The 55,024-nt window shown below is 62.3% G+C and carries 59 protein-coding genes, 1 tRNA gene and 2 pseudogenes (2 of these 62 only partly in view); 27 read left to right on the forward strand and 35 right to left on the reverse strand.

The annotated features are described in order from the left end of the window. Both ELX51_RS01590 and ELX51_RS01595 read right to left on the reverse strand, forming a co-directional pair. Window positions 1-96, reverse strand: partial view of a subtype B tannase gene (locus ELX51_RS01590; protein WP_206524680.1) — the beginning only. Its footprint begins 1,536 nt before the window's first position; 96 of the gene's 1,632 nt are visible here — the first part of the coding sequence; it begins with the start codon at window positions 94-96; the stop codon falls past the left edge of the window. 118 nt (window positions 97-214) lie between these two features. Beyond that, a complete protein-coding gene (locus ELX51_RS01595) occupies window positions 215-541 on the reverse strand; it encodes a hypothetical protein (protein ID WP_127751868.1) in 327 nt (108 codons plus the stop codon). 188 nt (window positions 542-729) lie between these two features. On the opposite strand from ELX51_RS01595, the gene ELX51_RS01600 reads away from it, so the two are divergent. Next, window positions 730-1,728 (forward strand): sensor histidine kinase, encoded by a 999-nt coding sequence (locus tag ELX51_RS01600; protein ID WP_127751869.1) that lies wholly within the window; start codon window positions 730-732, stop codon window positions 1,726-1,728. Window positions 1,729-1,804: 76 nt separating this feature from the next. Here ELX51_RS01600 and ELX51_RS01605 read toward each other — a convergent pair whose 3' ends face one another. Continuing rightward, window positions 1,805-2,110, reverse strand: a complete 306-nt coding sequence (locus ELX51_RS01605; protein WP_127751870.1) for a zf-TFIIB domain-containing protein — start codon at window positions 2,108-2,110, stop codon at window positions 1,805-1,807. A gap of 472 nt (window positions 2,111-2,582) precedes the next feature. Between ELX51_RS01605 and ELX51_RS01610 the strand changes: the two genes are divergently transcribed. Continuing rightward, window positions 2,583-2,936 carry a RidA family protein gene (locus ELX51_RS01610; RefSeq protein ID WP_127751871.1) on the forward strand — a complete coding sequence of 118 codons (354 nt, stop codon included), beginning with the start codon at window positions 2,583-2,585 and terminating at the stop codon, window positions 2,934-2,936. 54 nt (window positions 2,937-2,990) lie between these two features. On the opposite strand, the gene ELX51_RS01615 is transcribed toward ELX51_RS01610, so the two are convergent. Beyond that, on the reverse strand, window positions 2,991-3,680 hold the full coding sequence (locus tag ELX51_RS01615) for a GntR family transcriptional regulator (protein WP_248305218.1): 690 nt from the start codon (window positions 3,678-3,680) through the stop codon (window positions 2,991-2,993). Between the two features lie 145 nt (window positions 3,681-3,825). Between ELX51_RS01615 and ELX51_RS01620 the strand changes: the two genes are divergently transcribed. After that, window positions 3,826-4,008, forward strand: a complete 183-nt coding sequence (locus ELX51_RS01620) for a hypothetical protein (RefSeq protein ID WP_127751872.1) — start codon at window positions 3,826-3,828, stop codon at window positions 4,006-4,008. Window positions 4,009-4,019: 11 nt separating this feature from the next. On the opposite strand, the gene ELX51_RS01625 is transcribed toward ELX51_RS01620, so the two are convergent. The 11 genes from ELX51_RS01625 to ELX51_RS01675 form a co-directional block, all read right to left on the reverse strand. Beyond that, window positions 4,020-4,340, reverse strand: a complete 321-nt coding sequence (locus ELX51_RS01625) for a hypothetical protein (RefSeq protein WP_127751873.1) — start codon at window positions 4,338-4,340, stop codon at window positions 4,020-4,022. 28 nt (window positions 4,341-4,368) lie between these two features. Then, on the reverse strand, window positions 4,369-6,225 hold the full coding sequence (gene treZ / locus ELX51_RS01630; protein WP_127751874.1) for a malto-oligosyltrehalose trehalohydrolase: 1,857 nt from the start codon (window positions 6,223-6,225) through the stop codon (window positions 4,369-4,371). Window positions 6,226-6,278: 53 nt separating this feature from the next. Then, window positions 6,279-6,527, reverse strand: a complete 249-nt coding sequence (locus ELX51_RS01635; protein WP_127751875.1) for a hypothetical protein — start codon at window positions 6,525-6,527, stop codon at window positions 6,279-6,281. 87 nt (window positions 6,528-6,614) lie between these two features. Beyond that, a complete protein-coding gene (locus ELX51_RS01640) occupies window positions 6,615-7,721 on the reverse strand; it encodes a YihY/virulence factor BrkB family protein (protein WP_127751876.1) in 1,107 nt (368 codons plus the stop codon). Window positions 7,722-7,776: 55 nt separating this feature from the next. Next, window positions 7,777-8,973 (reverse strand): DUF3618 domain-containing protein, encoded by a 1,197-nt coding sequence (locus ELX51_RS01645; RefSeq protein ID WP_127751877.1) that lies wholly within the window; start codon window positions 8,971-8,973, stop codon window positions 7,777-7,779. Then, a complete protein-coding gene (locus ELX51_RS01650; protein ID WP_127751878.1) occupies window positions 8,973-9,389 on the reverse strand; it encodes a phage holin family protein in 417 nt (138 codons plus the stop codon). The genes ELX51_RS01645 and ELX51_RS01650 overlap by 1 nt, the downstream gene beginning before the upstream one ends. Continuing rightward, window positions 9,382-10,302, reverse strand: a complete 921-nt coding sequence (locus tag ELX51_RS01655; RefSeq protein ID WP_127751879.1) for a hypothetical protein — start codon at window positions 10,300-10,302, stop codon at window positions 9,382-9,384. Before ELX51_RS01655 ends, ELX51_RS01650 begins: the two co-directional genes overlap by 8 nt. Before the next feature lie 197 nt (window positions 10,303-10,499). Further along, the gene (locus tag ELX51_RS01660; RefSeq protein ID WP_127751880.1) at window positions 10,500-10,991 is read right to left on the reverse strand and encodes a ferritin-like domain-containing protein; all 492 of its coding nucleotides are present in this window, start codon (window positions 10,989-10,991) and stop codon (window positions 10,500-10,502) included. Between the two features lie 179 nt (window positions 10,992-11,170). Beyond that, complete coding sequence (locus ELX51_RS01665) at window positions 11,171-12,226, reverse strand: cation diffusion facilitator family transporter (RefSeq protein WP_127751881.1); 1,056 nt, start codon at window positions 12,224-12,226, stop codon at window positions 11,171-11,173. A gap of 72 nt (window positions 12,227-12,298) precedes the next feature. Continuing rightward, window positions 12,299-12,613: a metalloregulator ArsR/SmtB family transcription factor gene (locus tag ELX51_RS01670; RefSeq protein ID WP_127751882.1), complete on the reverse strand. Its 315-nt coding sequence runs from the start codon at window positions 12,611-12,613 to the stop codon at window positions 12,299-12,301. A gap of 100 nt (window positions 12,614-12,713) precedes the next feature. Continuing rightward, on the reverse strand, window positions 12,714-14,591 hold the full coding sequence (locus ELX51_RS01675) for an ABC transporter ATP-binding protein (RefSeq protein ID WP_127751883.1): 1,878 nt from the start codon (window positions 14,589-14,591) through the stop codon (window positions 12,714-12,716). A 133-nt stretch (window positions 14,592-14,724) separates the two neighbouring features. Between ELX51_RS01675 and ELX51_RS01680 the strand changes: the two genes are divergently transcribed. After that, window positions 14,725-15,093 (forward strand): VOC family protein, encoded by a 369-nt coding sequence (locus ELX51_RS01680; RefSeq protein ID WP_127751884.1) that lies wholly within the window; start codon window positions 14,725-14,727, stop codon window positions 15,091-15,093. Between the two features lie 11 nt (window positions 15,094-15,104). Here the strand turns inward: ELX51_RS01680 and ELX51_RS01685 are convergent, their stop codons facing one another. The 3 genes from ELX51_RS01685 to ilvA all read right to left on the reverse strand — a co-directional run bounded on the left by ELX51_RS01685 (window position 15,105) and on the right by ilvA (window position 18,750). Continuing rightward, window positions 15,105-15,809 carry a pyrimidine 5'-nucleotidase gene (locus ELX51_RS01685; RefSeq protein WP_127751885.1) on the reverse strand — a complete coding sequence of 235 codons (705 nt, stop codon included), beginning with the start codon at window positions 15,807-15,809 and terminating at the stop codon, window positions 15,105-15,107. 88 nt (window positions 15,810-15,897) lie between these two features. Beyond that, window positions 15,898-17,139 carry a hypothetical protein gene (locus ELX51_RS01690; protein WP_127751886.1) on the reverse strand — a complete coding sequence of 414 codons (1,242 nt, stop codon included), beginning with the start codon at window positions 17,137-17,139 and terminating at the stop codon, window positions 15,898-15,900. Window positions 17,140-17,235: 96 nt separating this feature from the next. Continuing rightward, a complete protein-coding gene (ilvA, locus tag ELX51_RS01695; RefSeq protein WP_127751887.1) occupies window positions 17,236-18,750 on the reverse strand; it encodes a threonine ammonia-lyase, biosynthetic in 1,515 nt (504 codons plus the stop codon). A 157-nt stretch (window positions 18,751-18,907) separates the two neighbouring features. Between ilvA and ELX51_RS01700 the strand changes: the two genes are divergently transcribed. Further along, window positions 18,908-19,537 carry a TetR/AcrR family transcriptional regulator gene (locus ELX51_RS01700; protein WP_127751888.1) on the forward strand — a complete coding sequence of 210 codons (630 nt, stop codon included), beginning with the start codon at window positions 18,908-18,910 and terminating at the stop codon, window positions 19,535-19,537. Then, complete coding sequence (locus ELX51_RS01705) at window positions 19,527-21,023, forward strand: DHA2 family efflux MFS transporter permease subunit (protein WP_164854709.1); 1,497 nt, start codon at window positions 19,527-19,529, stop codon at window positions 21,021-21,023. Before ELX51_RS01700 ends, ELX51_RS01705 begins: the two co-directional genes overlap by 11 nt. A 63-nt stretch (window positions 21,024-21,086) precedes the next feature. Here the strand turns inward: ELX51_RS01705 and argB are convergent, their stop codons facing one another. Beyond that, entirely contained in the window at window positions 21,087-21,989 is a 903-nt protein-coding gene (gene argB, locus ELX51_RS01710; protein ID WP_127751890.1) for an acetylglutamate kinase, read from the reverse strand. A 149-nt stretch (window positions 21,990-22,138) separates the two neighbouring features. Here argB and ELX51_RS01715 point away from each other — a divergent pair, with 149 nt between their 5' ends. From ELX51_RS01715 to ELX51_RS01735, 5 genes are all read left to right on the forward strand, one after another. Next, window positions 22,139-22,684 (forward strand): sigma-70 family RNA polymerase sigma factor, encoded by a 546-nt coding sequence (locus tag ELX51_RS01715; RefSeq protein WP_127751891.1) that lies wholly within the window; start codon window positions 22,139-22,141, stop codon window positions 22,682-22,684. Next, complete coding sequence (locus ELX51_RS01720) at window positions 22,681-23,397, forward strand: anti-sigma factor (protein WP_127751892.1); 717 nt, start codon at window positions 22,681-22,683, stop codon at window positions 23,395-23,397. The genes ELX51_RS01715 and ELX51_RS01720 overlap by 4 nt, the downstream gene beginning before the upstream one ends. A 232-nt stretch (window positions 23,398-23,629) precedes the next feature. Next, window positions 23,630-24,193 carry a fasciclin domain-containing protein gene (locus tag ELX51_RS01725; protein WP_127751893.1) on the forward strand — a complete coding sequence of 188 codons (564 nt, stop codon included), beginning with the start codon at window positions 23,630-23,632 and terminating at the stop codon, window positions 24,191-24,193. 218 nt (window positions 24,194-24,411) lie between these two features. Next, on the forward strand, window positions 24,412-24,843 hold the full coding sequence (msrB, locus tag ELX51_RS01730; RefSeq protein WP_127755139.1) for a peptide-methionine (R)-S-oxide reductase MsrB: 432 nt from the start codon (window positions 24,412-24,414) through the stop codon (window positions 24,841-24,843). Between the two features lie 65 nt (window positions 24,844-24,908). Further along, on the forward strand, window positions 24,909-25,616 hold the full coding sequence (locus ELX51_RS01735) for a type 1 glutamine amidotransferase (RefSeq protein ID WP_127751894.1): 708 nt from the start codon (window positions 24,909-24,911) through the stop codon (window positions 25,614-25,616). Window positions 25,617-25,624: 8 nt separating this feature from the next. Here the strand turns inward: ELX51_RS01735 and yihA are convergent, their stop codons facing one another. The 4 genes from yihA to rpmH form a co-directional block, all read right to left on the reverse strand. Then, a complete protein-coding gene (yihA, locus tag ELX51_RS01740; protein WP_127751895.1) occupies window positions 25,625-26,269 on the reverse strand; it encodes a ribosome biogenesis GTP-binding protein YihA/YsxC in 645 nt (214 codons plus the stop codon). A 77-nt stretch (window positions 26,270-26,346) separates the two neighbouring features. After that, window positions 26,347-28,185 carry a membrane protein insertase YidC gene (gene yidC / locus ELX51_RS01745; RefSeq protein WP_127751896.1) on the reverse strand — a complete coding sequence of 613 codons (1,839 nt, stop codon included), beginning with the start codon at window positions 28,183-28,185 and terminating at the stop codon, window positions 26,347-26,349. Further along, a complete protein-coding gene (gene rnpA, locus ELX51_RS01750) occupies window positions 28,182-28,589 on the reverse strand; it encodes a ribonuclease P protein component (RefSeq protein ID WP_127751897.1) in 408 nt (135 codons plus the stop codon). The genes yidC and rnpA overlap by 4 nt, the downstream gene beginning before the upstream one ends. A 14-nt stretch (window positions 28,590-28,603) precedes the next feature. Beyond that, window positions 28,604-28,738, reverse strand: a complete 135-nt coding sequence (rpmH, locus tag ELX51_RS01755) for a 50S ribosomal protein L34 (protein WP_127751898.1) — start codon at window positions 28,736-28,738, stop codon at window positions 28,604-28,606. Between the two features lie 239 nt (window positions 28,739-28,977). Between rpmH and ELX51_RS01760 the strand changes: the two genes are divergently transcribed. The 3 genes from ELX51_RS01760 (at window position 28,978) to ELX51_RS01770 (ending at window position 32,068) form a co-directional block, all read left to right on the forward strand. After that, on the forward strand, window positions 28,978-30,399 hold the full coding sequence (locus tag ELX51_RS01760; RefSeq protein WP_164854710.1) for an NAD(P)/FAD-dependent oxidoreductase: 1,422 nt from the start codon (window positions 28,978-28,980) through the stop codon (window positions 30,397-30,399). Between the two features lie 33 nt (window positions 30,400-30,432). Continuing rightward, window positions 30,433-31,869, forward strand: a complete 1,437-nt coding sequence (locus ELX51_RS01765; RefSeq protein ID WP_127751900.1) for a HAMP domain-containing sensor histidine kinase — start codon at window positions 30,433-30,435, stop codon at window positions 31,867-31,869. Between the two features lie 122 nt (window positions 31,870-31,991). Next, a tRNA-Arg gene (locus tag ELX51_RS01770) sits at window positions 31,992-32,068 on the forward strand. Between the two features lie 174 nt (window positions 32,069-32,242). Here ELX51_RS01770 and ELX51_RS01775 read toward each other — a convergent pair. Beyond that, window positions 32,243-32,761 (reverse strand): annotated as a pseudogene (locus ELX51_RS01775) (IS110 family transposase); the annotation flags it as partial. A gap of 360 nt (window positions 32,762-33,121) precedes the next feature. On the opposite strand from ELX51_RS01775, the gene ELX51_RS01780 reads away from it, so the two are divergent. Beyond that, window positions 33,122-33,442: a hypothetical protein gene (locus ELX51_RS01780; RefSeq protein WP_127751901.1), complete on the forward strand. Its 321-nt coding sequence runs from the start codon at window positions 33,122-33,124 to the stop codon at window positions 33,440-33,442. A gap of 438 nt (window positions 33,443-33,880) precedes the next feature. Here the strand turns inward: ELX51_RS01780 and ELX51_RS01785 are convergent, their stop codons facing one another. The 8 genes and pseudogenes from ELX51_RS01785 to ELX51_RS01820 form a co-directional block, all read right to left on the reverse strand. Continuing rightward, window positions 33,881-35,626: an ABC transporter substrate-binding protein gene (locus ELX51_RS01785; RefSeq protein ID WP_127751902.1), complete on the reverse strand. Its 1,746-nt coding sequence runs from the start codon at window positions 35,624-35,626 to the stop codon at window positions 33,881-33,883. A 78-nt stretch (window positions 35,627-35,704) separates the two neighbouring features. Continuing rightward, on the reverse strand, window positions 35,705-35,986 hold the full coding sequence (locus tag ELX51_RS01790) for a DUF2160 domain-containing protein (RefSeq protein WP_127751903.1): 282 nt from the start codon (window positions 35,984-35,986) through the stop codon (window positions 35,705-35,707). Between the two features lie 10 nt (window positions 35,987-35,996). Next, window positions 35,997-36,884, reverse strand: a complete 888-nt coding sequence (locus ELX51_RS01795; protein ID WP_248305219.1) for a carbohydrate ABC transporter permease — start codon at window positions 36,882-36,884, stop codon at window positions 35,997-35,999. Next, a pseudogene (locus ELX51_RS01800) lies at window positions 36,881-37,698 on the reverse strand (sugar ABC transporter permease). Before ELX51_RS01800 ends, ELX51_RS01795 begins: the two are co-directional and overlap by 4 nt. Beyond that, window positions 37,699-38,769, reverse strand: coding sequence for an ABC transporter ATP-binding protein (locus ELX51_RS01805; protein ID WP_127751904.1), 1,071 nt, complete (start codon window positions 38,767-38,769; stop codon window positions 37,699-37,701). 10 nt (window positions 38,770-38,779) lie between these two features. Continuing rightward, window positions 38,780-39,859, reverse strand: a complete 1,080-nt coding sequence (locus ELX51_RS01810) for an ABC transporter ATP-binding protein (RefSeq protein WP_127751905.1) — start codon at window positions 39,857-39,859, stop codon at window positions 38,780-38,782. Between the two features lie 575 nt (window positions 39,860-40,434). Continuing rightward, on the reverse strand, window positions 40,435-40,863 hold the full coding sequence (locus ELX51_RS01815; protein ID WP_248305307.1) for an ester cyclase: 429 nt from the start codon (window positions 40,861-40,863) through the stop codon (window positions 40,435-40,437). A 20-nt stretch (window positions 40,864-40,883) separates the two neighbouring features. Next, window positions 40,884-41,576, reverse strand: coding sequence for a hypothetical protein (locus ELX51_RS01820; protein WP_206524681.1), 693 nt, complete (start codon window positions 41,574-41,576; stop codon window positions 40,884-40,886). Window positions 41,577-41,980: 404 nt separating this feature from the next. On the opposite strand from ELX51_RS01820, the gene ELX51_RS01825 reads away from it, so the two are divergent. Continuing rightward, window positions 41,981-42,439 carry an RES family NAD+ phosphorylase gene (locus ELX51_RS01825; protein ID WP_127751907.1) on the forward strand — a complete coding sequence of 153 codons (459 nt, stop codon included), beginning with the start codon at window positions 41,981-41,983 and terminating at the stop codon, window positions 42,437-42,439. A gap of 219 nt (window positions 42,440-42,658) precedes the next feature. Then, window positions 42,659-43,309 (forward strand): hypothetical protein, encoded by a 651-nt coding sequence (locus ELX51_RS01830; RefSeq protein WP_127751908.1) that lies wholly within the window; start codon window positions 42,659-42,661, stop codon window positions 43,307-43,309. A gap of 640 nt (window positions 43,310-43,949) precedes the next feature. Here ELX51_RS01830 and ELX51_RS01835 read toward each other — a convergent pair. Next, complete coding sequence (locus tag ELX51_RS01835; RefSeq protein WP_127751909.1) at window positions 43,950-45,836, reverse strand: sugar phosphate isomerase/epimerase and 4-hydroxyphenylpyruvate domain-containing protein; 1,887 nt, start codon at window positions 45,834-45,836, stop codon at window positions 43,950-43,952. 96 nt (window positions 45,837-45,932) lie between these two features. Next, window positions 45,933-46,613 carry a TetR/AcrR family transcriptional regulator gene (locus ELX51_RS01840; protein WP_127751910.1) on the reverse strand — a complete coding sequence of 227 codons (681 nt, stop codon included), beginning with the start codon at window positions 46,611-46,613 and terminating at the stop codon, window positions 45,933-45,935. Window positions 46,614-46,766: 153 nt separating this feature from the next. Between ELX51_RS01840 and ELX51_RS01845 the strand changes: the two genes are divergently transcribed. Further along, a complete protein-coding gene (locus ELX51_RS01845) occupies window positions 46,767-47,675 on the forward strand; it encodes a shikimate dehydrogenase (RefSeq protein WP_248305220.1) in 909 nt (302 codons plus the stop codon). Here ELX51_RS01845 and ELX51_RS01850 read toward each other — a convergent pair. Next, entirely contained in the window at window positions 47,672-48,343 is a 672-nt protein-coding gene (locus tag ELX51_RS01850) for a GntR family transcriptional regulator (RefSeq protein ID WP_127751911.1), read from the reverse strand. The two genes, ELX51_RS01845 and ELX51_RS01850, sit on opposite strands and share 4 nt — an antisense overlap. Window positions 48,344-48,555: 212 nt before the next feature. Between ELX51_RS01850 and dctP the strand changes: the two genes are divergently transcribed. From dctP to ELX51_RS01895, 9 genes are all read left to right on the forward strand, one after another. Continuing rightward, a complete protein-coding gene (gene dctP / locus ELX51_RS01855) occupies window positions 48,556-49,539 on the forward strand; it encodes a TRAP transporter substrate-binding protein DctP (RefSeq protein ID WP_127751912.1) in 984 nt (327 codons plus the stop codon). A 92-nt stretch (window positions 49,540-49,631) separates the two neighbouring features. After that, window positions 49,632-50,150, forward strand: a complete 519-nt coding sequence (locus ELX51_RS01860; protein ID WP_127751913.1) for a TRAP transporter small permease subunit — start codon at window positions 49,632-49,634, stop codon at window positions 50,148-50,150. Beyond that, entirely contained in the window at window positions 50,147-51,454 is a 1,308-nt protein-coding gene (locus tag ELX51_RS01865; protein WP_127751914.1) for a TRAP transporter large permease, read from the forward strand. Before ELX51_RS01860 ends, ELX51_RS01865 begins: the two co-directional genes overlap by 4 nt. Further along, window positions 51,451-51,888, forward strand: a complete 438-nt coding sequence (locus ELX51_RS01870) for a type II 3-dehydroquinate dehydratase (protein ID WP_127751915.1) — start codon at window positions 51,451-51,453, stop codon at window positions 51,886-51,888. Before ELX51_RS01865 ends, ELX51_RS01870 begins: the two co-directional genes overlap by 4 nt. 42 nt (window positions 51,889-51,930) lie before the next feature. Then, on the forward strand, window positions 51,931-52,740 hold the full coding sequence (gene pcaD, locus ELX51_RS01875) for a 3-oxoadipate enol-lactonase (protein ID WP_127751916.1): 810 nt from the start codon (window positions 51,931-51,933) through the stop codon (window positions 52,738-52,740). Then, on the forward strand, window positions 52,718-53,107 hold the full coding sequence (gene pcaC / locus ELX51_RS01880; protein WP_127751917.1) for a 4-carboxymuconolactone decarboxylase: 390 nt from the start codon (window positions 52,718-52,720) through the stop codon (window positions 53,105-53,107). The genes pcaD and pcaC overlap by 23 nt, the downstream gene beginning before the upstream one ends. Further along, window positions 53,104-53,850 carry a protocatechuate 3,4-dioxygenase subunit beta gene (gene pcaH / locus ELX51_RS01885; RefSeq protein ID WP_127751918.1) on the forward strand — a complete coding sequence of 249 codons (747 nt, stop codon included), beginning with the start codon at window positions 53,104-53,106 and terminating at the stop codon, window positions 53,848-53,850. The genes pcaC and pcaH overlap by 4 nt, the downstream gene beginning before the upstream one ends. Further along, window positions 53,850-54,470, forward strand: a complete 621-nt coding sequence (gene pcaG / locus ELX51_RS01890) for a protocatechuate 3,4-dioxygenase subunit alpha (protein WP_127751919.1) — start codon at window positions 53,850-53,852, stop codon at window positions 54,468-54,470. The genes pcaH and pcaG overlap by 1 nt, the downstream gene beginning before the upstream one ends. 17 nt (window positions 54,471-54,487) lie before the next feature. Beyond that, window positions 54,488-55,024: the 5' portion of a 3-carboxy-cis,cis-muconate cycloisomerase gene (locus ELX51_RS01895; RefSeq protein ID WP_127751920.1), read on the forward strand. 495 nt of this gene lie beyond the right edge of the window; 537 of the gene's 1,032 nt are visible here — the first part of the coding sequence; its start codon is at window positions 54,488-54,490; the stop codon falls past the right edge of the window.

Below are 55,024 nucleotides of genomic sequence, written 5' to 3' on the forward strand. Positions count from 1 at the left end.
ATCCCCCTCCTGCGCCCAGGAGCGGCCGGAAAGGGCCGCCATGCTCACCGCCAGCCCGGCTCCAAGCCCAAGCTTCATCGCCTCTCTGCGCTGCATTTCCTGTCTCCAGCATAGGGTGGTGGAGAAGTAGATTCCTGCTGGGCCTGGCTCGCCAGTTAAGGTTCGGCAATCCAGATTACGATGCAGACAGCTTGGTAAGGCAACGGCGTGGGCGCTAGTTCAGCAGGTGCAGTTCGGCCGCTGCGGCATTGGCCTCGTCCATGGAGGCGTCCAGCGTTGCCTTGAGAATGCGCAGTTCAGCCTTCAAACGCGGCGACAGGTTCAGCCCCTGCCATTCGCTCAGCTTCTGCTGCCATTCGGCAACTTCGACGATCAGCTTGCGCGCGCGCTCCGCGGTTTCGGGATTGGTCTGCACCGCGGCTCGCTCGGCATTTTCGGCCAGCTCAACCAGTTCGACGGTGCTGATGACCCATTCCGGCAAGGCAGTACGAACGGTCTCGATCTGCGAGACCACCTGGTCGTCAGCTGGATAATGCTGCATGGGGAGTGTTCCTGCCGGAAGCGGCACGAATGCGTGCACTACGGGCTTTAGGTTCAACCCTCGGGGACCGCAATGGTTGCCCCTGCGTGACAATACCGCACAATAAGGGAACTTCAGCGGCACTTGCCCGCCACAAAGCTGGCGCGGGCAGGTGCAATCTGATCAAACCATCAGGGAACGGAGGCGACATGCCATTTAGCGACCACAGCCACCCCCTTTGGGAGGTGAACAACCTCAAACGTGCCCTGCATGCCGCGGGCGTCGCTTTGTGGTCCTGGAATGTCACCAGCGACGCCTTCGCCATGGATGAGCAAGCCTTTGTCCTGTGGGGGCTGCCGCCCACCAGCAAGGTGAGCTTTGAGGATCTGTCCTCGCGCATCCATCCGGCAGATCGCGATCGCGTCCGCGCCGCCTTCACCGCGACAAGGGCGATGGTCGGCGCCTATGAAATCGACTTCCGCATCTTGCTGGGCCAGGAGATCCGCTGGGTCTCGGCCCGTGGCCTCGGCAATGACGAAGGCATGCATGGCGACTTCATGTCGGGTGTGTTTCTCGATGTAACCGGGCGCAAGCAGGCCGAGGAGGGCCATGAGTTGCTGGCCGGCGAGATGAGCCACCGGGTCAAGAACCTGCTTGCCATTGCGGCGGGGCTTACGCATCTGACCTCGCGCTCCACCACCACCGTCGCCGATATGGCGCGCGAGCTCACCCAACGCTTGTCTGCGCTCGGGCGCGCCCATGACGTGGTTCGCCCGCTGCCGGGCAACCAGGGCCGGGCTGCCCTGCTGGGCGATCTGATCGCGGTGCTGCTGGCGCCCTATGACGATTCCGGCGCCTTTAGCGGGCGCATTCGCGTGGCGGTGCCGCGCATGGGCATCGGCGAGCAATCCGCCACCACCCTGGCGTTGGTGGTGCACGAGCTGGCCACCAATTCCCTCAAATACGGCGCACTTTCGGTTGAAGCCGGCATGCTCGACATTTCGGGCAGCTCCACTGACAAGGAAGTCACCCTTGCCTGGACCGAGCGCGGCGGCCCACCCGTCAGCCCGCCCAGCCGCGAAGGCTATGGCAGCCAGCTGATCCGGCGCAGTGTTGCGGGCCAGCTTGGCGGCGCCATTCATATCGACTGGTCCGAGGAAGGCATCATCGTGACCATCACCCTGGACGCCGAACGCCTGGCGAGCTGACCGCCCCACCCGGGGCTCGTCGCCCCGGTTCACCCGTCCGATCTGGCGGCTGGCGGACTAGCGCCTTGCCGCGGCCTCAGAAATCAAAGATCTCGCCTAAAAAGCCCTCGCGCTTTTTCTTGGGGCGGTAGCCGCGGTCATCGTCGCTATAACGCTGCTGCTGCTCGCGACGGTCATCATCGCCATAGCGGTGCTGCTGGCCGCGCGGCGCGTCATAGGGCTGCTGCGGCGTTGGCACCACGGGTTGTGGCGCTGCGCGCTCGATGATCTTGTCGAGTTCACCGCGATCAAGCCACACACCCCGGCATTGCGGGCAATAATCGATCTCGATCCCCTGGCGTTCGCTCATCACCAGTTCGGTGTTATCGATGGGGCACTTCATGGGCGTCTCCTGCGCGCTAAACCCCTCAGATGGGGAGCGCGTCCCCGACTTGCCAGAGACTATCTTGCCGAGGAGCGCACGTGTCGCAGCCAAGCCGTCCCCGGACCTGCCGAAATGCTGGAGGCCTCGCCCTGGAGTTGAACCAAGGATGTGAGGAGTTGCAATCCCCCGCGTGTCGCTCCGCCACGAGGCCAGCAACCTGCATAGCAAGCGCCAAATTACGGCCAAGTAAATGCGCAGGGTAAACTGGCGGTTGTTGGCGGGTCCGAGCCTCTCCATCCGGGTGCGCCCGTCCTCCATTGCCCCAGTCCACGCTGCTGGGCAGGACGGGGGTGCCGAACAATTGCAGCGACCCCATTCCTCTTGTTCCCTCAGCACAATAGCGGCGCTGCGGGCTGGCTCCTGGGCGCGACCCAGCCTAGAAAGGCTGCGTGCCGCTCCGCGCGGCGCCCAAGAACAACAAGGAAGAGCCATGACTATCGAACGCAAGCATGTCGGCCCCCGCATGAGCCTGGTTGCCATCCACGGCAATACGGTTTTCCTCGCCGGCATCACCGCCGACAAGCGCGGCGGCACTTCGGTCGCCGAGCAGACCACCGAGATCCTCGAGCGCATCGACGCGCTGCTGGCCGATGCCGGCACCAGCAAGGAACAGGTCTACAAGGCCACGATCTGGCTGCGCGACATTGCGGCCTTCGATGAAATGAACGCAGTGTGGGACAAGTGGGTCGTGGCTGGCCACACCCCGGTGCGCGCCACGGTGGAAGCGCGCCTTGCTGCTCCCGACGTGCTGGTGGAAATCCAGGTGGATGCCGCCAAGGCCTAAGGCGGCCCGTTTTTCAGCTCTCGTGCGCCATCGGGTGCGCGAGAGCCATGCGCCTTAGCGCTCGAACGCGCCAATGAAGCGCTCGCGCGAGCGCTCCAGATGGTGGCGCATCGCCGCTTCCGCAGCCTTGGCATCGCCGGCGGTCAGCGCATCGATGATCCCCTGGTGCTCCTCGAGAGCGTCGCTGGTGGCGCGTGCATGGTAGAACAAGCGGAACAGATGCACATGGGTGTGCAGATTGGTCAGCGTTTCATGCACCAGCTCATTGCCGCTGCCCTGGGCGATGGCATCGTGGAAATCGCTATCGAGCCTCGCAAAGCGCCGATAAGCCTCCGCTGGCGGATCCTGTTCGGTTTCGCGCATCTCCTCGGCCAGCTTGTTCAATCCGGCCCGCGCTTCCGCGCTCATCGCCTTGGCCGCGCGTCCCGCGGCAAACGGCTCCAGCAACAAGCGCAATTCATACAGCTGCTCGAGCCGGGCACGATCGAGCTGCTCGGCGGCGCTGTAGCCTACGAGATGGGTCTTGACCACCAGCCCCTGCGCCTCGAGCCGCGATAGTGCCTCGCGGATTGGGGTTTGCGACACGCCCAGTTCACGCGCCATCCGGTCAACCGATACCCGCCCGCCTGGCGGAATCTGGCGCGACATCAGCTGCGCGTAAATGGCGTTGTAAACCTCGTCCCCCAGCCGGGTGGGCCGCTTGAGCGGGGTTGGGGCCTTGCCCATGTCGTCGGTCGAGCTCACATCCGCGTCCTTTGGCTGTGGTGGCGCGGCGAACCCCTAGCACCGAGCGCCCAGGTCTTCAAACCGGCAATAACGCAGCCCGTCCCTGCGCAGGGAACAGGCGTTCGGACGCCGCGTTCTCCCTCGACAACAAGGAGTTAAGTCCATGAGCCAGCACCCGGACGCCAAGCCTGACGAGCCCTACCACGAGCCCGGTAAGGATGCGCCCTCCACCATGCCGCCCGCCGGCCCGCATGCGCGCCCAGACCTGATCGACAATGAAAAAACCCCCGGCACCGGCTCACTGCCCGATCCGCAGGGTGGCGAAGCCGATGTAGGCAGCGACTAGGGGGTGAGCCCCTAGTCTGAACTCACGATATAGTCGTCGGGCACCTGGAACATCGCCTTGAGCACCGTGCGCGGCCCGTCGCTTGGGTAAAGTCCGCTATCATCCTGCACCACATGGTAAAGTTTTGGGTCGCGTAGCGCGCTGGCTTCCACCTGGGTGGTCGCCAATGGCTCGCGCAGGGTAATCGCTGCCGCCTCCGCATGCGAGGCCACCACCCGGGCATCGCCCGAGGAGCGCGCCCGCACCACAACTTCGCCCTGGGGGACGGCGCGACCCCAATTGGGGTCGCCTTCCCTTGCCACCGGCAACAGACGATAAACGTGAAGTTGCACTGTTCGAGCCTCCGGTTCTTGTGCCGATTTAACTGTCCTGGACCCCAGTTGTTCCCTGCGCGGGGGCGAGGTGCAGGTCATAAACGGCACTCCAGGGCTGGAGCGTATCGCCACTCACAGTGCCCTCGACCCAGAGATGGGGATGGGAGAGATCGACCCCGCTGACGGGCTCGGAGCCTAGATTGGCGCTCAACACCAGCGTCGAGCCATCGCCCAGGGTCCAACTCACGCGCACCGCCTTGTCGCCCAGGATTTGGTAGCGCCCGGCATAGCCTTGCATGCCGCGAAGCCGGGGCACGATTTCCTCGCGCCGCAACGCCAGCAGGGTTCGATAAAGCGACAAATGGCTGGTGGGCCCGGCCTCGTCGGTCTCTTCCCAGTCCAGCTTGCAGGCCCGGAACGTTGCCTCGGCCATCGGGTCGGGCGGCAGTCGGTCGGGCTCGCTGTCCCCGATCATGTGGCGCATTTCTTCGCGGCGGCCCTTGCGGATGGCCTCGGCCAGATCCTCGCCCACATCGGTAAAGAACAGGAAGGGGCGCTTGCTGTCCCATTCCTCGCCCATGAACACCATCGGGATCTGGGGCGACAACAGATAGATCGTGGCCAGCACCCGCGTCACCGCTGCCGGCACTAATTGACCAATTCGCTCGCCAAAGGGGCGATTGCCGATCTGGTCATGGTTCTGGATAAAGGCGACAAAAGCGGTGCTGGGCAGAAAGGCGCTGGGCTCGCCCTTGGGCTCGCCTTCATGCGGAGTTATCTCGCCCTGATAGGCATAGCCTTCCGCGAGCGAGCGGCCCAAGAGGTCAGTGCGCCCTTCATAATTTTCGTAATACCAGAACTTTTCGCCTGTCGCCGCGACATGGAGGCAATGATGCACGTCGTCATTCCATTGCGCATCATAAAGCCATGGCCCGCCATGCCAGCCGCGCTTGAACCAGCCGGCCTGGTTCTTGGAATTCTCCTGCACCAGATGGATATAGCGCCCGTCGGTGGCGGCGCGGGTCTGCTCGGCCAGGTCCTGCAGCATATGCTTGGGGCCGGTATCCTGGATGGCATGCACCGCATCGAACCGCAGGCCATCGAAGCGATATTCGTTGATCCAGAAGCGGGCATTGGCAAACACGATGTCGCGCACCGTATGGGCGCCTTCATCATCGTAATTAAGGGCGGCGCCCCAGGGGGTCTTGTGCTTTTCGGTCATCACCGGGGCATAGGCGGGCAGGTAATTCCCCTTGGGCCCGAAATGGTTGTAGATGACGTCGGCAAACATCATCAGGCCGCGTTCATGGGCGGCATCCACCAGGGCCTTGAGATCATCGGGGTGGCCATAGCTGGCATCGGGCGCGAACAGCATCGCCCCGTCATAGCCCCAGTTCCAATCGCCCTTAAATTCGGCCAGCGGCAGCAGCTGGATCGCTGTCACGCCCAGCTCCACCAGATAATCGAGCTTGTCGATTGCCGCCCGGAAGGTGCCTTGCTCGGTGAAGGTGCCGATATGGAGCTGGTAAAAGACGGCTTCTTCCCAAGGGCGGCCGCGCCATCCAAGGTCGCGCCATTCATAGGAAAGCGGATCGAGCACTTCGCTGGGCCCGTCCACATCCTGGGGCTGGTAGCGCGATGCCGGGTCGGGCACTTCGAGCGCGCCGTCGATGGCAAACATGTAGCGTGTGCCGGGGCCCACGCCGGGCACTTCGAGCTCGAACCAGCCGCGCTCGCTCGCCATCATAGGCAGGGTTTTCCCGCCGATCAGCCTGAGCTCGACGCGTTGCGCCTGGGGTGCCCACAGCCGGAAGCGCACGCCCGATCCGGTGATCTGGGTGCCGAACTTCATTTCCTGTTCGCGGCGGATGGTCTTGTGGGCGGGGACGGCCATTTGGTTCATCGGGAATCCTCTTTTGCCAGCAACGTCTGAGGAGCCCAATTGGCTGATGTCACTCACCTAGATTGATCCTCCGCTTCATCGCGCGTTTCGAGCTTGACGGTCAGCACTACCGGACCCTGGCTGCCATCGCGAATCTGCACGGAAAGCTCGGTGGTTTGGGGGTCGCGAAACGCATCGCGCACCATGTCGGACAGGGTGCGGCGAGCCATGCCCACCGCCACATCCATGTTTTCCAGTTCCAGTCCGGCATCGTCGCGGAACAAGCCGTCGCTGTCGTGAATATCGAAAAAGAAGCGCGGCATCGCGTTTCACCGTGGTTCTTTGCCGGGCGGGCCGGCATGTGTTGGGATCACGGATCAGGCTCCCGTTTGGCTTGCACTAGATATGGGTCAGCTCCTGCCGCGCTTGCGGGCTCGCCCGAGCAGCCAGGCTGCCGGAGCCGAAAAGGCGAGGCTGCTCCAGGGCAGGGGCCGGCGCTCGGCCGGCGGCTTGGGTGGTTTTTCCAGCTTCTTGCGGTCCCACGGCCAGACCCGCCCCACATGGTCCGCCATATGGGCACCGCGTTCGCCCAGCGGCTTTTCGGGGCCGGTGGTGGAGTCGCGCGCGGTCTGGTGCTCCACTTCCGAGTTGAGCTCGGCCCCGAGGATCACGAGGGTCACCGAAATCCACAGCCAGGTCAAAAGCGCGATCAGGGCCCCAAGCGAGCCGTAGGTGCGGTTGTAGTCGCTGAAATTGGTGACATACCAGGAAAAGGCGATAGAGGTCGCTCCGAGCAACACCACGGCCAGAACGGCGCCCGGGGTGATCCAGCGCCATTTGGCTTCCTCGCGGCTGGGTCCCCAGCGATAAATGGCTGCGATGCTCAGCCAGACCACCAGGAGCATCACGGCATAAGAAGTGACCCGCACCACCCATTCAAACCCGCCGGTAGTCGGCAACAGGGCAATAATGGCGGGCAGGATCACCACCGTCGCCAGCACCATGATCGCTGCCACGGCGCCACCCAGGGTGAACAACAGGGCAATCAGTTGGAGCTTGAGGAAAGGGCGGCGCTCCTGCTCGTGATAAGCAATGTTCATTGCCTCGAACATGGCCTTGACGCCAGCGCTCGCGCTCCAAAGCGCAATGGCGGTGGAGATCACAAGGGTAAAACTGAGGGTGCGGCTGCTTTCCGTGGTGAGACGCGTCAGCTGGTCCCGGATGATTTCGAGCCCGCCCGGGGGCACCAGCCCCACCAGCAGATCGACCTGGTTGGCAACATCGGTGGTGCTGTTGAACAGGCCATAGATCGCGACCACGGAGGTCAGCGTCGGCACCAGCGCCAGCAGCATGTAAAAGGTGACGCCGGCGGAGGTGAGCAGGATCCGGTCATTATTGATGGACCGGAACAGGCGGTAGAGAATGTCTTTCCAGCCCGCGGCTGGGATTTCGGTGGGCGCAGCAGCGTCTCGCCCCCGACCTTGTTGACCGGCGTAAAGCGATGACGTGTCTTGCATTCTTCCCCCCAAAAGAGGAAGGCGGTTACCCGCCTTCCTCTTGTTTTTCTTTCGCTCAGGTCGTCGACTCTCCGGTCGAGCCCTGGCCAGTCGAGGACTGCCCGGTCGAAGAGGCGGTAGCGGTCCCAGCCACGTTGGAAACGCCTTCCTTGGCCTGCTGGTAGATTTCCCCAGCCTTGCCGGTCGCGGTTTCATAAAGCTCGGTCGCTTTTTCGCGGCCCTGCTCATAAACCTGGCTGGCCTGCTCGCCGGCCATGGCCTTGAGCTGGTCGGCACTTTCACCCAACAGCGCGTCTTCCTGCTCGGTATGGGGCAGGGTGGCGGCAAGGGCGGCACCGGCGGCAAAAGCCAGGGCGCCGGCAACCAGCGGCTGCTCACGGAACTGGTCCATCAGCGTGTGGTTGAGCGAGCCCGCCTGGTGGCGGATCGCCGAACCGGCATGACCGGCCTGGCTGCGGATGGCACTGCCCGCATGTCCTGCCTGGCTGCGCAGCCCGCTGGCGGCACTGCCGGCATGGCTTGCACCCGAGCTCAGTGCGTCGCGGGCATCATGGAGCTTGCGACGAGCCTGGCGCCAGGTATGGGAGGCCCAGCCCGTGGCCGCATCGAGCAGATTGCCCGCTTCGTCACGGAAATGCTGCACCTGCTGGCCGCCGGCATCGGCGAAGCCCTTGAAGCGATTGCCCGCCTCATCCATGAAGTGGCCGGCGCGCTGGCCCGTCTTGTCGGTCAGGGCGCGGAACTTCTTGCCGGAATCGTCGGTGAACTCGCTGTAGTTGCGGCCAGCATCATCGCTGACGCTGCCCAGCCGCTGCATGCTCGAGCCCGAGATCGTGGCGACGGGATAGTCTTCGTCGTCATAGAACTCTTCGTCGATATAACCGCTTTCGGTGTCGTAGTCCGTGGCGCCATAGCCGCGACGCGCATTGATGCTGTCATCCCAGGCATCGTCGCCATAAGCGCGGGTGGTCGTTGTCCGCTCCGATTTGGACGAACCGCCGGGCTTGGCCATCAGCCAGGCCAGGCTCACGCCCAGCAAGGCCACCGGCAGGGGGTTGGCGGTCACGCTGCGCTGCAGCGAGCCGATGAACTCGCCACCGCCGCCTTTGGTGTAAGCCATGAACTCGTCGACCAACTGGCCGGGCGAAAGGCGATCGGCAATCTGGTCGATGCGGTTTTCGACCTGGTTGCGCTGCATATCGATTTCGCGCTGGAGTTCGGCCGAGCTTTTGTTGTCGTCATCGTAAGCCATTAGAGTCTCTCCTTGACCACATCGGCGTCACGGCCAAGCGAAGAGGCCGTGCGCTCCATTTTGAGGTTGCTGGCCTTGAGGGCATTAAGCCCGCGGTTCACCAGCACATAAGCGATGATGCCGACCACCACGGTGACGATGATCGCCCCGATGGAAGTGGCCATGGTCTCGTCCATGCCCTGCGCCTCGAAGAACGCTGCAATCAGCGACACGAGGAACGAGAGGAACACGCCCAGCGCGCCCAGTGCCAGAACGGCACCGGCGAGGAGGAACACGACCCCGCCCATGGTCTGGGAGAACTTTTCCGAGGCCTCGGCCTTGGCCAGCTGGATTTCCTTGTGGAACAGGTTCGAGATGTCGCCGGCAAGGCCGCCGATCAGCTCGGATAGTGGCCGGCTGTCATTGACGTTAGACATTATCCTTCTCCCCATTCTGGGTGGTCGAACCACCCGTGGAACCCGAGCCGTAGCCGCTGCCCGAGCCTAGGCCCGAACCCGAAGTGCTGCCGCCGGTCGAACCATAGGAACTGCCCGTGCCGGGGGTGGAACCATAGCTGGAGCCGGTGCCCGAACCCGTGCCGCCGGTCGAGCCATAGCTGGAGCCGGTGCTGCCGGTCGAACCGGTGCTGCCGGTGGAGCCATAGCCGCTGCTGCCCGTGCCATAACCGCTCGAACCCGTGCCCGAACCGCTGCCGCCGGTGGCAAAACCGCCCGAGCTGGCATAGCTTGAGGAATTGCCGGTATAGCCGGTTTCACCCGAAGTCTGCCCGCCCGTACCGCTGCGGCGGTTGGCGGAAGCCAGCACAAAGCGGCTGGCCACAAAGCCGGCCAGGGCTGCAACGCCCAGGAAAGCCAGCGGCTGGCGGCGGCCGAAGTCCTGGGCCATGCCCACGAGGTCGTCGACATTCTTGTTCTGGACCGTTTCGGATGCGCGATTAAGGCCATTGGCCAGGTCGCGGACATAGCCCGAAATGGTGCTCTGCTGGTCGTTGTCGAGTTCATCGGCAACCCGCGTCACGGCCGAGGCAATGCCGCTGAGCTGGCCCGCGGCCATGTCCTTTTGCTCGCTGGCAAAGGAGCGGGCCTTTTCGGTCGCAGCGCCAAGCTGTTCCTGCGCCTGGCCCTTGAGGTTGCGCACTTCTTCGGCCGCGCGCTGGGCAACCGCGTCAAGTTCGCTCTTGGCGGTTTCCTTGACCGCAGCAAAATCGTGCTTGGCCTGTTCTTGAGCTGCGCTCAGGTCCTGCTTGGCCTGATCGGGGACGATCCCCGCGGCGCCGCCTGTGCTCGATGTCTGGTCTGCTGAGAATTGACTAGGATCTTGGGGGCTCATCGCTCCGACTCCTTTAGGTTCTAGAGAACGTCGCCTTGGCCGCTCCGTGGCCGACGTCAAGTGAGCACACAATGCCGCGAGCGGACGGAAGTTCCCTTAATTGTCTTGAAATTACAGTAGGTTATTGCAACATGTGCAAGCCGGCAGCCCCGCCGCGTGGGCGGCCTGCCGGCTTGATTTTAGTCCCCTGATAGGGCTCAGGCGGCCTTGGCGTTGGCTTCGCCGGTGGCGAGCGTCGTCAGCTTCTTGTCGGTCGCTTCTTCTTCGCCCAGCGTGGTCTCGAGCAGCTTGGCCGCGTCGGTCATCCCCAACTGCTGGGCCCAGGTGCGCAGCGTGCCGTAACGGGCCATTTCATAGTGCTCGACGGCCTGTGCCGCCGCGATCAGGCCGGCGTCGAGCGCCTGCGTGCCCTTGAACTCGTCCATGATGGACTTGCCTTCCTCGATGATCCCGAGAATGGCGTCGCAGGTCTTGCCGCGCGCGGGCTTGCCGAGCAGTTCGAAAATCTGCTCAAGGCGTTCGATATGCACGTCGGTTTCATCGCGGTGCTGTTCGAAGCCGGCAGCAAGTTCGGGCGACTGGGCAGCCTTGGCCATCTTAGGCAGAGTTTTTACGATCTGCTTTTCGGCGTAGTAGATGTCCTTGAGCGTATCGAGAAACAAATCGTTAAGATTCTTTTCTTCAGCCATGTTGATTTCCTCGGTTAATTTGCCTTGTGGCGTTCGGGGACTCAATCGGAACGACCCCCAATTGGTTCCCCCCGAGAACACGGGTTTGCGACAACAGACCAAGGGGTATTTTTCGCCCGCCCGATGGAACCGGATGTGCGGCGGCGCCAAGGGGGCGCGCGATGGGCAGTTGCGACGTCTCAGGCCGGCGCCGCTGCGTCACCCAAGGCACAATGGGTCGGGCTTTGGCTCCAATCGATTTCCACCGTGGAATGGGCAATGCCATAGGCTTCCAGCAGCGCCGCCTTGGTGGCGCGGGTTACGGCGGCCGGGTCGGCTCCGGGAGCAAGGGCGATTTCCAGCGTCGCCAAGGGCTTGTTGGAGGTGATGGACCAGACATGGATATGCCGCACCGCCCCCAGCCCTGGCACGGTCTTGGTCAGAAACGGGCCGATCTCCTCCACCACCACATTGCCGGGCGCTCCTTCCATCAGGATCTGCAGTGAATTGCGCAGCAAGCTCCAGGCGCTGCGCAGGATCAGCAGCGACACAAGGGAGGACAGGATGGGATCGATCGGCATCCAGCCCGTAAGCCAGATCGCGATGGCGGCAACGATCGCTGCGGCAGAACCCAGCATGTCGCCCAGCACATGGAGCGCGGCGCCTCGAATATTGACGTGATCCTTGTCCCCGCCCTGAAGCGTTCGGAAAACAAGGAGGTTCACCCCCAGCCCGAGGATCGCCACCACCAGCATCGGCCCGGCCAGCACCGGCTGGGGCGACATCACCCGCTGCACTGCCTCGAACAGGATCCAGCCAGCCAGGGCAAACAGGGTTAGTGCATTGACCAGCCCGGCGACCACTTCGAGCCGCATGAAGCCAAAGGTGTGCGTGGCGTCGGAAGCCCGCCGCCCAAAGCGGAACGCGGCCCAGGCCAGCAGCAGGGCCCCGGCATCGGTCAGCATGTGGCCGGCATCGGCGATCAGCGCCAGCGAGCCTGACAGCCATCCCGCCACCAGTTCCACCAGCATGAAGCCAGCCGTCAACGCAAAGCCGATCAGCACCACGCGTTCATTATTGGCCCCGACCTTGGGGGCGTGGCTGTGTCCGCCATGATCATGGTGATGGCCATGATCGTCGTGCTCATGGCTGTGGGAGGCGTGATCATGCTCGTGGTGATCGTGGACCTGCCCAACCACAGTTGCGCTCGCACCGGCCGCCGCGTTGGCATCCCCCTCATGGCCATCTGCGTTCATCGACCTCACCTCATCCTCTATCATATGAATAGCTGTTCATATGTCGGATGCAAGACTCACACGCCGGTGTGATCAAGACCCGGCGTCGCCGCCTTGTTCCTCGCCAACATGCTCGATCATGTCGGTCAGCATATGGGCGATGTGATCGTCTTCTGCCTCGTAGAACACCTGCTTGTTACGCCGCGTGCCGCGCACCAGGCGCGCCGAGCGCAGCAAGCGCAGATGGTGACTGACGAGGGAAGGCGACACGCCGAGCGTGTGGGCAATGTCCCCCACGGCGATCGGGCCCGCCAGGCAAGCCAGCATTACCCGCAACCGCGTCGGATCGCCTAGGAGACGATAGGTTTCGGCGATGACGGTGATCTGGCTGTCGTTCGGGGTGATCATGCAACCTCTTGTGGACCTCGGGCAGAGCTAAGGCTGTTCTGTGCAGCTTGCCAAGGCCAAACCGGCGCTCCCAGGCGGGGACGGGCTCAGATGCCCATTCCTAGCGGTAACCGGCGGCCTGTAAATCGAACAGTTCGGCATAGCGCCCACCTAGCGCCACCAGGTCCTGGTGCGAGCCGGATTCCAGGATCGCCCCGTTTTCCAGCACGAGGATACGGTCGGCCATGCGCACGGTTGAAAACCGATGCGAGATGATCACCGCGGTTTTGCCGGCGGCAAGGCTCTTGAAGCGCGCAAACACCTCGGCTTCCGCCTTGGCATCGAGCGCGGCGGTGGGTTCATCGAGAATGATGAGTTCGGCATCGCGCATATAGGCGCGGGCAATGGCGATCTTTTGCCATTCCCCGCCTGAGAGGTCGCGGCCCTTGTTGAACAGGCGCCCCAGCGGCTGCTCATAGCCAAGGGGCAGCTTGGCGATCACCCCATCGGCGAGGCTTTGCTCGGCCGCGGCCTTGATCCGGTCCATGTCGTCTTGCAGCTCGATGCGCCCCACGCCGATATTTTCGCGTGCGGTGAGGCTATAGCGGATGAAGTCCTGGAAGATCACCCCGATATGGGCGTGGATATCTTCGATCAGCATGTCACGCAGATCCACGCCGTCGACGGTGATCCGCCCTTCATCGGGGTCGTAGAGCCGGGTCATCAGCTTGACGATCGTGGTCTTGCCCGCGCCGTTTTCGCCCACCAGCGCCAGGGTTTCCCCGGCGGCAAGGGTAAAGCTCAGGTTCCGGATCGCCCAGGTATCCGTATCGGGATAGCGGAACCCGACATTCTCGAACTCCACGCCCCGCCGGATCGGCTGGGGAAAGGGTTTGGGATGGGCTGGCGGCACGATGGTGGGCTCGATCTCGAAAAACGAGAACAGATCGTCGAGGTAAAGCGACTGGCCGGCAATGCTGGTGAAGCCCAGCAGGATGCGCTGGAACAAGCCATTGAGGCGCAGGAACGAGCCCGAGAGAAAGGCGAGATCGCCGATGGAAAAAGCCCCGGTGATGGTGCGCCAAACGATATAGCCATAGGCGCCGTAATAGGTGAGGGTGGCAATGGCGGCGAACAACGCGCCCCAGCCCGCCCGCTGGATGGCGATGCGCCGGTTCTCGACAAAAATGGTCTGCGCGAGGGTGCGGAACCGGTTGATCAGGAAGCCGCCCAAGCCGAAAAGCTTGATCTCCTTGGCAGTTTCGGCGCTGGCGCCGACATGGCGGATATATTCGAGCTCGCGCCGCTCGGGGGTGCGCCCGCGCGAAAGGTAATAGGCGAGGGTATTGAACCGCGTTTCGCCCCAAATCGCCGGCACAAAGGACAGGGGCAGCAAGGCAATCAGCCAGGGCGCATAAACGAACAGCCCGGCGCCCAGCGTGATGACGGTGATGATGTCCTGGGCTTGCCCGAAAATCTGGCTCAGGAGCGCATTGCGGCCCGCGGCCTGCCGCCGCGCTCGCTCCAGCCGATCCTGGTATTCCGCCGATTCAAAGTGGCGCAAATCGAGCCTGGCGGCATGGGCCATCAACTCGACGCTGACCGTATTGGAGTGCAATTCTCCCAGCACCGAATCCGCCAGCCCCGTCAGGCGCGACAGCAGGTCCGAGCCGATCACCAGCCCCAGCTCGATCAGCAGCAGCACCGCGATCGTGTTGAGCGACCCGCTCGCCCACCATTCCGCCAGGGTTGAGCCAGGCGCTGGCGAGCCGGAAAGCCGCACCACTTCATCGATGATTAGCTTGCCCACATAAAGCATGGCGACCGGCTGCACCGCCGCCACCAGCCGCAATCCAATGCTTGCAGCGGTCAGGAACCGGCTGGTTCGCCAGATCTGCGCCAGGAGCCGCCCGAGATGGCGCAGATTGCGCATGCGTTCGCGAAAGCTGGCGGCTTCCTCGGGAACCGGTGGTAGACGGCGGGAAGCAAATTGGCTCATGGCTTCAGCCTAGCGCGAAGGGGACCGCACGAGCAGCGCAGGTCAGCAGTGCTGGCTTGTTTCATCGCCCTCACTGGGCGCACAATAAGGCCGATCTCAGCCATGGTCAGGATAAGCCTGCAGGGAGGATGGGATGCTCAAGCAGAAAGACTCTTCGGCGATTGTTGCAGTCAGCGATATCGCGCGGGCGCAGCATTTCTATGGCACCATTTTGGGGCTGGAGCTCGAAGGGGGTGACGACGATGTGCTGACCTTTCGTACCGGCGGCACTCGGCTTGTCGTCTACCGCTCCGATTATGCCGGCACCAACCAGGCCAATGCCGTGGTCTGGGGCGTCGGCGACGAGCTTGAGGCGATTACCGCCGATCTTGCTGCCAAAGGTGTGGTGTTCGAACATTATCCGGGCATGGAGCTGCGGGGCGACATCCACCATGCCGGCGATTTCGGCATGGTCTGGTTCAAGGACCCCGACGGCAATATCCTGCACCTCAACACTATGTAGCGGTGCAGCCCCTAGGGCAGCTCGCGCAGGAACCGCGCCAGATCGTCGGTGATATGGTGCACATGCGCGCCGGCGCCACGACCGAGTTCCCAGGCTTCTACCTGGTCATGCACGAAGTCCTCGCCGGCCACCACATGCACGGTGGACATCCCCAGCTCATGGGGCGCCAGCAAATTTTTTTCGAGATCGTCGAACATCACCGCCCGGTTGGGATCGATGTCGTGGGCCGTGAGAAAACCCTCATAGGCCTGGCGGTGCGGCTTGGGCACGAAGGTCATGGCGCGGATATCGTGCACATGCTCGAACAAATCCCCGCCACCCAGTTGGCGCAGCACCGAGCGGGCATGGCTGACATCGCCATTGGTCAGAATGAACTTGCGCCCGGGCAGGGCGCGAATGGCCTCCACCAGTTCGGGATGGGGGGCGACGGGCGAATAATCGATCGCGTGCACAGTATCGAGGAAATGGTCGGGGTCGACCTTGTGGCCATGCATCAGCCCGTTCAGCGTCGTGCCGAAATCGCGGTAATAGGTTTTCTGCAATGCCCGGGCCGCCTCGAAGTCGAGGCGGGTGAGGTCCATCACGTAATTGGTGATGCGGATATCGATTTGCGCAAACAAATTGCAGGTGCGCGGATAAAGGGTGTTGTCGAGATCGAACACCCAATCCTGCACATGCGATAAGCTTGCAATCCGCGGCGGCAAAAGCTCGTTCATAAGCCGTTCATAACACGTTCATCTAAATGAATTCACCACCATCGGGGAAAGAAAAAGGCCGGCGAACCGGCCTTTTTGGCAGCTGGGCTTACTCGTTGGCGGTAACCGCCAGCCCCAGCATCGACAGCAATCCCGCGGGGTTTGCCGCTGCAGCCGTCAACACAAGGAGGGTCGTCGGGCTCGCCGGTTGAACAGCAATTTCAAGGCTCTGCGGGTCATCAAGGAACGCCGAAACTGGCCCGGTCACGAGATCGGCCAGCGCCGGAACGCCGGTTCCCGCCAGCATCTGCGGCAGGCTGGCCTTGAGGCCTTCAACCAGCTCGGCCCGCTCAACTCCTTGTTTTGCCGAATACAAATCCAGCGCCTTGTCGGCCAGCGATGCGTCGTCATAAGCGATCGAGGCGCCGACCAGGGTCACGCCCTGCAGCAATTCCATGCCCATCATCATCTGGGCGGCCTGGGCTTCCTTGCTCTCGGGATCATAGCCCTGCGCCTCGGTCGCGGCCTGCGCCTTGCCGAGCTTGTCCATCAGCGCCGGCGTGACGCCGAGCAGGTCGAACCGGAGGTCGAGCGCGCCCACATCGTTGAAATCAAACAGGAACTTATCAACCACCAGATGCCCGTCCGCCATGGACCAGCTCATGGACTGGCTGACATCGCCCTGCACCTGCGTCAGCCCCAGCGCCTCGATGTCAGCGGCGGCTTCGGGATCGTCGTCCTTCATGGTCGACAGGTCCAGATCGATGTCATTGATCGCCAGCGTCGAGGTCAAATCCACCAGTGGCCCGGTCCCAGGCTCGGGATTGAAGGTCGAAACCGCTTCCATGGAGGCGACACTCGCCACCTGCGCGCCGTCACGGGTCACCGTCATCGGCCCCGTCTTGATCGCTCGCACCAGCTGCAACACGGCATCGGCCGAGATCGACTCGCCGGCCGGCAGGTAGAAGCCCTCGAGCCGCACATCCTTGAGGGTGAGGTGCCCCACCGGATCGGTGGCAAAGTCGGTGTCTATATCGGGAACCGTAACCGTTTCAGCCATATAGGCGCCGTCGGCCAGCTCGGTAACGCCGCTAAATGTAATGTCGGTCGTCACGGTGTAGGGCGCCGGCTCGCCGGCCGTCGCGCCAACGCCGATGCGAACAGCCTTGGCCACGATGGTGTCGCCTTCAAGCGTTGCCTCGCCAAAGCTCAGCTCATAGCCAAGCGGCTCGTAGATGGCCTCCACCCGATCAACAAAGCTCTGCGCATCCAAGGCCATGGCGGGCTGGAGCATGGCCAGGGTGGCCATCCCGGCCAGGGCAAAAAGGTGCTTGTTTCTGGTCGGCGTCATGGCGGCTCCGCTTTTTGGAGTGGGGTGAAGGGTGACTATGCTGGCTGTTGGTGGCAACAGCATGACGCCCCGGAGCGCCTGCTGGTTCCGCCGATCTCAGGTTCCAAGGAAAAGTTTATAGGCTGGGTTGCCCGTTTCGTCCCAGAACGGAAATCCGATGGCGTTCAGATGGGCTTCAAAGGCAGTCCGGGTTTCGGGCGGCACCTGGATGCCCACCAGCACGCGGCCATAATCAGCGCCGTGATTGCGGTAGTGAAACAGCGAAATGTTCCAGGCTTCGGTCAGCCCCTCAAGGAACCGCAGCAGGGCGCCGGGGCGTTCGGGGAACTGGAAGCGGTAGATCACCTCATCGGCCAGATTGGCGACGCGCCCGCCCACCATGTGTCGCACATGCAGCTTGGCGACCTCGTTGTCGGTCATGTCGATGACCGACAGGCCCGCATTGGCGAGAAGGGACAGGATCTCGGCCTTTTCCGCATCGCCGCGGCTGAGCTTGACGCCCACAAAGATGCGCGCGGCTTCGCCATGGGCAAAGCGGTAGTTAAATTCGGTGATGGAGCGCTGGCCGATCAGCCGGATGAAATCGCGATAGCTGCCGGGACGCTCGGGAATGGTGACGGCCAGGAGCGCTTCGGCGCGCTCGCCGATCTCGGCACGTTCGGCCACATAGCGCAGGCGGTCGAAATTGACATTGGCGCCCGAATTGATGGCGATCAGCGGGCCCTTGGGGGCGGTGCCCAGTTCGACCTGGCGCCGCAAGCCGGCCAGGGCCAGGGCGCCGGCGGGTTCGGCGATGGCGCGCGTATCGTCGAAAATGTCCTTGATTGCCGCGCAGATCTCGTCGGTGGAAACCAGCACGATGTCGTCGAGCAGTTCGCGGCAGAGCCGGAAGGTTTCGTCGCCCACTTGGCGCACGGCAACGCCATCGGCAAACAGCCCCACCTCGTCGAGCGGCACGGGATGGCCAGCGGCAATGGCCGCCTTCATGCTGGCCGCTTCCTCCGGTTCGACCCCGATGACGCGGATATCGGGGCGCAGGAACTTGACAATGGCGGCAATGCCGGCTGCCAGCCCGCCCCCGCCGATGGGGACATAGATGGCCCCGATCGAGCCGGGCTGCTGGCGCATGAGTTCGAGCCCGATCGTGCCCTGCCCTGCGATCACATCGGGATCGTCGAACGGGTGCACGACGACATAGCCATGGGTTGCGGCCAGCTCGGCGGCATGGGCACGCGCGGCATCGAACCCGTCGCCATGCAGCACCACTTCGCCGCCCAGCCGCCGCACCGCGCCGATCTTGATGGTGGGCGTGGTGGTGGGCATCACCACAATAGCGCGGATGCCGAGCCGCGTGGCCGACATGGCGACGCCCTGGGCATGGTTGCCCGCCGAGGCGCAGATGACGCCGCGCACGCGCTCGGCGGCGGTGAGCTGGGCGATGCGGTTATGAGCGCCGCGGATCTTGAAGGAAAACACCGGCTGCAGGTCTTCGCGCTTGAGCAGCACTTCGGCCTCAAGCCTTGCCGACAGCAGCGGCAAGCGCTCGAGCGGTGTTTCCTGGGCAACCTCGTAGACTGAGGAGGTCAAGATCCGGCGGACATAATCCTGCATGGTGCGCTCCGGTAACGATGGCAATGGGGAACTCGGCCTCGCCAGTAGCGATGTCAACAGCCGATCACTGCATGGCTGAAAATCATCGCGGTCCCAATCAAATGATTGATTGGCGCGTTCAGGTGCGCTAGGACCCCGCTCCCCAGAGTTGAGCGCGATGTCCAGCGAACCCCTTCCCAAACGTTGCAGCGGCGATGACCGTCGGCGCGCCGTAGCGCTGGCGGCGCGCGCAATCATTGTTGAGCGCGGGCTCGGGGGCCTGCGTACGCGCGACATTGCCGCTCGCGTGGGTATCAACATCGCGACCCTGCACTATCACGTGCCCAGCAAGGAAGCCCTTGTTGCCCTCGTCGCCGAGAGCTTGCGAGCCGACTTCCGGGCCCAGGCCGAACGCCGGCCCCGTACCGGCAAGAGTGCCCTGGAGCAGCTGCGCCTGGAATTCGACGACTTCCGCGAAACGGTGGAAGAAACGCCCGAACTCATCATCGTGCTGACCGAAATGATGGAGCGCGCCCGGCGCGATCAAGCGATCGCCGTGATCATGGCGCCCATCCACGACTTCTGGCGCGGCCAGTTCGCCGAGATCTTCGAGCTCGGTATCGCCGATGGCTCGTTCCGCGCCGACCTCGACCCGCTGGCTGCTGCCCTCATCACCACCGGCACCCTTGCCGATTACTGGCGTTTATGGACGCCGCTTCGCACCCCGCTCGAGCACATCTTTGCCGAGCTCGAGCGCGCCTTTGGCGCTCCCACCACTGTCCAAGGAAAGCAAGATCATGTCCTCTGATTATCCTGCGGCGGCGATGCCTGACACCGCCGATCCGCGGCGCTGGCCAGCGCTGTTCGTGTTGCTGATCGCCAATTTCATGAACCTGATCGATGTGACCATCGTCAATGTCGCCCTGCCCAGCATGCGCGAGGGCCTGGGGGCCACCGACAGCCAGATCGAATGGGTTGTTGCCGCCTTTGTGCTGGCTTTCGCCCTGGGCCTGCTGCCCTTCGGGCGGCTGGGCGACATTGTGGGCCGCACCCACATGTTCCTGTGGGGCGTCGGCGCCTTTACTGCCGCTTCAGCGCTTTGCGGCATGGCGCCTAATATCGAATTCCTGATCATCGCCCGCGTGATCCAGGGTCTTGCCGGCGCCATGATGACGCCGCAGGTGCTGGCCATCGCGACGGTGACCTTTCCGCCCCATGAACGAGGCCAGGCCTTTTCCCTATTCGGCTTGTCGGCGGGCCTCGCTTCGGTGTGCGGACCCATCCTGGGTGGCTTGCTGATTTCCGCCAATCTGTTCGGTCTGGAATGGCAGCCGATTTTTCTCGTCAACATCCCGGTGGGCATTGCCGCCATTCTTGCAGGCTATCTGCTGATCCCCCGATTGCCAGGCCATGCCGGGCTCAAGAATGACTATGTCGGCATCGTGCTGTTCGGCGCCAGCATCGTGCTGCTGGTGTTTCCCATCATCGAAGGACGTGCCTATGGCTGGCCGGCCTGGTGCTTTGCGATGATTGTGGCTGGGGTGGTCGGGCTCGTCCTCTTTACGCTTTGGACGCGCAACCGGGCGCGCCTCGGCGAGCCACAGCTGCTCAACTTCGACCTCATCACCAACAAGGACTTCATGTTTGGTGCCTTGGTGATCACCGTGTTTGCTTCCGGCATTCCCGGCATGTTCATGGTGATATCGCTGCTGCTCCAGTCGGGCTTCGGCTTTACCCCACTGGAGTCCGGCCTGACCAACACGCCATTCTCCGTGGGCGTGCTGCTGGCGTCGCTCATCGCCGGGCGCCTCGGTTCGCGCCAGCTGCGGGGGCGGCTGGCGGCCTCGGGCGTGCTGTTGTCATCGGGGATCTTGTGGCTCCATTTCATCATTGCCGCTGCCCGCGACAGCATCGATCACTGGAGCTTTCTTGCGCCCCTGCTGATTGCCGGTATTGGACTAGGTTTGGGCTTCTCGTCCCTGTTCCAACTGGTGCTGCGCTATGTGCCGCCGCGCGATGCGGGGGCCGGATCGGGCGCGCTGCAGGCCTTCCAGCAAGTGGGTGGTGCCCTCGGCATCGCGCTAGTGGGCGAGCTGTTCTTCGGGCGCCTAGGTTCGGGACTGGCTGCAGGCACCACGCCCCAGATCGCCTTTGCCGATGCAGCAAGCTTTGCCCTGTGGTATCAGGTGGCGAGCTTTTTCCTGGTGCTCCTGGCAGTGCCGCTGTTTAAGCGCGGCGGTGGGCAGGGACAAGGGCAGGGGGCTCCGGCCGCGCAGGTGGTGGTGGAACACTAGCAGCAAACACAAAGGCCGCCCCAAAAGGCGGCCTTTTTTATTCCAGCAGAGATGCGTTGGGGCTTAGCGCACGATCAGCGTGCCGGCCCCATGCTCGGTGAAGAGCTCGACCAGCACCACATGCGGGGTCTTGCCGTTGAGGATCACCACGCCCTCAACGCCATTGTCGAGCGCTTCGAGGCAGGTCTCGACCTTGGGGATCATGCCGCCCGAAATGGTGCCGTCGGCGATCAGCGCCTTGGCTTCGCGCACCGACAGTTCCGGGATCAGCTTGCCATTGGCGTCGAGCACCCCCGGCACGTCGGTCAGGAACAGGAGGCGCTTGGCGCCGAGCGAGCCGGCAATGGCCCCGGCAAAGGTGTCCGCATTGATGTTGTAGGTCATGCCATCGCGGCCCGGTGCCACGGGGGCGATCACCGGGATCATCTCGGAGCGGGCGAGAAGGTCGAGGAGAGTGCGGTCCACTTCCACGGGCTCACCGACAAAGCCCAGGTCGAGCACGCGCTCGATATGGGAGCCGGGATCGCGCACCTTCTTTTCGGCCTTGCGCGCAAAGACCATGTTGCCGTCCTTGCCGCAGAGGCCAATCGCCCATTCGCCTTCGGCATTGATGAGGGCGACGATTTCCTTGTTGATGGAGCCGGCCAGCACCATTTCCACCACATCCATGGTGCGCTGGTCGGTGACGCGCAGGCCACCTTCGAACTTGGATTCGATGCCGAGATTTTTGAGCATGGACGCGATCTGCGGCCCGCCCCCATGCACCACGATTGGATTGACCTTGGATTGCTTGAGCAGCGCGATGTCGCGCGCAAAGGCTTGGCCGAGGGCCTGGTCGCCCATGGCATGGCCACCATACTTGACCACGACGGTCTTGCCTTCATAGCGCTGCATATAGGGCAGCGCCTGAGCCAGGATCCCCGCATCATGGGAGAACCGGTCGACTGTGTTGTTTTCCTGCGTCATGGACAGACCATTTCTCCCCGAAGCGGGCCAAAAGACGGTTGAGGGTCTAGAGCATGACGCGGCAAAGGAAAAGACGCTATCGGCCATTTGCCAACGCCTCGATGCGCTGAGCCCTTGCGGATTTGCCGCCGCCCGCTACAACACAGGTTATGCAGACACCGAGCCCCGAGATCGCCGAGCTGATTTCCCGCTGTGCCTTGCGCGATCGCGCGGCGTTCCGCAGCCTTTACGAGCGCACCAGCGCGAAACTATTTGGCGTGGTGCTGCGTATCTTGAAGGACCGCTCGGAAGCCGAAGAGGCCATCCAGGAGGTCTATGTAAAGATCTGGCAGCGCGCCGATCGCTATGTTCCCGGCCATACCAGCCCGATCAGTTGGCTTGTGGCCGTGGCGCGCAACCATTCGCTGGATATCCTGCGTGCCCGCCGTCCGGCAGCGGACGAAATTGGCGCAGCGCTGGATATTGCCGACGAGGCGCCAGACCCCGAACAGGCGACCGCAGATCGCCAGGTCCGCGGGCAGATCGATAGTTGCCTGCAAACGCTGGAGCCCGACCGGGCCGACGCGGTGCGGGGCGCCTATCTGGACGGTTTTAGCTATGAGGAGCTGGCTCAGCGGCACAGCATCCCCTTGAACACGATGCGAACCTGGCTGCGGCGCAGTTTGCTCAGATTAAGAGAGTGTCTTTCGGCATGAGCATGGGTGAGCATGGCGGCAGCGAAGGGAGCGAGCGACGCGCGCTTGTTGCCGAATATGTGCTCGGGCTGCTCGGGCCGGATGAGCATCGTCGCGTGGCAGAGATGATCGCCGATGATCGGACACTGCAGGAAGAAGAGCAGTTCTGGACCTCCAGCTTCGCCGCTCTGGATGCCGAGTTCGCCGAAGCGCCGGTGCCGGCGCGATTGCTGGCGCGGATCGAGGGGCGCCTGTTCGGCCAGCCAGAGCCAGCCCGGGGCTGGGGCAGTTTCTGGGATAGTCTGGCGTTCTGGCGCGCTGTGGCGGCCGGAGCGGCGGCGGTGGCGGTGATCGCGATTGGCGCCAACCTCCTGCGCCCCGAACTGGGGTCTGAAGCTTTGGCGACCCAACTCGTGGCGGCGCTCGAGGCCGAAGGCAGCGATGTGCGCTTCCTCGCCTTTTACGACGGCGCGGGCACGTTGCGGTTGACGGCTCTTTCGGGGGCAACCGCGGCCGACCAGGACCTCGAACTCTGGGCCATCGAGGATGACAGCGTGATCTCCATGGGCGTTGTGCCCATTGGCGAGGCGATCGAGGTCAAGGTTTCTCCCGAAGTCCTCGAACATTGGGGCGAAGGCTCAAGCCTTGCGCTGACGCTTGAGCCCAAGGGTGGCTCGCCCACCGGCGTGGCCACCGGCCCGATCGTGGCGCAGGGCCAGGTTACTCGCATCTAGCAGAGGCCTCTGCTTAGCTCGGGCGGTTCAGGGGCGCGACCTGGTTCGCGCCCTTTTCTACGTCGTCTCTCAAGCAATGAGCGCTGCCGGCGTACGAACCCGAGCGGCAAAAAGTTTCAGCGCTTTTCCCGGTTTCGGTGCTGAAATCGCCGAAACTGCCCACGGCAGGCCTCCGTACCTTCCCATGTCCGAGCCAATAACGGGCAAACAATCACGAGGAAGGAACTCTACAATGAAGCTCTCCACACTTGCTGTTACCGCCATGCTCTCGGTTACCGCCTTTGGCGGCGTCGCCTTTGCCCAGGATAATCCTGAAGTCGGCGGCGCAGCCATGTCTGCCGACAAGAACATCATCGAGAACGCCAGCAATTCAGCTGATCACACCACCCTGGTTGCTGCCGTAAAGGCCGCCGGCCTCGTGGATACGCTTTCGGGCGAGGGCCCGTTCACCGTTCTGGCCCCGACCAACGAAGCCTTCGAGGCGCTGCCTGAAGGGACTGTCGAAAACCTGCTCAAGCCCGAAAACAAGGAAATGCTCTCCACCATCCTTGCCTGCCACGTGATCCCGGCCAAGGCGCTGTCCACTGACATCGTCTCCATGGTCGAGGAAGATGGCGGCGAGCACGAAGTCGAGACCGTTGGCGGTTGCACGCTGACCCTCGCTGCAGCTGATGGCGGCGTGACCGTTACCGACGAAAACGGCACCGTCGCCAATGTCACCATTGCCGATGTGATCCAGTCCAATGGCGTGATCCACGTGATCGACGCCGTGCTGACGCCCAAGTCGGACATGTAATCAGCAAGGGGCGGCCGCACCCGCCCTAAGCTGAGGGGGTTCGCCTTCGGGCGGACCCTCACCAAATCTTGTGATGCGCACCCTTCAATCGCTACCTAGACTGCACCATCAGCGCCGCTGCACAGGCGGTTCTGGTTTTTGAGGAGCATGCCGTGGCCGTTTCCCGTCGAACCATTTTGCTTGGTGGCAGTGCTGTTGCAGCCCTCGGCGCCTTCTCGATGCTGCGCCCAGTAGGCAGCATCGCCGCTGAAGGCGATTTTCCGTTCGAGCTCACCGATGCTGAATGGCAGGCCAAGCTCGAGCCCGCCGCCTATGATGTGCTGCGCCACGAGGGCACCGAGCGCGCTTTCACCTCCCCGCTCAATGACGAGCATCGCACCGGAATTTTCCACTGCGCCGGTTGCGACGAGGCCTTGTTCGACTCCGCCACCAAGTTCGATAGCGGCACCGGCTGGCCCAGCTTTTACACCTTCATTGAAGGGGGGGTCGGCACTTCAGTGGATGATTCTTTGTTCATGACCCGAACCGAGGTGCACTGCGCCAATTGTGGCGGCCACCAGGGCCATGTGTTCGAGGATGGTCCCGCCCCGACCGGCTTGCGCTATTGCATCAATGGGGTTGCCATGCGGTTTGTCCCCGCCACGGCGTAGCTCGGTCTTGCAGGCTGAACTGCTTGTCCGATAAAGGATCGACGGTTCATCCGATCGGCATCCTCATGAAACTCACAATCCTGCAGACCGGCGAAGTCCCCGACGAACTGCGTTCGCGCTTCGGGCCGTATTCATCGATGTTCCGGCGCATGTTCGAGGAAGCCGGCGCCGATTTTAGCTATGATGTGGTGCCTATAGGAGCAGGTGCCGTTCCGCCCGACCTCGACAGGGTGGAAGCCATCCTGATTACCGGCTCATCGGCCGGAGTGTATGACGATCTGCCCTGGCTCGATCCGCTGCGTGACTTCATCCGCCGGGCCTATGCGCGAAGCACGCCCATGGTCGGGGTCTGCTTTGGTCACCAGATCATGGCCGATGCACTGCGCGGCACGGTGCGCAAATCCGAGAAAGGCTGGGGCCTTGGGCGTCAGCGCTATGATGTTGTGGCCAAACCCGCCTTCATGGGCGCGGCGCCAGCAAGCTTTGCGATCAGCTGTTCGCACCAGGATCAGGTGATCACGGCCCCCGCCGAAGCCCAGATCCTGCTTTCGTCACCTTTCACGCCCAATGCCGGCCTGATCTACCGCAACGGGGCCGCGCTTAGCCTGCAGCCTCATCCCGAATTCACCGACGACTACGCTTTGGCTTTGGCTGAACTGCGTCAGGGCGTTGCGGCCGACAATGTCGTTGCGGCCGCGCGTGCATCCTTCACGACGCCATCGGACAGCCGGGCAGTGGCGGGCTATCTCGCCAGCTTCCTTGCCAGCCGCTGAGCGGGGGCTCAGCTCTCGAGCAGCATTGCTATTTCGGTGCGCAGTTCGCGCAGGCCATCGCCTTTGGCGCTCGAAGTGAGGATCACCTGCGGGTGAGCCGCCGGGCGCTTGGCGATGGCCGCCTGGGTCGCCACGATGACCTTTTTGAGCTCTTCCGCTGAAGGCTTGTCGGCTTTGGTGAGGATGATCTGGTAACTAACGGCCGACTTGTCGAGCTCGTTCATCACGGTCAGGTCGTTGTCCTTTGGGCCGTGGCGGCCATCAACCAGCACATAAACCCGGCGCAGCGTCGCCCGCCCGGTCAGATACTGGTGAATAAGCTTGGTCCAGGCGCGCACCTTGTCTTCGGGCGCCTTGGCATAGCCATAGCCCGGCATATCAACGATGCGCAGCTCTGCGCTGGTGCTCTCAAAGATGTTGAGCTCCTGCGTCCGTCCGGGCGTGTTGGACGTGCGGGCGAGCCCCGAAGTGCCGCAAAGGGCATTGATCAGCGAGGATTTGCCCACATTGGACCGCCCGGCAAAGGCGATCTCGACCTTGTCCATGGGCGGCAGGTCGGCGATGCGTACGCAGCCTTTCACGAACACAAAGGGGCGCGCGAACAGCAGGCGTCCTTTTTCGATGATGTCGGGCGAATAGTCTGGTGCGCTCATGGGGTCTCGTCATTCAAAAGGCAGAGCCCGCCGGTGTGGCTCCGGCGGGCTCTAGCATGGATAGTGGTGTTTGGCGATTACGCCTTGGGCGGCTCGGCGGCCTTGGGCTTGCGCTTGAAGCTGTCGAGGATGTTACCCAGGAGGTTCACCTCGGCGCCGTGCCGCTTCATGATGAACCACTGCTGCGTGATCGAGAGCGTATTGTTCCAGGCCCAGTAGATCACGAGACCTGCGGGGAAGGTGCCGAGCATGAAGGTGAAGATCACTGGCATCCAGTTGAAGATCATCGCCTGAGTCGGATCTGGCGGCGGCGGATTGAGCTTCATCTGCACCCACATCGTGATGCCCATGATCACCGGCCATACGCCGAGATGCAGGAAGCCACCGATCAGGGGCAGGGCGGTCGGATCCCAGGGGATCAGGCCGAACAGGGTGAAGATATTGGTGGGATCGGGCGCAGCCAGATCGCGGATCCAGCCAAAGAATGGCGCATGCCGCATTTCAAGGCTGATGAAGATAACGGTGTAAAGGGCGAAGAACACCGGGATCTGGATCAGGATCGGCCAGCATCCAGACAGCGGATTGATCTTTTCCTTCTTGTAGAGCTCCATCATCGCCTGTTGCTGGGCGGGACGGTCGTCCTTGAGGCGCTCCTGGATGGCCTTCATCTCTGGCTGCACGCGCCGCATCGCCGCCATGGAGGCATAGGAACGGCTCGCCAGCGGGAAGAAGATCGCCTTGACGATCACGGTCACCGCGAGGACCGCGAGGCCGAAATTGCCCAGAACACCATGCAGGAAGGTCAGCAGGTGGAACATGGGTTTGGTGATGAAGTGCAGCCAGCCCCAGTCGATCAACAGCTCCAGCCGGTCAAAGCCATATTGCTGCTCGTAGGAGGCAATAACGGCTTCTTCCTTGGCACCGGCAAAGACATAGGTCTCGTGCGTGGCGCTGCCGCCTGGTGGCACGACAACCGGCGTGGTTTCCACGAAACTGGTCTGGTAATCGTCATAGCCGGCATTGTTCTTCCAGGAGAACAGCGCGTTGATGCTGGCCTGCGGGTTGGGCAGCACGGCGGTTGCCCAATACTTGTCCGAAAAGCCGAGCCAGCCCTGCGTGTTGTCGATCTGGCGGCGCTGATCCTTCTGCAGATCGCTATATTTCAGCGAAACGAGATTGTTCGAGCCAAGGACGCCGTGCGGGCCTTCATGCTGGATGAAGAAGTTCTGCACCTTGGGCGTTCCATACCGAACAACCCGCGAATAGGGGAACAGCGACACCTGGGTGGGGCTGAGATTTTCCACGTTCTGGGTGACGGTGAACAGGTAATGCTCGTCCACCGCAAAGGTGCGCCGGAAAATAAGGCCCGCGCCATTGTCAAAGCGCAGCGTTACAGGCGTTTCAGGCGTGAGGACGGTATTGTCGCCTTCGAGCGTCCATACGCTTTGCGCAGTGGGCAGCGGGACATTGGCGCCGCCAGCGGCCACCCAGCCTTGCTCGATAAAGTAAGCATTGGGCGCGCCGGCCGGAGTCAGCAGCGTGATGATGGGTGAATCCGGCTCAACCGTTTCACGATATTGCTTGAGTTCGAGATCGTCGATCCGCGCGCCGGTCAGGTTGATCGAGCCGAGCAGGTCAGGCGTGTCGATCGTGATGCGCTGCGTTGCCGCGACGGCGGTTTGGCGATCGGGATAAGAAGGATTGCCATCCGCACCAATGGCGCCAGGTGCAACTGATGTGCCCGCTTCGGTGGTCGCGGGTGTCGCGAGCGCCGCTTCGCTCTGGGCCTGTTCCGCCGCGATCTGCGCCTGTTGCTGGGCGCGCTCCAGCTGCGGCCCTGCCACAAAGAACTGCCAGCCGAACAGCACCACCATGCTCAAGATGATGGCGATGATCACGTTGCGGTTGTCTGTCATGGTCGGGGATTCCGGTGGCCACTGCGGCCCGAAGGGTTGCGCTGGTCTGGTGAGCGCTCCTGGTGCACCCGCCCAATGGCGATGCCGAGGTCCTTGACCAGCTTAATGAAAGGCTCGCTGAGCGCTTCGGGCCTGCCGACCATTACATAATCATGGCCGGGCCGAAAAAAAGGCGCGCATTCGGTCGCAGCCGCACGAAGCCTGCGCTTGATGCGGTTGCGCTGGGGCGAGTTGCCCGTTTTTTTGGTAACTGTAAAGCCGATGCCCGCATCCGGATCCGCCGCGGCAATGGCCTGCAGCGAAAAGGCGGAACGCCCGGCGCGATTGCCCCGGGCGGCCCGCAAAAACTGCGAACGCTTACGCAGCCGACGCAAGGAACTTACGGCTTCATCCACGGCCGTCATCCGGCCAGCAGCACTCAGGCCGTGAGCTTCTTGCGACCGTCGCGGCGACGCTTATTGATGATCGCACGACCATCCTTGGTTGCCATGCGGGCGCGGAAACCGTGGCGACGGGCACGCACGAGCTTGCTGGGCTGATATGTACGCTTCATAACATCAAACCGCGCCTGCGCCCGGTTCCTCTTATTGGCTCTGCTTGCGCAAGAAAATGGGGGCACAGGTCAAGCGCGGGGCTCGGACGGTGCCGGTTGGTGGCGTCTATAGGCAAAACGGGGCGGCAAGTCAACGCGCCACCACACCCTTGCGCAAGATCGGCTGGGGAGAGCGGAGCGCTGTTGTTTTCAACCGCGGATCGCCCCATAACGCGCTATCTTTACCTTGGCCAGCGGCAATGGCGGAACTGAGCAAACCTGATCTCTGCATCATTGGCGCCGGATCGCTGGGCGTGGAACTGGCCTGTCGCGCCCGCCGCTATGGCGCGAGCGTAGTGCTGGTGGATCGCGGTCGCCCCGAGGCGGGCGATGGAGTGGCCCAGACAGCGGCCTTGGCTGCCCTGGCCGGTATCGCTGCGCGCGCCCACAGCTGGCGAACTGGCGCTGCGGTCGGCCTTGCCGGCGATCCGCCCAAGATCAACCACCGCACGGTCAGCGAGCAGGTGAGTCGCGTCGTGGCGGAACTGGCCCCCGAGCGCTCGACCGAGCGTTTGCAGGCACTCGGCATTGTTATCCTCACCGGTGCCCCGGCATTTGCAGACAAGCAAACGCTGGTTGTCGGCCAGACCACCATCCGGGCCGACCACTTCATTCTTGCAACGGGGGCCACCCCGAAGACACCGGCGATCCCCGGGCTGGAGGATGTGCCGTTTTTCACCCCCGACACCATTGTCGCCAACACGCGAAAGCTGACCCATCTTGTGGTGATTGGCGGCGATGCCGCAGCTCTCGAACTGGCACAGGTCCATGCCCGGCTGGGCTCGCAGGTGACGCTGACCTCCCCCGGGGCGATCCTGTCAGAAGCGGATGCGGAGAGCCGAGCCATTCTCCTGCGCGCCCTGGTGGAAGAGGGGATCGCCTTCCACGAGAATGTGGAAATTACGGTTTTGCCGCGCAAGCTGGGCATCGGGGTGCAGTTGCAGCACTTCGGAAGCGAAACCACCTTGCTCGATGCCTCCCACCTGCTGGTGACCACGGGCCGCATCCCTGATCTTGAAGGGTTGGACCTTGCTAAGGCCGGCATCGCCCGCCCAGACCAGCAGCCGGAGCAGATCAAGGTGAGCGCGGTCGGTCGTACGACCAATAATCGCGTCAGCGCTGTGGGCGGCGCTGCCAACGAGAAACATCCCCATGCCGCGCGCCGCGCCGGCGAAGCGCTGTTGGGCCGGCTGCTGCTGGGCAAGAAGACCTCCAATTCAAAGCTTGCTCCCACCCTGGTGATGACATCGCCTGAACTGGCCCAGATTGGCCTCACGGAGCCGCGGGACGGTGCATCCGGGCAGCAGATCTTGCGGGCCAACTGGAGCGAGAACCCGAAGGCCCGCGCCTTGGGTGCTGCGCATGGTGCCGCCAAGCTCGTGGTCAACAATGACGGCACCCTTGCGGGTGCGGCGCTGGTCGGGATTGGGGCGGCCGAAATGCTGGCCATCATTGCCCTTGCGATGGAGCGGCGCCTGCATGTGGCCGAGTTGGCGCAATTGGTGCTGCCCCATCCCAGTTTTGCCGAAGTGCTGCGTAGCGCGGCCGAGCAGTTCGAGGGCAAAACTGCATCTGCGCCCGCCACACGGCGCCGTCTCAAGCTGCCGCGCTTGCTAGGCTGAGCGGGGCTTACCAGCGCGCCTCAATTGACTATAATGGCTGGGATGACAGCCGCGCGCAATGTTATGCCGGGCCGGTTCTCCGGCCTGTCCATCAAACTCATTGTCACCATCATCGCCGTGATCCTGACGGTGGAGGTGGTGGTATATCTGCCGTCCGTCGCCAGCTTCCGCGCCAATTGGCTCAATGACCGCATGCGCGTCGGCATGGTGGCAGCCCGCGTGCTCGATGCCGTGCCCGATGTGCCGGCCCTGCCGCGCAGCCTCACCGACCGGCTTTTGACCTCGGCGGGTGCCAACGCCATTGTGTATCGGCGCGAAGGGCAAAGTCAGATGATAGAGCTGACCGAGCCGATCACGCCCGACCGCGTGGTTACGGCCGATATCCGCGAATCCAATCCCTTTGCCTTGATCATGGGTGCCATGGATACGCTGTTTGCCGGCCCGGGACGGACCCTGCGTATTGTGGGGGAGGGGGATGTCGACGAAAGCCTGCTTGAAGTGCTGATGCCCGAGCGCCCATTGCGGCAGGACCTGCTGGAATATTCCCGCGATATTGTGCTGGTGTCCTTCATCATCGCCGCGCTGACTGCCGTGGCTCTTTACCTGATGGTCAGCCGGCTGTTCATCTATCCGGTGCGCCGGCTCACCGCCAATATGCTGGCCTTCCGGCAGGCGCCGGAAAATGCAAGCCTGATCCTGGCCCCGTCCGGCCGGCGCGACGAGATCGGCATTGCCGAGCGGGAACTGGCCGCCATGGAGGCCGATCTGTTCTCGATGCTGCGTCAGCGCCAGCATCTGGCCGATCTCGGGCTCGCCGTCGCCAAGATCAATCATGATTTGCGCAACACCCTGACCTCGGCCCAATTGCTGTCCGACCAGGTGGCCACCCTCGACGATCCCAAGGTGCAGCGCCTCGCGCCCCGTCTCGTGACCACCCTCGACAAGGCAATCGGCTTTGCCCAATCGGTGCTGGATTACGGCCGTGAAAGCGCTGCGCTACCGGTACTGGCGCCGGTGGCGTTGCGTGCCCTGGTGGAGGACGCCGCCTTTGATGCCCGCCTTGTGGGGCACCCAACGATCAGCTTCCACAATGAAACGCCCCAGGAGCTGCGCCTCAATGTCGACCAAACCCAGCTCGGCCGATTGCTGGTGAATCTGCTGAAGAATGCCCGTGAAGCGCTCGAGGCTGCTGGCGCCAAGGTGGAGTCGCCTCAGGTCAGCGTATCCGCCGGGGAGCGGGACGATGGCCTTGTTATTGCGGTGAGCGATAATGGGCCAGGGCTCCCCCCGCGCGCCCGCGACAATTTATTCGTCGCCTTTGAAGGCTCCGCCCGCGCGGGCGGGACCGGACTTGGTCTGGCAATCGCGCGCGAAATCGCCGAGGCCCATGGCGGGCGGCTGGTGCTGGCCGAACAGGACCAGGGAACCCGCTTCGAGCTGATCTTGCCCTTATCGCTGCGCTTGTCGTGAGGCCCTGTGGATTTTCCCCGCACGGCCTTGCCAACCCCGGATCACCCATGTATGGGTTGCCGCGCTTGCTGCAGAGAGCGGTTCCGACCGCCTCCCACACCAAGCGGCCAGACATGGCCTGCGCGCCCTTAGCTCAGCTGGATAGAGCACCAGACTACGAATCTGGGGGTCAGGAGTTCGAATCTCTTAGGGCGCGCCATTCTCGTGCAAAAGTGGGCACTATTGCTCGCGCGGGATTCTCATCCTCGGACACGGCTTTCAAGAGCTGGTCCTTCGGTCCGCAGATGCGGACACGATCCTTGCCGACGGTGACCTTGCTGACGAACATGTGCAGCCAGGTGCGGCGGAAGGCCGGGTCGGCATCGCGAAGCTGGCGGCGGATCCCAGAGGAAAAGCGTTGCACCATGTCCGGTGACAGTTCTGTCCGGGCCATGCTGCGCTGGCGCAGGGCATCGAGCGTAGATGTGCCCTCCAGGAGGCCGCGGATCATGTTCACCAGTTGTGTACGCTGCTTGACCAGAAGGTCGCGTACCCGATGCAACGACAGTGCTGCCTGCTGATCGGTCGACTTCATCGCCACAAAACGCATGGTGGGGCGGGTCACGGCTTCGCAAATCGCTTCGGCGTCCACCGCATCGTTCTTGCTGCGCTTCACATAGGGCTTCACGTAGGCCGGCGGCATTATGCGCACTTCATGGCCCAGCTTTGTCAACTCGCGAGCCCAATGGTGGGATGTGCCGCACGCCTCAATGCCGATCAGACAGGGCGGCAACTTGGTGAAGAACGGCAGCACCTGCGATCGCCGCAGTGTTTTGCGGACAACAACGTCTCCGGATACGTCGACGGCATGAACTTGAATGGCCAGATCAAGGCCCACGGTGGTAATCTGCATGGCGGATGGCTCCTTTGCTCGGGTTGCCTGATAGCAAACCCACTTTGGCACTCAGATGCCGGGAGCGGGAGCCATCCACCTCATCTGGAATGGGGCGCTTCGCCGAAGAACCGGTCCCGACCCCATTCCGGACGGTTGAAGGTATCGAGCTTACTCCTGAAAGCAGCCTAGCCGATTGCATCGGCCACCCATTGGAACCTCAGCGGCCGCTTGAGATAGGTGAGATGCGCATTGTGAGCATCGAAGTTCAAAGCACATAGGTGGACATCAGCACCGTCCGCACACATCATCTGGGTACCGTGGATCCTGCCGAGACCAGATCCGGCGAGAAGTATGTGCGGACAGGAGCTACCCTACGCTATGACGGAGCATTTGATTGCGGAAACTTACATCGGGATTTCGGTCGGCGTGGTAGCTTACTGCGTGCTTCTTTGGTCATTTTTTCGTCGTGCAGAAAGATCGGATAGGCGTCGCATTGTGCTGGGTATCGTCGCCAGTTTTCTGCCGTTTCTGCCAATGGTTACGGCCTTTCTACTACCTGCTGTACTGGGCAGGAGTGCAGATGGTCCGAGCAATATCGCGTCTTACATCAACGCCTTCTACTTCTGGGTGGCGATTTTTCCGTCAGCCTACGTGATAGAGAAGACGAAATTCTGGAAGGCCTGGCGCCGCAAGGCATGACACTCGGGTTGTCACCGTCCTAGGTTCCGGAGCAGCATTCCCACTTCCGGTACGAATGCCATCACAACCGAAACCTGCCAGTCTGCATCCCACCCCAAAAACGGCAGCGGGCCGCGGCATGAATGGCAGCTAACGGGAAACCGAAAGCACGGCCGGAATGACCGTTGTGGGGCGCCTTGCCGCTCGGCAGCTGACGACCCCATGTCTGTCGTTCAGTCGAACTCGCAAGTTTGCCAAAGCCGCCATTCACCAGGAAGGCGCTGCTATGTATTCCTTGCCTGTGACCCTAATGATTGAGTTGATGTACTGCTTAGCAAGAACAGGAGGTGTGCGGGGGCGTGATGTCATTGTGCACCGTTCGGGCCCGGCTGTTCAGCGGTTCAGCGGGCCCTTCACCAGTGATGAAGAGACGGCATCTTGAGATCCCGCCTCTTCTATCTAATTAGATGCGGCGCTAGCGTCGGCCCAGCTCTTGACCAGCTCGTCGTAATTGACGGTGATCGGCTCTTCCTTTTCGTTTTCGATCGCCAGCTGCGGGGCGAGATTGCCCTTCTGGACGGCATCGGCGTTCCAATAGGCCAGGTCATGCTCCTGGGCCAGTGCGGGTCCGATATCGGCCTGCACGCCCGCACGCTCCAGGCGCTCCATCACGCGTTCCTGTTCGGCGCAAAGGCTGTCCATGGCTTCCTGGGGTGACTTGGCCCCCGAGGACGCATCTCCGATCGCCTGCCACCACAGCTGTGCGAGCTTAGGATAGTCAGGCACGTTGGTGCCCGTGGGCGACCACTGCACGCGCGCCGGCGAGCGGTAAAACTCCACGAGGCCCCCTAGTTTAGGTGCGCGTTCGGTGAAGCTTTCGTGCCGGATGGTGGATTCACGCACAAAGGTCAGACCGACATGCGATTTCTTGACGTCCACGGTTTGCGACGACACGAACTGCGCATAAAGCCAAGCCGCCTGGGCGCGATCCATCGGAGTTGACTCTAGGATGGTCCATGAGCCCACGTCCTGGTAGCCCAGCTTCATGCCGTCCTTCCAGTAAACGCCATGCGGGGAGGGGGCAAAGCGCCATTTCGGTGTCCCATCCTCGTTCATCACCGGCAGGCCGTCTTTGACCAGGTCAGCGGTGAACGTGGTGTACATGAACATCTGCTGGGCGATTTTGCCCTGGCTCGGCACCGGTCCGGACTCCGAGAAGGTCATGCCCTGTGCTTCAGGGGGCGCATAGGCCTTGAGCCATTCCAGATATTTGGTGATGGCATAAACCGAGGCCGGTCCGTTGGTGTCGCCACCGCGCGCCACGCAGGAGCCGACTGGGCGCGAGTTCTCGTCGACCTTGATGCCCCATTCATCGACCGGCAGTCCGTTGGGAATGCCCTTGTCGCCGTTGCCGGCCATGGACAGCCAGGCGTCGGTGAAGCGCCAGCCCAGCGAAGGGTCCTTCTTGCCGTAGTCCATGTGGCCGAAGATCGGGCCTTCGCCCATGTCACGGCCGGTGAAGAACTCGGCGATGTCTTCATAGGCGCTCCAATTGACCGGCACGCCTAGATCGTAGCCATATTTCTCCTTGAACTCGGCCTGGATGGCCGGATCGTTGAACCAGTCGTAGCGGAACCAGTAAAGATTGGCGAACTGCTGGTCCGGCAGTTGGTAGAGCTCGCCATCCGGGGCGGTCGTGAAGTCGATCCCGATGAAATCGTCCAGATGCAGGTTTGGATTGGTGACGGACGCGCCATCTCCTGCCATCCAGTCGGTCAGGCTGCGTGCCTGCTTGTAGCGCCAGTGTGTGCCGATCAGGTCGGAATCGTTGACATAGGCGTCGTAGATGTTCTCGCCCGACTGCATCTGCGTTTGCAGCTTTTCGACGACGTCGCCCTCGCCGATAAGGTCATGCGTCACCCGGATACCGGTGAGCGCGGTGAAGGCTGGCGCCAAGACCTTGGATTCATATTCATGGGTCGTGATGGTTTCGGACACCACCTTGATGTCCATGCCCGCAAACGGCGCCGCCGCATCCATGAACCATTTGAGCTCCGCTTCCTGCTCCTCCCGGCTCAGCGTGGACATGTCGGCAATTTCGGCATCGAGGAACTTGATCCCTTCGTCCATGCTTTGCGCCCAGGCGGGGCTGGCCACGATCAGCGCCATCACCGCCACAGTTGATTTCAGTAGATGCCTACGCATTCGTTCATCCTCCCTTGGATTGCTATGCGGCGCCGCAGACCAGCATCTTTTGGCTGTTATCTCCGGCCGGAACTCTCCCTAGACAAAGCGGAATACGCACACTGCGTAGGCCACCGATAGGGCGAGACTCCACCACAGCTCGGGCCCGAGCAGCCCCAGCCATGCAAGATTGATAAAGGCGCTGCCGAGCAGCGATATGAACAGGCGATCGCCACGCGTCGTTTCAAAGCGCAGGAGGCCGACCCTCGGACTGCCGCCCGGAACACGCCACTCCCAGATCCCCGTGCCGATCAGCAGCATCGCGATCATCCCGAAGAAGGCGGCTGTCGGCCAGGTCCACGCCATCCAGGAAAAGTCCATCGCACTCTCCTCAAACCCGGCCCAAGGCAAAGCCCTTGGCGATGTAGTTGCGAACGAAATAGATGACGAGCGCGCCCGGAATGATTGTCAGCACCCCGGCGGCCGCCAGCACGCCCCAGTCGAGCCCCGAGGCAGATACCGTGCGGGTCATGATGGCCGAAATCGGCTTGGCATCCGTTGTCGTCAGCGTGCGCGCCAGCAGCAGTTCGACCCAGGAGAACATGAAGCAGAAAAACGCAGCCACCCCGATCCCCGAAGCGATGAGCGGCATGAAGATGCGCACAAAGAACCGCGGAAATGAGTGGCCATCGATATAGGCCGTTTCATCGATCTCCTTGGGCACCCCGCTCATGAAGCCTTCCAGGATCCACACCGCGAGGGGCACGTTGAACAGGCAATGGGCCAGCGCCACGGCGATATGGGTGTCGATCAGCCCGAATGCCGAATAAAGCTGGAAAAACGGCAGGGCGAACACCGCTGGTGGAGCCATGCGATTGGTGAGGAGCCAGAAGAACAGGTGCTTGTCGCCCAGGAACCGATAGCGCGAAAAGGCATAGGCGGCCGGCAACGCCACCGCGAGCGAGATGATGGTGTTAAGCACCACATAGATGATCGAGTTGATGTAGCCCGAGTACCAGCTGGGGTCCGTGAAGATGACGCTGTAATTGCGCAGGGTGAAGTTGCGCGGCCAGAGGGTAAAGGCGCCGGTGATCTCCTGGTTGGTCTTGAAGCTCATGTTCAGGAGCCAATAGATCGGCAGCAAGAGGAAGATGATATAAAACGTGGGCACGAGCCAGCCGAGCCGCAGCGGTCGCCGCAGCCGGTTGACCGCGGCACTTGGGGCGGTAGAGCGCGCCTGGACCGTCATGGATTCCGCTGTGATCGGGCGGTCCGTCATGCCTCGCTCCCTTGGCCGTAATTGGTCATCACGGTGTAGAACACCCAGCTCAGCAGCAGCACGATCAGGAAGTAGATCAACGACATGGCCGCCGCCGGGCCCACGTCGAATTGCCCGATCGCCATCTTGACCAGGTCGATCGACAGGAACGTTGTTTCATTGCCCGGTCCGCCGCCGGTCACTACGAACGGCTCGGTGTAGATCATGAAGCTGTCCATGAACCGCAGCAGGACTGCGATCAGCAGCACCCGCTGCATCTTGGGCAGTTGGATGAAGCGAAAAACACTCCAGTGCGAGGCCCCATCGATGCGCGCGGCCTGGTAATAGGCATCGGGAATGGACACCAGTCCCGCATAGCACAGCAGCACCACAAGGCTGGTCCAGTGCCACACATCCATGAGAATGATTGTCGCCCAGGCGTCGAATGGGTCCTGCACATAATTGTAGTCCACGCCCAGGCCTGAAAGACCACGCCCCACGGGATCAGCAGCGGCAATGCCATCAGCACCAGGCACACCGGCACGCCCCAGCCGCGCTTGGGCATGTTGAGGGCTATGAAGATGCCAAGCGGAATTTCAACGGCCAGGATAATGGCCGAGAACAGCAGATTGCGCTGCAAGGCTTCCCAGAAACGGTCCGAGTGCAGCGTCTCGTCGAACCAGTCCAGCCCTGCCCAGAAGAACTCGTTGTTCCCGAAGGTGTCCTGGACCGAGTAATTCACCACGGTCATCAGCGGAATGATGGCCGAGAACGCCACCAGCACCAGAACGGGGAGCACCAGAAACCAGGCCTTGTTGTTCCAGGTTTTTTCCATTTACCCCTCCAGCGCCTGGCGCCAGGAATCGGCATAGATGTTTATCCCCTTGGGATCGAACATGACGCGCGGCTCGGCCGGGATCTCGTCATGTTCCGGCACGATCGCCGCTATGTCGCTCCCTTCCACCACGCCGCGCACGATCCGGTGCCGCCCAATGTCTTCCACCGTTCGCACCTGGATCGGAATGCCCTGATCCCCCACGCGCACATATTCGGGCCGGATCCCAAGCTCCATGCGTGCGCCACCCTGCGGGTGTGCTGATCGGGGCAGGCTGATCTGCTGCGAACCCAGATGCGCTGTCTGCCCCTCGAGCTTGATGGGCAGGACATTCATTCCCGGCGACCCGATGAAATAGCCGACGAAAGTATGGCTGGGCCGCTCGAACAATTCCGCCGGCGTTCCGATCTGCACGATCTGGCCCTCGAACATCACCACGACACTGTCCGCAAAGGTCAGGGCTTCGGTCTGGTCATGGGTGACGTAGACCATAGTGTAGCCAAAGCGCTGGTGCAGTTCCTTGAGCTGGCTGCGCAGCATCCATTTCATATGGGGATCGATCACCGTCAACGGCTCGTCGAAGAGGATCGCATTGACGTCCTGGCGCACGAGCCCGCGGCCAAGCGAAATCTTCTGCTTCTGGTCTGCAGTCAACCTGCGGGCGCGCTTGTGAGCCCGATCCGCCAGCCCGATGATCTCAAGCGTCTCCGACACGCGCCGCTTGATATCGGCCTCATCTACGCCACGATTGCGCAGGGGAAAGGCTAGGTTCTCGAACACCGTCATGGTGTCGTAGATCACCGGAAACTGAAACACCTGGGCAATGTTGCGCCGCTCGGTCGGCAAATCCGTCACGTCCTTGCCGCCAAACAGCACCCGCCCGCGCGAGGGCGCCACCAGGCCCGAGATGATATTGAGAAGGCTTGTCTTGCCACACCCCGATGGACCCAGCAGGGCATAGGCCCCGCCATCGGCAAAGCCATGGTGCACTTCCTTCAGCGCAAAATCATCATCGGTCTGGGGATCGGGGAGATAGGAATGGCGGATATGATCGAGATCGATGCGTGCCATGTCTCTTCCCCTATGCCGCTTCAGCCTGAATATTGCCGGCCCGCCGGCCCTGCTCGTCGAACACCATCAGCAGGCGCGGATCGAGAAAGGCCTCGATGGGTTGCCCCACGGCAAAGCTCTGCACCCCGGGCGTCAACATGATCCAGCGTGCATCCCCAAAGCGCAGGTGCAAAAAGCTTTCCGATCCGGTGATCTCGATCGCTGAAACCTCGGCGCGCAACGCCGCAGCGTTCGGGCTGGATTGGCCAAGCGAAAGATGGTGCGGCTGGAACGCGATGGTGTACTCGCCATCCGCAAGCCCAAGCTCCGCCGGCACAGGCAGGGTTAATTGCTCGCCCAATATGAACTGCCCATCCATCTTGCGCGCGAGGATGGAATTGAGCGGTGGATCGGAAAAAGTGCGTGCCGTCACGAGGTCATTGGGGCGCCGGAACACATCGATGGTCCGGCCGAACTGCGTGACCCGGCCTTCCGAAAGCGTGGCCGTATTGCCCCCCAGCAGCAGGGCCTCGGACGGCTCGGTGGTCGCATAAACAAAAATGGTGCCGCTTTCAGCAAAGATGCGCGGCAACTCGGCGCGCAATTCCTCACGCAGCTTGTAATCGAGATTGGCCAATGGCTCGTCCAGCAGCACAAGGGCGGCATTCTTGACTATCGCCCGCGCTAGGGCCGTGCGCTGCTGTTGGCCGCCCGAGAGGTTCAGCGGCATGCGGCTGAGATAAGGCGTAAGCTTCATCAGGCCCGCAGCGCGCTGCACTGCCTCGTCGATAGCTTTGCGATCGGCGCCTGCCACCCGCATGGGCGAAGCAATGTTCTCGTAAACGGTCATCGTCGGATAGTTGATGAACTGCTGGAACACCATCGCTACATCGCGCTTCTGCGGCGTCACGCCAGTCACGTCTTGTCCGTCGAAATGAATGGTGCCGCATAATGGCCGGTCAAGACCTGCCATTATGCGCATCAGGCTGGTCTTGCCCGAAAGGGTGGGACCCAGCAGGACGTTCAGTGTGCCCCGCTCCAGCTTAAGCGAGATGTCGCTCAAATGCTGCTCGGCGCCGGCCAGCTTGCCTATGTTGCGCAGCTCTAGCATGAAGCTTCACCCGGCCTTCATAAGGCAAGTCTGCACAACATCAGCCTCGTTGATGCTGAGTATCTCCACAAACCCCTCCAGTACCCTACGCCGGTTTTCCGGTCTTCAGGGACAATCATACCCGAGGCAGAGTCAGTGGCGCTGATCCATTTGATGTACCCGTCCACCTTAACAGCACGGTCAGCGAAGTACCTGGAGTTTGGGGAAGCGGTAGATCCGAGCTGTCCGTTTTCCGGTGTCGACGATTTAAAACGGACAGACCGCTTGCCACCCCAACTCGGCCGCAGCGCAAGTCGAGAAACAGGTGGCGGGTTGAATAAACACCATGAAAAGCCGCAAAAGCAGACACTATGTTATGTTACATATGCTGTGCCCAACCCTCTGCAAAGGTTGTGCCCCATATCAGGCACAATGGTTTGAATGGCTTAGCCACCGTTACGTGGGGACTGCTTAGGCCGCAAGCGACCCCATCATGGCAACTTCTGGCCTGAGCAGTCGGTCCACTTGGCCGGGATTACCTGCGCAGTGTGATGTGGCGCTGCGATCCCAAGAAAGAAGCGCTCACGCAGCCGCCGTCACGCCTCAAGCTGAGCTTCAATCGCCGCGTTGTCGACAACCGACCACACTTGGACAATGCGGCCGAGATCGAAACGATAGAAGACATTCTCGTAAAAGATCACCTGGCGACCATTAACCGGCAGGTCAAAGAACAACCCGATTGGCCTGCAATCGAACTTCAAACGGCTGCCGATCTGCGGGGGTTGGATTACCAGCAAGTCCGTTACAAAGCGCAGATCGGGAATGTCTCGGACGTTCCGTTCTAGCATAGCCCGGTAGCCGGCTAGGCCGAGTTTACGGCCATTGTGCACAACATCGCTGTCGACAAAAGCGCCCAGGTTTGCCCAGTCGCGCTCGTTGAGGCAGGCGATATATTCGTTGTAGATGAGGGGCAGTCTGGCTTGGTCATGGGCTATCGTCAAAGCACGGCCATTTGCAGTCGAAATGCTCAACCTCAAAAGCCGCGTTAAGTACGGCCTGGCGGGGTCGCATCGTCGGCCTGGCCGCCCATACCCGTCCCCATGCCACCACCACCTCCTCCTCCGCCACCACCGCCACCGCCACCGCCTCCCTGCTGACCACCACCCCTGCCTCGTCCGCCAGTGCTGGCCGGTCGGGTCGGGCCCTGCATGGGGATCTGCAGGTCAGCCGGAATAGCGGACAGATCGAGCGCCTGGCGAATGAAATTGCGCAGCGACACCACGAGGTCATGGGTATGGATCTGATTGCCGTCCACGAGGTCACGCGCCGCCTTTTCGGCCAGCCGAACATGCTCGTCAGTGCCCAGCAGGATTATGTCGGATAGCGCCGCTTCCACCGCGTCGCGCATCTGGCGAACGCGTTCGAACATCTCGTCGCTCATGGTGCGCGGCACGACCGCCTCCCCGCCCTGCTCGGCCGCCAACTTTTCAGCCGCTCGGATGTCGCGCAGGTGGCGCGGCTCGACCGAGAGCCTTCCGGTAAACGAGCCGCCCAGCACCTTGTACGCAGCCATCAAGGTCTTGAGGCGCTCGTTGATCTGTCGGTTTTGGCGCTGCTGGCGCTGCTGGATCGTGGTCATCATCACCAGCCGAATCCCGATGCCTACCAGCGCGAACAGCGCGATGCCGACCAGGGTGGTTAAGACACTCTCCCAAGAACTGAAATCGAAACTGCGCAAACTATTCTCCTGCAGCTGGCGCCAGAGTGCCATGCTAGGTGGATTGGTGCAAAGCGAGATGGGGATCGTCTTCTCGCGAGGTTATTACCCTTGCGGTTGCTAGCCAATTTCCCCTGGAACCAAAAACCGGGCGCTGATTCTTGCTCGCAGCGTCGTCGGTGTTCCCTTGGTCGCGAACCAATCTCGTAAGGATATCGCCAACGCGGTTGGCCCGGCCATTCAATCCATTCGGATCAAGCGCGGGCAATAGCTTCAGAGAGGGGGCCACTCGGTGCTGGGAGGGGTGCCTTCCTTTAGTGCAAGGGAAGATCCGCTTTTAGCATCGGGCGTCTGAAAAGCGGTCAGTCCGCAAGCCACCCCAGGAAGACGTTCCGGGGCGCCGAACCAGAACGGCTGCTTTCGGGATCAACGCGTCCTTCGCCTATGCCAAGCCACAGCAGCCGAACCGCTTCAACGGTGCCTATCGTGGCGCCTGGTATGCCGCTCTGGATGTCGCCACCTGCATCAGCGAGGTCGGATATCACCTGAACAACATGCTGGCAGACGCGGGGGATTTCAACGCCACCGTGGAGTACGCGGAGATGTTTTGCAGCCTTGCCGGCGAGTTCCTGGACCTTCGGCAGGCACCCGACCATCCTGCGCTCGATCCGGACACGGCGAGGGCCTACCCGGTCGGCAACGCCATCGCGGAGCGCGCCCGGGCCACTGGCCTCAACGGCATTATCTACCCATCCGTACGGCACCCGGGTGGTACCTGCATTGTCGCCCTGCGCCCGGCCGCCGTTCAGTCCGTTCGCCAGGGCGCCGTCTACCGCATGATTTGGAAGGGCGATCCAGCACCGCTGATCGAAGGGCCGCTGTGATCGCTTCGACCCTGATCAGATGGATGGCTGGACGGAGGCAGGGCAGGGGCGCGTTGCTGCCCGGCAGCAATCGACCCCATTTCGGGCGTTCAAGGTTGCAATTGGCGAGCTCAAAAGCAGACCAAGACCGTGGAAGCAGCAAGTGTATTAGGGCACCTGCCTCCCAATGGGTGCACCGCTGATGAAGCAGCCGCGCGATATCTTTAGCCGAGTGCGAGCTTGTACTTTTTCACAAGCCAGTTCATTGAAATACCAAAATGGCAGCAAAAACACTCCATCAATTTTGAGATGCAGGAGGTGATCATGCTGGGTCGCTGTCTATGGCTCGCCGCAGCCGCGTTGCTATTGGCGCAGCCCGCACTACCTCAGGAGGACGCGATAGCTACAACCGTGCCCGAAGTAGATGCATTTCTTACCTTCTGCTGGCAAACCGATGCGGATCCGAGTGCGTTAGCCGCTATAGCACAGCATAGGAGATTGAAACCACAAACGGGAGCCTTCGCTGCTCTGGTCGAAGACGAGGACACGGTAGAGGCAACAGCTTGGCTGCTCAACGAAACAATCGCGATTACGGCGTCTACTTTCACGATCGCTGAGGCTCGCCTGCGCATCAACAAATGCGCTGTAAGTGGAGGTGATTATCTTTATGCAGACGTAGAGAAGATGTTAGCTGAATTAAAATCTAAAGCACCGCCCGACAAGAACCTTGATACCGGCACCATGGATCTTTGTAGTGCTGTTAATTCTTGTGTGTGGAAGGGGAACGACTTGTTCGATGTGATTTTTGTTGGGGAAAGCCAGGAATTTTATCCCTCACACCTTTTCCTAGTTGATCTGCCGGAGCACATCCCCGGTGTGGAGAAGCCCTGAAGCTAAAATGATAGGCAGCAAATTCACGGCAGCAGGCCGCAACTGGTCTCTATGCATCCTTTATTTGCCCGTTCAGCAAAAACGGTATGACGCAGCCGGCTACCTCTTGTGACCTAATCTAAGGGGTCAGAGGCCCAAGGAATTTATAGACGGCAGGCTCACAGTTGATGGCAAAAGGCCCCTCGCGAGGCTGCCAAAGGACGCATAAGCAAACGTTGGGTGATGAGTTCAAAATGCTCTATCGAGCCCCTCCTGGACTGCAGGCGCCGGCCGGATCGTCCGCTTCCAATCCCCACCTACCCAGAAGCCGGCAGGCAGCAACCCACCCCCAGGAAGACGTTCCGGGGCGCCGAACCAGAACGGCTGCTTTCGGGAGCTTGATCGGACTGGCTGAACGGCCGGAATCGGGCGCGTTGCCGCCTGGCAACAACCGACCCCAACTAAGACGTACCACATGTGCCCCTTGGTCCCTGAAAGCCGCCGATGATCTCCGTGCTGTTTTTGGCGTCGACATATTGAGCTAACGCCTTTGATACGGTCGAGTAAATCAACGGAACAGTAGATTGTCGGCGCGGGGCGAAGTTCACAACTACAAGCGAGCGCAATCGGCACACGCGCCGGCAATGCAGATCGCCCGCCTTCAAGTGCCACCGAGCGTTGCCATCGCCCGTTTCTGCGCCGCAATGCGGAATGGGGCGTTGACGGCGCCATAGCCGCGATAGCTGCCCCGGCGTTGCACGATCTCGAAAAAGAAGCCTTCCCCGATATTGCGCGAATAAAGCTGGAAGAATTCCCCGTCTGCATCGCGGTCGTAAAGAATATTGCTGGCGCGCAAGCGATCAAGCACGGCCTGCTCGATCCCCAGTCTCGCCCGCAGATCCTCATAGTAATTGGGAGAAATTTCCAGCGTCGCCATGCCGTTGGCCCGCAGCGCATCGGCGGCGGCGAAGATGTCGTGCGTGGCGAAAGCCAGGTGCTGGATGCTCGAGCCGAAGGTTTCGGCGATGAAGCGGCCAGCGAGAGTGCGGTGGCTTTCTGCCCCGTTCAGCGTCAGCCGCAACGAGCCGCTGTCATTTTCGATGACCTGGCTTCGCACCAGGCCCGAGGGATCCACCACATCCACCATCGGGCTCTTGTCGGTCACGAAGATGGACCGATAAAACAGGATCCAGGTCAGCATCTCCTCGTAGTTCATGGTTTGCGCCAGGTGGTCGATGCGCACGAGGCCGGCGCCCTCCAGCGGGTCGGGATCGCTCACAGTCTCAAATTCGATGTCCCAGACCTGACCAAGCCGGCTCCTCGTGTCGAGAAAATAGATCACCCCACCCCCAACGCCGCGAATGGCGGGAATGCTGAGCTGGTCGGGTCCCGCTTGCTGGTTGAACAATTGGGCGTCCAGAGCCCGGGCGCGTTCGACCGTCGCGGCAGCGTCATCGACGAGGAGGCCAATGGCATAGGCCGAGGTGCCGTGGGTCTGGTAGGCGGAATGGGCAAGGCCCTCGCGTTCGGTGTTGATGATGATGTTGATCTCGCCCTGGGTGAAGCGCTCGACGGCCTTGGCCCGGTGCCGGCCAGTGAGGCGGAAGCCAAGTTGGCGCAGATAACCGGCCAGCACGCCCGCTTCGGTTTCGTCGGCGGCAAACTCCACGAAAGCGACGCCCTTGACGTCGACGCGCGGCGGCAGTGTGGGCACGGCGATGGCGATATCGGGCTCGGCCTGGCGGACCTGATCCATCAGGTAAACCAGCGAGCGATGGCCATCGAGCGCGATGGTGCGCGGCGAGCCGGAGCGGAACTGGTCGTTGAAGATCTCGAGGGAAATGGGGCCGTCATAGCCCGTGGCGGCGACGGCGCGCATGAACTCGGTGACCGGCAGATCGCCTTCGCCGGGCATGTTGCGGAAGTGGCGGCTCCAATACAGCAGGTCCATGTCGATCAGAGGGGCATCGGCCAGTTGCACGATGAAGATTTTGTCGCCGGGAATGGAGCGGATGGAATTGGGGTCGAGCTTGCGCGAGAGCGTGTGGAAGCTATCGAGGATGATGCCCAGATTGGGGTGATCGGCGCGGCGCACGATTTCCCAGGCATCGCGATGATCGTTGACATGGCGGCCCCAGGCTAGTGCCTCGTAGCCGATGCGCAAGCCCCGGCGCCCGGCCCGCTCGCCCAATTCCCGCAGATCGGCGGCAGCGCGGTCGATGCCGCCCAGCGAAAGGGGGGAAACGCTGGAGCAGACGAGGATCAGGTCGGTTCCGAGCTGCTCCATGAGGTCGAACTTGCGCTCGGCCCGGTCAAAGGCTTGGCTGCGCTGCGGCTCGGGCAAGCCTTCAAAGTCTCGGAACGGCTGGAAGAGGGTGATGCTGAGGCCAAGATCGGCCACCATCGCCGCCACATCGCGCGGGGAATGGTCATAAGCGAGGAAATCGTTCTCGAAAATCTCGACCCCGGCGAAGCCGGCGGCGGCAATCGCCTCGAGTTTTTCGCGCAGATCGCCGCTGATCGACACGGTTGCAATCGAGGTCTTCATGGCCGTTCTCCCCATTTTAATGGGAGAGTACGAACTAGTTAGTACATTTGCAATGCAGGTTCGAATGGTGGCCGAAGCGGTGGCGATGCTGATGGCTCAGGGGAGCTTGTCGGGCCTCGTGACGAAGCGCAGCACCATCTCAACGGCCTGCTGGCGCAGCGAGGCCTGGGCGGCGGGGCTGCCCACATCCTTGCCGAAGATCTTGGAGAACGTGGCGCGGTTGGACACGTTGAAAAAGCACAAGGCGCTGATCTGCCAGTGGACTTCGAGCGGGTCGAGCCCGGGACGGAACACGCCGTCCGCCAGGCCCTTGGCATAGATGGCTTCGATATTGCCGATGGCGGTGACGTTGAGTTCGCGGATCACGCCGGAGCGCTCGAGGAACTCGCCATGATGAATGTTCTCGATCATCACCATGCGGATAAATTCCTCATGCTGATGGTGATGGTCAAAGGTGAATTCCACCAGGCGCTTGAGCGCATCGAGCGGGGGCAGGCCCGCCACGTCGAGTTGGGCTTCGCCCTCGCGCACCTGGCGATAGGCGTTCTCGAGGGCGCTGAGATAGAGCCCTTCCTTGCTGCCGAAATAATAATAGATCATGCGCTTGGAGGAGCGCGTCTTGGCCGCGATCTCGTCAATGCGGGCGCCGGAAAGCCCGTTGAGGGCAAATTCCTGCGCCGCCACTTCAATGATGTTCTGCCGGGTGCCCTCGGGATCCTGCGCGCGGGTTGGCGCGGCCCGGGCGCGGGTCTTGGTGGTTTCGAGCCGGGTACTCATATCAGCAACACCTTCCTCCGGCGCCGTAATTGACTAAACTAACCGGTTCGTACATTCTGCCGCAAATCGCTCAACAGCATTTATCGGCTGGCCGGCGTGAAACACAAGGCCACTCCCAGTTGCAGCGGCAAGTGGCGGGCGGGGAGACGGGTTTTGCACATCGCCATTAATCCGGCACAGCCGTTGGCCCGCCTGGTGCTAAACGGGGAACTCCCCGCGCGCAACGGCATCACCATCGGCCTCGTGGGTCGCGGCATTGGCGGGTCCCTGTCGCCGCTAATGCACGAGCGCGAAGGGCAAAGGCTGGGGCTCGATTACCGCTACCACCTGATCGATTTCGACCAACTTGGGCTGACTGACGCACAATTGCCGGAAATCCTCGCCGAAGCGCGGAAGTTGGGCTTTGCCGGCCTCAACGTCACCTATCCGTTCAAGCAGGCCGTGCTGCCGCTGCTTGATGACCTGGCGCCCGATGCTGCTGCGATCGGCGCGGTCAACACGGTGGTGCTGGGTGATCGAACGGTGGGTCACAACACCGATTGCTGGGGCTTTGCCGAAAGCTTCCGGCGCAATCTTCCTTCGGCCGCACGCCAGCGGGTGCTTCAGCTCGGCTCCGGCGGGGCGGGGGCCGCGGTGTCGCAGGCACTGCTGCAATGCGGGGTCGAGCGGCTCGATATCTACGACACCGATGCCACGCGGGCGCAGGCGACCGTGAGCCGCTTGCGTGAGCGGCTTGGCGCCGATGTCCATGCCGTCAGCGATGTGGCAGAGGTCGCGGGGCGGGTGGATGGGATTGTCAACGCCACCCCGGTGGGCATGACCAAGCTGCCCGGCATGCCGATCGATCCGGCCTTGATCTTGCCGCGCCATTGGATCGCCGATGTGGTGTATTTCCCGCTGCAGACCGAGTTGATCCGGCATGCCTATTCGCAGGGTTGCGCGGTGATGCCTGGTGGCGGCATGGCGGTTTACCAGGCGGTGCGGGCTTTTGCGCTGTTTAGCGGATGCCAGCCCGACCCGCAGGCCATGGCGGACAGCTTCAACGCTGCCATTGCCGGCTAGATCCGGCCGGTCGAAAGCACATAATCGACGCCGCTCCGGATATGGGTCGCGAGCTTGGCGACAATGGCGTCGGCGTTGCGCTCCATTGCGAGCTCGAACAGCGCCTTATGGTCGCTCATCACATCAGCGCCGCGAAAGCTTGCCGCCAGCATATGGTAGCGAATGAAGCGGTCAAACACGGAGGCATGCAGCGCCAGCAGCGTCTGGGAGCCGCAGGCCGAGATCAGCGCATTGTGGAAGGTGAAGTCATAGCGCACCCATTGGGCAGTTCGCTCGATCTCCCCGCGCAGCAACTGCGCCTCGATCACCGAAAGCTTGTGATGAGCGGCGACGACGCGGCCCTCCCAATCGAGATCGCCGCTGGCCAGCGAGAGGCGGATGGCGTGGCTTTCGAGCAGGAGGCGCAGGTCGGCCACCTCGAGTAAATTTTCGGCTGAAGCGGGCGCCACCTCAAAGCCGCGCTGCCCCTCGGCGACGATGAGACTTTCGCTGGCAAGGCGGTTGAGGATTTCGCGCAGCGTGCTGACGCTGGCGCCATATTGCGCCTTGAGGGTGTCGAGCTTGAGCTTGCGGCCAGGGGGGAGCGTGCCGGCGATGATGTCGCCGCGAATTCGACGGAACGCGAGGTCTGCTACGCCTTCATCCAATTGCTGCCCTTCGTCTGCCACGTCGTCTCCCGCGTTGTTCTAGCCTTATGATCATCATACAAAAACAAAAATCAATGACAAACACAATTTAACCGGCTAGCCTCGAATGCATCAGAAGCCGCATTGACATGAACGAACTGTTTCGTACATTGTGCAGCGAGGACGAACAAACGACGGTGGCAAGCCGTGCGTCCGTTACGCCTGATAGCGGGCGACCACATGGGAGGATGACTATGCGTTTTGGATTTACGCGTCGCGCAGTGGTGCTCGGCGGCCTGTTGTTGGCAGCGGCCATGCCGGTGGCAGCCCAGGAGAGCAAGCCTGTGCTCCGGTTTTCGGCAGTGTTCACCGAACAGGACATTCGCGCCGAAATGATGAGCCGCTTGAGCGAGGGTATCGCCGAGATCGCGACTATCGAGCCCTATTTCGGGGGCAATCTGTTCAAGCAGGGCACCGAACTGGTGGCCTTGCAGCGCGGCAATCTGGAAATGGGCAATATCGCGCCCCAGGATATCTCCAACCAGATTCCGGCCTGGTCGGTGTTGACCTCGGCCTATCTGTTCCGCGACGCCGATCACCTGCGCACCTTCTTTGACAGCGACGTCGGTGCCGAGTTCAAGCAGATGGCGGAAGACCAGCTTGGCATCCGCATCCTTGGGCCGACCTATTTCGGCGCCCGCCAGGTTGGTTTGATCACCGACAAGAAGATCAATACGCCAGCAGACATGGCCGGCGTGAAGCTGCGCATGCCCGGTGGCGATGCCTGGCAGTTCCTCGGCACCTCCATTGGCGCCAATCCAACGCCGATGGCCTATGCCGAAGTTTATACCGGTCTGCAGACCGGGGCCATCGACGGCCAGGACAATCCGCTGCCCAATGTCGAGAACATGAAGTTCTACGAAGTCATGAAGCAGATCGTGCTGACCTCGCATCTGGTGGGCTTTGACCTGCTGGTGATCAGCAAGGCGAGCTGGGACGCGATGACGCCCGAGCAGCAGGCTGCCTTTGACGCCGCCGCCAAGGACGCCATCGACTTCAGCCAAAAGGAGCATCTGGCGCGCGAAGCCGAGCTCGTCGAGCGCTTCAAGACGGCCGGACTTGACGTCTATGAGCCGGACCTCGAAGCCTTCCGCACCTTTGCCCAGCAAAAATACCTGGAATCGGATCTGGCCAAGGATTGGCCCGAAGGCGTGGTCGACCGCATCAACGCGCTCTAGCCGCACACTTCACGACGGCGGCACTCCCAAGGGGTGCCGCCCTAGCATCCATGTCTGGCCAGCCGCTGCGGCTGCGCACCGGGAGTTGCGCCATGCCTTCTTCTTTCTCCAGCATCGGCCGGTGGCTGCATGCGCGCGCCGAAAACCTGCTGGCGGCCATGCTGGCCACCATGTTCGTGGTCTTCATCATCCAGATCGTCTTTCGCTACCTACTTAACCTGCCCATCGGCTGGACGCATGAAATCAGTGTCGTGATGTGGCTGTGGATGGTTCTGTTCGGCACCGCCTTCGTGGTGCGCGACGACGAGGATATCCGCTTCGACATCTTTTACGGCGCGGCCCGTGGCAAGGTGAAGCGGGCGATGGTGCTGGTGTCCTCGCTCACCCTCGTTGTGCTGTTCACCCTCTCGCTGCCGGCGGTGGTCGATTACATCGCTTTCATGAAGGTCGAGAAGACGGCCTATCTCAAGATCCGCTTCGATTATCTCTATTCCATCTACGGCATTTTTGCCGTGGCGATGATCGTGCGCCAGCTCCACCTCGCCTGGCAGGCGGCCTGGGGCCGGAGCGCGGACGATTTCGACTACACCAAGGTGAGTTCGGGCATATGACCATTTCCCTGGCATTCGGCTTGTCGCTGGGGCTGTTGACGGTCCTGGCCTTTCTCGGCCTGCCCATGGGGCTGGCGATGATCTGTGGCTCGATCCTTTATCTGCTGATGAAAGGGCAGGACCCCGGCATCGTCGCCGAGCAGTTTCTCAACGGCATGTACTCCAACTACATCATGCTTGCTGTGCCGCTGTTCATCCTGGCGGCCGAGATCATGAATTCAGGCACCTTGTCCGAGCGGCTGCTGAAATGGTGCGACGCGCTGGTCGGCCGGTTCCGTGGCGGCCTGGCGCAGGTCAATGTGCTGCAATCCATCGTGTTTGCCGGCATGTCCGGCTCGGCCGTGGCGGACGCTGCCGGCTCGGGCAAGATGATGCAGTACATGATGACCAAGGACAACAAATACACCCCGTCCTATGCCGCCGCGCTCACCGCCGTCACGGCCGTGATCGGCCCCATCATCCCGCCCTCCATTCCGATGGTGCTGTACGCGCTGGTGGCCGATACCTCGATTGGCTACCTGTTTCTGGGCGGCGTGGTCCCTGGCCTTCTCATGGCCGGTTTCATGATGGTGCTGATTGCCGTCACGGCACGGGTCAAGAATTTCCCCATCGAGCCGCCGGTGCCGGTGCGCCAGCTGCCGCGCATGACCTGGCAGGCTTTGCCCGTCCTCTTCATGCCGGTCGTGCTGATGTATGGCATCTATGGGGGCATCACGACGCCAACCGAAGCGGCCGCTGTTGCCGCAGCCTATGCGCTGCTGGTGTCGGTGCTGATCTACCGGGCGGTGAAGTCCAAGGACCTTTACCAATCGGTGCTGGTTAGCGCCAAGACCACGGCCTCGATCGGCATGCTGATCGCGGGGGCGCTGGTGTTCAACTATGTCGTCACCATCGAAAACATCCCGCGCACGATCAGCACCATCCTGCTGTCGTGGGATCTGAACGCGGTGACCTTCCTCATCATCGTCAACCTGATCCTGCTGGTGCTGGGCTGCGTGCTGGAAGGCACGACGATCCTCCTCGTCATCGTGCCGGTGCTGATCCCGACGGCGCAAGCGCTGGGCATCGACATGGTGCATTTCGGCGTCGTTGCCGTGGTCAACATCATGCTCGGGCTCATCACCCCGCCTTACGGGATGTTGTTGTTCATCATGACGCGCATTTCGGGCTCACCGATGCGGGCGATCATCGGCGATGTCATGCCGTTTTTGTGGACGCTGATCGGCGCGCTGATCCTCTTTACCTTCGTGCCCGACACCGTGCTCTGGCTGCCCAGGATGTTTGGCTATGGAGCCGTGCAATGAAGCCCATCTATGTTCTAAACGGCCCCAATCTGAACCGGCTGGGCAAGCGCGAACCGGCGATCTATGGCACGACGACCCTCGCGGAAGTGGAGCAGATCTGCCGCAGCGCCGCGGGCGAGCGTCCGGTCGTCTTTGGGCAAACCAACAGCGAAGAACAGCTGATTGACTGGGTGCATGAGGCGATTGACGAGGGGGCAGGGATCCTCATCAATCCTGCGGCCTTCACTTTCACCTCCATTGCCCTGCTCGATGCGCTCAAGATGTTCGAGGGGCCGGTGATCGAGTTCCACATCTCCAATGTGCACCGGCGCGAGCCGATCTATCACCGCTCCTATGTGTCCATGCGGGCCGACGCGGTGCTGGCCGGCCTGGGGGCCTCCGGCTACGCCACGGGCGTCGCGGCCCTGCTCAATATGATTGAAAGCCGGAGCTAGCGGCGAGCGGCGCCAGCCTTGGCGCCGGGTGGGAGGGAAAGCATGGGATTTGTGCGCAACGGCGAGGTGGTGCTGCGGTATTCGGTGCAGGGGCGCGCCGATGCGCCAGTCCTCGCCCTGGTCAATTCGCTCGGTACCGATGCGCGCATCTGGGACGGCGTGATCGAGAGGCTCGTGCCGCACTATCGCCTCCTGAGCTATGACAAGCGCGGCCATGGCCTCAGCGATGCGCCCCCGGGTCCCTACGCCCTTGCCGATCACCTGTCCGACCTTGCGGCGGTGCTCGATCATCTGGGGGTGGAGCGGCTCGCCTTGGCAGGGGTTTCGGTGGGCGGTTTGATCGCCCAGGGCTTTGCGCTTGCGCAACCCCAGCGGCTCAGCGCCCTGATCCTGTGCGACACCGCGGCGCGGATTGGCAATGACGCGCTGTGGAGCGAGCGCATCGCCGCCGTCGAGAATGGTGGCATGGCGGCGCTGGCAGACCTGCTGGTGGAGCGCTGGTTTTCACCGGGCTATCGGGCCGCTGAGGCGGACGCCGTCACCGGTTGGCGCAACATGCTGCTGCGCACCCCCGCCATTGGTTATGCCGGCACCTGCGCCACGCTGCGCGACACCGACCTGACCGAAGCCATTGCCGCTATTGGGCTGCCCACGCTGGTAGTGGCCGGCGATGCCGATCTCGCCACGCCGCCCGAGCTGGTGCAGGCGACCGCGGAGCGCATCCCCGGTACGCAGTTCAAGATCATGCCCGGGGTCGGGCATATCCCATCCATCGAGCAGCCCGGACTCTTGGCCGGGTTGATCGCCACTTTCCTCAGCGAGGCCGGTTATGGCAACAAGCCCAAGCTTTGAACGCGGCATGGCGACCCGTCGCGCCGTGCTCGGCGACAACCATGTCGACAAGGCGAACGCGCGCAAGACCGCGTTCGACGACGATTTCCAGACCTTTATCACCGAAGGCGCTTGGGGCTCGGTATGGTCGCGGCCGGGATTGAGCAAGCGCGAGCGCTCCATGCTGACCATCGCGCTCTTGGCGGCGCTGGGCCACGACGAGGAAGTGGCGATGCATGTGCGCGCCAGCGTCAACACGGGCACCTCACCCGACGACATCAAGGAAGCCCTGTTGCATGTTGCCGTTTATGCGGGCGTTCCGGCCGCCAACCGGGCCTTCCGGATTGCCAAGGAAGAGCTGGCCAAGCGCGATGAGGTGAGCCAATGAGTGCGATCATGCTGCCCGGCGCCGACGGCGCCCTCTATCAGCGCGACCACAGCTGGCACCCGCCGGCCAACACCCCCGGCTACAAGAGCACGACCTTTCGCGCGCCGCGCCAGCCCCTGTTGGCGCTGGGCGCGACGGCGAGCGAGCTGACCGGCCCCACCTTTGGTCATTCGATGCTGGGCCCGCTCGATAATGATCTGATCCGCAACTACAGCCAGGATGGCACCGAGGCAATCGGCCAGCGCATGATCGTTTATGGCCAGGTGCTGGATGAAAACGCCCGCCCCGTGCCCAATACGCTGGTGGAATTTTGGCAGGCCAATGCCGGCGGGCGCTATCGCCACAAAAAGGAAGGCTATCTGGCCGCGATCGACCCCAATTTCGGTGGCTGTGGGCGGGCCATCACCGATGAGAACGGGTTTTATTCCGTCCGCACGGTCAAACCCGGGGCTTATCCCTGGCCCAACGGCGCCAATGACTGGCGCCCCGCCCATATCCATTTTTCGGTATTCGGGCACGCCTTTGCTCAGCGGCTGATCACCCAGATGTATTTCGAAGGCGATCCAATGATCTGGCAATGCCCGATTGTGGGCACCGTGCCCGACAAGGCTGGCATTGAGCAACTGATCGCCCGGCTGGATCGCCACAACACCACGCCCATGGACGCGCTCGCCTATCGCTTTGACATCGTGCTGCGCGGACGCCGCTCGACCATGTTCGAAAACAAGCTGGAGGGGAACTGATGTTGCACCCTGTTCCAACCCTGCGCGAAACGCCCTCGCAAACGGCCGGGCCTTATGTGCATATCGGCATGACGCCGAACTTTGCCGAAATCCACGGCATCTATGACGCCGATCCGGGCCTGGCCATGCTGACGCCCCACACGGTGGGCGAGCGCATCGAGATCGTTGGCCACATCGTCGATGGCGCGGGCTCACCGGTTGGCGATGCCGTGGTGGAAATCTGGCAGGCCGATGCGAGCGGCGCCTTCGCGGCGCCCATGGGGCCCAACAGCAATTCGGCCCCCCCTTTTACCGGCTGGGGCCGCCAGCCCGTCAATGCCGAGGGTGTTTTTACCTTCGAGACGATCAAGCCTGGTCCCGTAGCAGGGCCGGACGGCAAGCCGATGGCGCCGCATGTAAGCCTTTGGATCGTGGCGCGCGGCATCAATATCGGGCTGCAGACGCGGCTTTATTTCGCCGATGAAGCGGAAGCCAATGCGGCCGATTTCGTGCTCAACAGGATTCCCGATCCGCGCCGCCGGCAGACGCTGATTGCCCGGCGCGAGGAGGGCATGGTGCCGCGCTATGTGCTCGACATTTACCTGCAGGGTGACAAAGAAACAGTGTTTTTTGACATCTGAGCGGGGGAGTGACGGCTATGAACACCTTGCTCGCAGCCCTCGCCGGCGACGCCGAAGTCGCCAGCCTACTCTCCGATGACGCCCAGATCACGGCCATGCTGGCGGTGGAAAAGGCGCTGGCCGAGGCGAGCGCCGAGTGCGGCTGGATCAGCGAAGATGCGGCGGCCGCAGTGGCTGCCGGCATCAACGACTTTGTGCCCGATTGGCAAGCTCTGGCGGCCGGAATGGCGCAGGATGGCGTTGTGGTGCCCGCGCTGGTGCGGCGATTGCGGGGGCTGGTCGCCGAGCCGCATCGCGCGGCCGTGCACAAGGGCGCGACCAGCCAGGACATCATCGATACCGCCCTGATGCTGCAGCTCGCCGAGGTGTTTGATCTTTATGAGGAGCGGCTGAGCGCCCTGCTGGGGCAGCTCGACCGGCTGGCGGAAACGGCTGGCGAGCGGGAGCTGATGGCCCATACCCGCATGCAGGTGGCACTGCCGACCAGTTGGGGCGCCAAGCTCGCGAGTTGGCGCGAGCCCCTGCAGCGCTATTTGCGCCTGCTGCTGTCCATG

The sequence above is a fragment of the Devosia sp. 1566 genome (assembly GCF_004005995.1).
Lineage (GTDB): Bacteria > Pseudomonadota > Alphaproteobacteria > Rhizobiales > Devosiaceae > Devosia.

Coding starts and splice junctions, on each gene's coding strand:
- ELX51_RS01595 (WP_127751868.1), bottom strand. CDS start 541: ATGCAGCATTATCCAGCTGACGACCAGGTGGTCTCGCAGATCGAGACC.
- ELX51_RS01600 (WP_127751869.1), top strand. CDS start 730: ATGCCATTTAGCGACCACAGCCACCCCCTTTGGGAGGTGAACAACCTC.
- ELX51_RS01605 (WP_127751870.1), bottom strand. CDS start 2,110: ATGAAGTGCCCCATCGATAACACCGAACTGGTGATGAGCGAACGCCAG.
- ELX51_RS01610 (WP_127751871.1), top strand. CDS start 2,583: ATGACTATCGAACGCAAGCATGTCGGCCCCCGCATGAGCCTGGTTGCC.
- ELX51_RS01620 (WP_127751872.1), top strand. CDS start 3,826: ATGAGCCAGCACCCGGACGCCAAGCCTGACGAGCCCTACCACGAGCCC.
- treZ (WP_127751874.1), bottom strand. CDS start 6,225: ATGAACCAAATGGCCGTCCCCGCCCACAAGACCATCCGCCGCGAACAG.
- ELX51_RS01635 (WP_127751875.1), bottom strand. CDS start 6,527: ATGCCGCGCTTCTTTTTCGATATTCACGACAGCGACGGCTTGTTCCGC.
- ELX51_RS01640 (WP_127751876.1), bottom strand. CDS start 7,721: ATGCAAGACACGTCATCGCTTTACGCCGGTCAACAAGGTCGGGGGCGA.
- ELX51_RS01645 (WP_127751877.1), bottom strand. CDS start 8,973: ATGGCTTACGATGACGACAACAAAAGCTCGGCCGAACTCCAGCGCGAA.
- ELX51_RS01650 (WP_127751878.1), bottom strand. CDS start 9,389: ATGTCTAACGTCAATGACAGCCGGCCACTATCCGAGCTGATCGGCGGC.
- ELX51_RS01655 (WP_127751879.1), bottom strand. CDS start 10,302: ATGAGCCCCCAAGATCCTAGTCAATTCTCAGCAGACCAGACATCGAGC.
- ELX51_RS01660 (WP_127751880.1), bottom strand. CDS start 10,991: ATGGCTGAAGAAAAGAATCTTAACGATTTGTTTCTCGATACGCTCAAG.
- ELX51_RS01665 (WP_127751881.1), bottom strand. CDS start 12,226: ATGAACGCAGATGGCCATGAGGGGGATGCCAACGCGGCGGCCGGTGCG.
- ELX51_RS01670 (WP_127751882.1), bottom strand. CDS start 12,613: ATGATCACCCCGAACGACAGCCAGATCACCGTCATCGCCGAAACCTAT.
- ELX51_RS01675 (WP_127751883.1), bottom strand. CDS start 14,591: ATGAGCCAATTTGCTTCCCGCCGTCTACCACCGGTTCCCGAGGAAGCC.
- ELX51_RS01680 (WP_127751884.1), top strand. CDS start 14,725: ATGCTCAAGCAGAAAGACTCTTCGGCGATTGTTGCAGTCAGCGATATC.
- ELX51_RS01685 (WP_127751885.1), bottom strand. CDS start 15,809: ATGAACGAGCTTTTGCCGCCGCGGATTGCAAGCTTATCGCATGTGCAG.
- ELX51_RS01690 (WP_127751886.1), bottom strand. CDS start 17,139: ATGACGCCGACCAGAAACAAGCACCTTTTTGCCCTGGCCGGGATGGCC.
- ilvA (WP_127751887.1), bottom strand. CDS start 18,750: ATGCAGGATTATGTCCGCCGGATCTTGACCTCCTCAGTCTACGAGGTT.
- ELX51_RS01700 (WP_127751888.1), top strand. CDS start 18,908: ATGTCCAGCGAACCCCTTCCCAAACGTTGCAGCGGCGATGACCGTCGG.
- ELX51_RS01705 (WP_164854709.1), top strand. CDS start 19,527: ATGTCCTCTGATTATCCTGCGGCGGCGATGCCTGACACCGCCGATCCG.
- argB (WP_127751890.1), bottom strand. CDS start 21,989: ATGACGCAGGAAAACAACACAGTCGACCGGTTCTCCCATGATGCGGGG.
- ELX51_RS01715 (WP_127751891.1), top strand. CDS start 22,139: ATGCAGACACCGAGCCCCGAGATCGCCGAGCTGATTTCCCGCTGTGCC.
- ELX51_RS01720 (WP_127751892.1), top strand. CDS start 22,681: ATGAGCATGGGTGAGCATGGCGGCAGCGAAGGGAGCGAGCGACGCGCG.
- ELX51_RS01725 (WP_127751893.1), top strand. CDS start 23,630: ATGAAGCTCTCCACACTTGCTGTTACCGCCATGCTCTCGGTTACCGCC.
- msrB (WP_127755139.1), top strand. CDS start 24,412: ATGCTGCGCCCAGTAGGCAGCATCGCCGCTGAAGGCGATTTTCCGTTC.
- ELX51_RS01735 (WP_127751894.1), top strand. CDS start 24,909: ATGAAACTCACAATCCTGCAGACCGGCGAAGTCCCCGACGAACTGCGT.
- yihA (WP_127751895.1), bottom strand. CDS start 26,269: ATGAGCGCACCAGACTATTCGCCCGACATCATCGAAAAAGGACGCCTG.
- yidC (WP_127751896.1), bottom strand. CDS start 28,185: ATGACAGACAACCGCAACGTGATCATCGCCATCATCTTGAGCATGGTG.
- rnpA (WP_127751897.1), bottom strand. CDS start 28,589: ATGACGGCCGTGGATGAAGCCGTAAGTTCCTTGCGTCGGCTGCGTAAG.
- rpmH (WP_127751898.1), bottom strand. CDS start 28,738: ATGAAGCGTACATATCAGCCCAGCAAGCTCGTGCGTGCCCGTCGCCAC.
- ELX51_RS01760 (WP_164854710.1), top strand. CDS start 28,978: ATGGCGGAACTGAGCAAACCTGATCTCTGCATCATTGGCGCCGGATCG.
- ELX51_RS01765 (WP_127751900.1), top strand. CDS start 30,433: ATGGCTGGGATGACAGCCGCGCGCAATGTTATGCCGGGCCGGTTCTCC.
- ELX51_RS01780 (WP_127751901.1), top strand. CDS start 33,122: ATGACGGAGCATTTGATTGCGGAAACTTACATCGGGATTTCGGTCGGC.
- ELX51_RS01785 (WP_127751902.1), bottom strand. CDS start 35,626: ATGCGTAGGCATCTACTGAAATCAACTGTGGCGGTGATGGCGCTGATC.
- ELX51_RS01790 (WP_127751903.1), bottom strand. CDS start 35,986: ATGGACTTTTCCTGGATGGCGTGGACCTGGCCGACAGCCGCCTTCTTC.
- ELX51_RS01795 (WP_248305219.1), bottom strand. CDS start 36,884: ATGACGGACCGCCCGATCACAGCGGAATCCATGACGGTCCAGGCGCGC.
- ELX51_RS01805 (WP_127751904.1), bottom strand. CDS start 38,769: ATGGCACGCATCGATCTCGATCATATCCGCCATTCCTATCTCCCCGAT.
- ELX51_RS01810 (WP_127751905.1), bottom strand. CDS start 39,859: ATGCTAGAGCTGCGCAACATAGGCAAGCTGGCCGGCGCCGAGCAGCAT.
- ELX51_RS01835 (WP_127751909.1), bottom strand. CDS start 45,836: ATGAAGACCTCGATTGCAACCGTGTCGATCAGCGGCGATCTGCGCGAA.
- ELX51_RS01840 (WP_127751910.1), bottom strand. CDS start 46,613: ATGAGTACCCGGCTCGAAACCACCAAGACCCGCGCCCGGGCCGCGCCA.
- dctP (WP_127751912.1), top strand. CDS start 48,556: ATGCGTTTTGGATTTACGCGTCGCGCAGTGGTGCTCGGCGGCCTGTTG.
- ELX51_RS01860 (WP_127751913.1), top strand. CDS start 49,632: ATGCCTTCTTCTTTCTCCAGCATCGGCCGGTGGCTGCATGCGCGCGCC.
- ELX51_RS01865 (WP_127751914.1), top strand. CDS start 50,147: ATGACCATTTCCCTGGCATTCGGCTTGTCGCTGGGGCTGTTGACGGTC.
- ELX51_RS01870 (WP_127751915.1), top strand. CDS start 51,451: ATGAAGCCCATCTATGTTCTAAACGGCCCCAATCTGAACCGGCTGGGC.
- pcaD (WP_127751916.1), top strand. CDS start 51,931: ATGGGATTTGTGCGCAACGGCGAGGTGGTGCTGCGGTATTCGGTGCAG.
- pcaC (WP_127751917.1), top strand. CDS start 52,718: ATGGCAACAAGCCCAAGCTTTGAACGCGGCATGGCGACCCGTCGCGCC.
- pcaH (WP_127751918.1), top strand. CDS start 53,104: ATGAGTGCGATCATGCTGCCCGGCGCCGACGGCGCCCTCTATCAGCGC.
- pcaG (WP_127751919.1), top strand. CDS start 53,850: ATGTTGCACCCTGTTCCAACCCTGCGCGAAACGCCCTCGCAAACGGCC.